General features: G+C 70.4%; 43 protein-coding genes and 1 pseudogene (1 of these 44 running past the window's edge). 25 read left to right on the top strand and 19 right to left on the bottom strand.

What is annotated here, in order from left to right; all coding sequences use genetic code 11:
* Positions 1-1,258: the 5' portion of an FMN-binding glutamate synthase family protein gene (locus AC3WQM_RS29955; RefSeq protein ID WP_492683596.1), read on the bottom strand. Its footprint begins 443 nt before the window's first position; only the first 1,258 of its 1,701 coding nucleotides appear in the window; its start codon is at positions 1,256-1,258; its stop codon lies beyond the left edge, outside the window.
* 69 nt (positions 1,259-1,327) lie between these two features.
* On the opposite strand from AC3WQM_RS29955, the gene AC3WQM_RS29950 reads away from it, so the two are divergent.
* Together AC3WQM_RS29950 and AC3WQM_RS29945 are read left to right on the top strand one after the other, a co-directional pair.
* On the top strand, positions 1,328-2,122 hold the full coding sequence (locus AC3WQM_RS29950; protein WP_492683587.1) for a UPF0149 family protein: 795 nt from the start codon (positions 1,328-1,330) through the stop codon (positions 2,120-2,122).
* 94 nt (positions 2,123-2,216) lie between these two features.
* Positions 2,217-3,404: an MFS transporter gene (locus AC3WQM_RS29945; protein WP_492683595.1), complete on the top strand. Its 1,188-nt coding sequence runs from the start codon at positions 2,217-2,219 to the stop codon at positions 3,402-3,404.
* Here the strand turns inward: AC3WQM_RS29945 and AC3WQM_RS29940 are convergent.
* Both AC3WQM_RS29940 and AC3WQM_RS29935 read right to left on the bottom strand, forming a co-directional pair.
* Positions 3,394-3,717 (bottom strand): GNAT family N-acetyltransferase, encoded by a 324-nt coding sequence (locus AC3WQM_RS29940; protein WP_070063748.1) that lies wholly within the window; start codon positions 3,715-3,717, stop codon positions 3,394-3,396. The genes AC3WQM_RS29945 and AC3WQM_RS29940 overlap by 11 nt on opposite strands.
* Positions 3,714-4,211 carry a nuclear transport factor 2 family protein gene (locus AC3WQM_RS29935; protein WP_492683586.1) on the bottom strand — a complete coding sequence of 166 codons (498 nt, stop codon included), beginning with the start codon at positions 4,209-4,211 and terminating at the stop codon, positions 3,714-3,716. Before AC3WQM_RS29935 ends, AC3WQM_RS29940 begins: the two co-directional genes overlap by 4 nt.
* A 195-nt stretch (positions 4,212-4,406) precedes the next feature.
* Here AC3WQM_RS29935 and AC3WQM_RS29930 point away from each other — a divergent pair, with 195 nt between their 5' ends.
* Together AC3WQM_RS29930 and AC3WQM_RS29925 are read left to right on the top strand one after the other, a co-directional pair.
* Positions 4,407-5,171, top strand: a complete 765-nt coding sequence (locus AC3WQM_RS29930) for a helix-turn-helix transcriptional regulator (RefSeq protein ID WP_492683585.1) — start codon at positions 4,407-4,409, stop codon at positions 5,169-5,171.
* Between the two features lie 122 nt (positions 5,172-5,293).
* Positions 5,294-6,487, top strand: a complete 1,194-nt coding sequence (locus tag AC3WQM_RS29925; protein WP_492683584.1) for an Acg family FMN-binding oxidoreductase — start codon at positions 5,294-5,296, stop codon at positions 6,485-6,487.
* Positions 6,488-6,514: 27 nt separating this feature from the next.
* Here the strand turns inward: AC3WQM_RS29925 and AC3WQM_RS29920 are convergent, their stop codons facing one another.
* Both AC3WQM_RS29920 and AC3WQM_RS29915 read right to left on the bottom strand, forming a co-directional pair.
* Positions 6,515-7,042, bottom strand: a complete 528-nt coding sequence (locus tag AC3WQM_RS29920; protein WP_492683583.1) for a CinA family protein — start codon at positions 7,040-7,042, stop codon at positions 6,515-6,517.
* On the bottom strand, positions 7,036-7,593 hold the full coding sequence (locus AC3WQM_RS29915; protein WP_492683594.1) for a phosphatidylglycerophosphatase A family protein: 558 nt from the start codon (positions 7,591-7,593) through the stop codon (positions 7,036-7,038). The genes AC3WQM_RS29920 and AC3WQM_RS29915 overlap by 7 nt, the downstream gene beginning before the upstream one ends.
* A gap of 158 nt (positions 7,594-7,751) precedes the next feature.
* Here AC3WQM_RS29915 and AC3WQM_RS29910 point away from each other — a divergent pair, with 158 nt between their 5' ends.
* Entirely contained in the window at positions 7,752-9,212 is a 1,461-nt protein-coding gene (locus tag AC3WQM_RS29910) for an MFS transporter (RefSeq protein ID WP_492683582.1), read from the top strand.
* On the opposite strand, the gene AC3WQM_RS29905 is transcribed toward AC3WQM_RS29910, so the two are convergent.
* On the bottom strand, positions 9,209-10,921 hold the full coding sequence (locus tag AC3WQM_RS29905) for an FAD-dependent oxidoreductase (RefSeq protein WP_492683581.1): 1,713 nt from the start codon (positions 10,919-10,921) through the stop codon (positions 9,209-9,211). The two genes, AC3WQM_RS29910 and AC3WQM_RS29905, sit on opposite strands and share 4 nt — an antisense overlap.
* A gap of 21 nt (positions 10,922-10,942) precedes the next feature.
* Positions 10,943-11,959, bottom strand: a complete 1,017-nt coding sequence (locus AC3WQM_RS29900) for a Bug family tripartite tricarboxylate transporter substrate binding protein (RefSeq protein WP_492683580.1) — start codon at positions 11,957-11,959, stop codon at positions 10,943-10,945.
* A 99-nt stretch (positions 11,960-12,058) separates the two neighbouring features.
* On the opposite strand from AC3WQM_RS29900, the gene AC3WQM_RS29895 reads away from it, so the two are divergent.
* The gene (locus AC3WQM_RS29895; RefSeq protein ID WP_492683579.1) at positions 12,059-12,961 is read left to right on the top strand and encodes a LysR family transcriptional regulator; all 903 of its coding nucleotides are present in this window, start codon (positions 12,059-12,061) and stop codon (positions 12,959-12,961) included.
* 47 nt (positions 12,962-13,008) lie between these two features.
* Here AC3WQM_RS29895 and thiL read toward each other — a convergent pair whose 3' ends face one another.
* Positions 13,009-13,965, bottom strand: coding sequence for a thiamine-phosphate kinase (thiL, locus tag AC3WQM_RS29890; protein ID WP_492683578.1), 957 nt, complete (start codon positions 13,963-13,965; stop codon positions 13,009-13,011).
* A 136-nt stretch (positions 13,966-14,101) separates the two neighbouring features.
* Here thiL and AC3WQM_RS29885 point away from each other — a divergent pair, with 136 nt between their 5' ends.
* The gene (locus tag AC3WQM_RS29885; RefSeq protein WP_492683577.1) at positions 14,102-15,241 is read left to right on the top strand and encodes a helix-turn-helix transcriptional regulator; all 1,140 of its coding nucleotides are present in this window, start codon (positions 14,102-14,104) and stop codon (positions 15,239-15,241) included.
* Between the two features lie 87 nt (positions 15,242-15,328).
* Positions 15,329-16,114, top strand: a complete 786-nt coding sequence (locus AC3WQM_RS29880) for an SGNH/GDSL hydrolase family protein (protein ID WP_489062658.1) — start codon at positions 15,329-15,331, stop codon at positions 16,112-16,114.
* Between the two features lie 9 nt (positions 16,115-16,123).
* Here the strand turns inward: AC3WQM_RS29880 and AC3WQM_RS29875 are convergent, their stop codons facing one another.
* Positions 16,124-16,753, bottom strand: a complete 630-nt coding sequence (locus AC3WQM_RS29875) for an isochorismatase family protein (RefSeq protein WP_489062660.1) — start codon at positions 16,751-16,753, stop codon at positions 16,124-16,126.
* A 105-nt stretch (positions 16,754-16,858) separates the two neighbouring features.
* On the opposite strand from AC3WQM_RS29875, the gene AC3WQM_RS29870 reads away from it, so the two are divergent.
* Positions 16,859-17,836, top strand: coding sequence for a GlxA family transcriptional regulator (locus AC3WQM_RS29870; RefSeq protein WP_492683576.1), 978 nt, complete (start codon positions 16,859-16,861; stop codon positions 17,834-17,836).
* 17 nt (positions 17,837-17,853) lie between these two features.
* On the opposite strand, the gene AC3WQM_RS29865 is transcribed toward AC3WQM_RS29870, so the two are convergent.
* The 5 genes from AC3WQM_RS29865 to apaG all read right to left on the bottom strand — a co-directional run bounded on the left by AC3WQM_RS29865 (position 17,854) and on the right by apaG (position 24,735).
* Complete coding sequence (locus tag AC3WQM_RS29865; protein WP_492683575.1) at positions 17,854-19,635, bottom strand: M30 family zinc metallopeptidase; 1,782 nt, start codon at positions 19,633-19,635, stop codon at positions 17,854-17,856.
* Positions 19,636-19,755: 120 nt separating this feature from the next.
* Positions 19,756-20,979, bottom strand: a complete 1,224-nt coding sequence (locus AC3WQM_RS29860; protein WP_489062665.1) for a YbdK family carboxylate-amine ligase — start codon at positions 20,977-20,979, stop codon at positions 19,756-19,758.
* Positions 20,976-22,247 (bottom strand): cation:proton antiporter, encoded by a 1,272-nt coding sequence (locus tag AC3WQM_RS29855; RefSeq protein ID WP_489062667.1) that lies wholly within the window; start codon positions 22,245-22,247, stop codon positions 20,976-20,978. Before AC3WQM_RS29855 ends, AC3WQM_RS29860 begins: the two co-directional genes overlap by 4 nt.
* Positions 22,244-24,217: a site-specific recombinase gene (locus AC3WQM_RS29850; RefSeq protein ID WP_492683574.1), complete on the bottom strand. Its 1,974-nt coding sequence runs from the start codon at positions 24,215-24,217 to the stop codon at positions 22,244-22,246. The genes AC3WQM_RS29855 and AC3WQM_RS29850 overlap by 4 nt, the downstream gene beginning before the upstream one ends.
* 122 nt (positions 24,218-24,339) lie before the next feature.
* Positions 24,340-24,735 carry a Co2+/Mg2+ efflux protein ApaG gene (apaG, locus tag AC3WQM_RS29845; RefSeq protein ID WP_492683573.1) on the bottom strand — a complete coding sequence of 132 codons (396 nt, stop codon included), beginning with the start codon at positions 24,733-24,735 and terminating at the stop codon, positions 24,340-24,342.
* A 60-nt stretch (positions 24,736-24,795) separates the two neighbouring features.
* Between apaG and rpe the strand changes: the two genes are divergently transcribed.
* The 7 genes from rpe (at position 24,796) to AC3WQM_RS29810 (ending at position 38,660) form a co-directional block, all read left to right on the top strand.
* Entirely contained in the window at positions 24,796-25,491 is a 696-nt protein-coding gene (gene rpe, locus AC3WQM_RS29840; protein WP_489062672.1) for a ribulose-phosphate 3-epimerase, read from the top strand.
* A gap of 68 nt (positions 25,492-25,559) precedes the next feature.
* The gene (locus AC3WQM_RS29835; protein ID WP_492683572.1) at positions 25,560-26,546 is read left to right on the top strand and encodes a succinylglutamate desuccinylase/aspartoacylase family protein; all 987 of its coding nucleotides are present in this window, start codon (positions 25,560-25,562) and stop codon (positions 26,544-26,546) included.
* A gap of 158 nt (positions 26,547-26,704) precedes the next feature.
* On the top strand, positions 26,705-26,866 hold the full coding sequence (locus AC3WQM_RS29830; protein WP_489062674.1) for a hypothetical protein: 162 nt from the start codon (positions 26,705-26,707) through the stop codon (positions 26,864-26,866).
* Between the two features lie 30 nt (positions 26,867-26,896).
* Positions 26,897-29,086, top strand: a complete 2,190-nt coding sequence (locus tag AC3WQM_RS29825) for a catalase (protein WP_492683571.1) — start codon at positions 26,897-26,899, stop codon at positions 29,084-29,086.
* Positions 29,087-29,302: 216 nt separating this feature from the next.
* Positions 29,303-31,414, top strand: a complete 2,112-nt coding sequence (locus tag AC3WQM_RS29820) for a CHAT domain-containing protein (RefSeq protein ID WP_492683570.1) — start codon at positions 29,303-29,305, stop codon at positions 31,412-31,414.
* Between the two features lie 41 nt (positions 31,415-31,455).
* On the top strand, positions 31,456-33,177 hold the full coding sequence (locus tag AC3WQM_RS29815; protein WP_492683569.1) for a ShlB/FhaC/HecB family hemolysin secretion/activation protein: 1,722 nt from the start codon (positions 31,456-31,458) through the stop codon (positions 33,175-33,177).
* Between the two features lie 2 nt (positions 33,178-33,179).
* Positions 33,180-38,660, top strand: a complete 5,481-nt coding sequence (locus AC3WQM_RS29810) for a two-partner secretion domain-containing protein (protein ID WP_492683568.1) — start codon at positions 33,180-33,182, stop codon at positions 38,658-38,660.
* Between the two features lie 172 nt (positions 38,661-38,832).
* Here the strand turns inward: AC3WQM_RS29810 and AC3WQM_RS29805 are convergent, their stop codons facing one another.
* Entirely contained in the window at positions 38,833-39,699 is an 867-nt protein-coding gene (locus tag AC3WQM_RS29805; protein WP_492683567.1) for a glycosyltransferase family 25 protein, read from the bottom strand.
* Between the two features lie 47 nt (positions 39,700-39,746).
* On the opposite strand from AC3WQM_RS29805, the gene AC3WQM_RS29800 reads away from it, so the two are divergent.
* Positions 39,747-41,489, top strand: coding sequence for a glycosyltransferase family 2 protein (locus AC3WQM_RS29800; protein WP_492683593.1), 1,743 nt, complete (start codon positions 39,747-39,749; stop codon positions 41,487-41,489).
* Here AC3WQM_RS29800 and AC3WQM_RS29795 read toward each other — a convergent pair.
* The 4 genes from AC3WQM_RS29795 to AC3WQM_RS29780 all read right to left on the bottom strand — a co-directional run bounded on the left by AC3WQM_RS29795 (position 41,447) and on the right by AC3WQM_RS29780 (position 47,364).
* On the bottom strand, positions 41,447-42,226 hold the full coding sequence (locus AC3WQM_RS29795; protein WP_492683566.1) for a hypothetical protein: 780 nt from the start codon (positions 42,224-42,226) through the stop codon (positions 41,447-41,449). The two genes, AC3WQM_RS29800 and AC3WQM_RS29795, sit on opposite strands and share 43 nt — an antisense overlap.
* A 6-nt stretch (positions 42,227-42,232) precedes the next feature.
* Positions 42,233-44,221 (bottom strand): hybrid sensor histidine kinase/response regulator, encoded by a 1,989-nt coding sequence (locus AC3WQM_RS29790; RefSeq protein ID WP_492683565.1) that lies wholly within the window; start codon positions 44,219-44,221, stop codon positions 42,233-42,235.
* Entirely contained in the window at positions 44,218-45,231 is a 1,014-nt protein-coding gene (locus AC3WQM_RS29785) for an ABC transporter substrate binding protein (protein WP_492683564.1), read from the bottom strand. The genes AC3WQM_RS29790 and AC3WQM_RS29785 overlap by 4 nt, the downstream gene beginning before the upstream one ends.
* A gap of 228 nt (positions 45,232-45,459) precedes the next feature.
* Entirely contained in the window at positions 45,460-47,364 is a 1,905-nt protein-coding gene (locus AC3WQM_RS29780) for an ATP-binding response regulator (RefSeq protein ID WP_492683563.1), read from the bottom strand.
* Between the two features lie 162 nt (positions 47,365-47,526).
* Between AC3WQM_RS29780 and phnD (AC3WQM_RS29775) the strand changes: the two genes are divergently transcribed.
* The 8 genes and pseudogenes from phnD (AC3WQM_RS29775) to tagF all read left to right on the top strand — a co-directional run bounded on the left by phnD (AC3WQM_RS29775) (position 47,527) and on the right by tagF (position 57,572).
* Positions 47,527-48,567: a phosphate/phosphite/phosphonate ABC transporter substrate-binding protein gene (phnD, locus tag AC3WQM_RS29775; RefSeq protein ID WP_492683562.1), complete on the top strand. Its 1,041-nt coding sequence runs from the start codon at positions 47,527-47,529 to the stop codon at positions 48,565-48,567.
* Between the two features lie 11 nt (positions 48,568-48,578).
* Entirely contained in the window at positions 48,579-49,598 is a 1,020-nt protein-coding gene (gene phnD, locus AC3WQM_RS29770) for a phosphate/phosphite/phosphonate ABC transporter substrate-binding protein (protein WP_492683592.1), read from the top strand.
* Between the two features lie 134 nt (positions 49,599-49,732).
* Positions 49,733-50,089 carry a DUF2628 domain-containing protein gene (locus AC3WQM_RS29765; protein WP_492683561.1) on the top strand — a complete coding sequence of 119 codons (357 nt, stop codon included), beginning with the start codon at positions 49,733-49,735 and terminating at the stop codon, positions 50,087-50,089.
* Between the two features lie 83 nt (positions 50,090-50,172).
* Positions 50,173-50,430, top strand: a pseudogene (locus AC3WQM_RS29760) (helix-turn-helix domain-containing protein); the annotation flags it as partial.
* A gap of 197 nt (positions 50,431-50,627) precedes the next feature.
* Positions 50,628-51,959, top strand: coding sequence for a type VI secretion system baseplate subunit TssK (gene tssK, locus AC3WQM_RS29755; RefSeq protein ID WP_492683560.1), 1,332 nt, complete (start codon positions 50,628-50,630; stop codon positions 51,957-51,959).
* A 32-nt stretch (positions 51,960-51,991) separates the two neighbouring features.
* Positions 51,992-53,341, top strand: coding sequence for a DotU family type VI secretion system protein (locus tag AC3WQM_RS29750; protein WP_492683559.1), 1,350 nt, complete (start codon positions 51,992-51,994; stop codon positions 53,339-53,341).
* On the top strand, positions 53,338-56,943 hold the full coding sequence (gene tssM, locus AC3WQM_RS29745) for a type VI secretion system membrane subunit TssM (RefSeq protein ID WP_492683558.1): 3,606 nt from the start codon (positions 53,338-53,340) through the stop codon (positions 56,941-56,943). The genes AC3WQM_RS29750 and tssM overlap by 4 nt, the downstream gene beginning before the upstream one ends.
* Positions 56,940-57,572 carry a type VI secretion system-associated protein TagF gene (gene tagF / locus AC3WQM_RS29740; protein ID WP_492683557.1) on the top strand — a complete coding sequence of 211 codons (633 nt, stop codon included), beginning with the start codon at positions 56,940-56,942 and terminating at the stop codon, positions 57,570-57,572. Before tssM ends, tagF begins: the two co-directional genes overlap by 4 nt.
* Positions 57,573-57,671: the final 99 nt, after the last annotated feature.

The raw sequence follows: 57,671 nt of genomic DNA, 5'->3' as shown, positions 1-57,671 counted from the left end.
CGGCGCCCAGCGCCATCATGCGGGCCACGTCGAAGGCGGTGATCACCTTGGCGGCGCAGCCGATCTTGATGCGGTGGCGCAGGTTCACGCCGATCAGCGTGTTGTGCACCAGCAGCAGGCCCTCCTGCAGCGGCGCACCCACGTGGTCGCTGAACTCGACAGGCGCCGCGCCCGTGCCGCCCTCGGCGCCGTCGACCACGATGAAGTCGGGCGTGATGCCGGTGGCCTGCATCGCCTTGACGATGCCGAACCATTCCCACGGGTGGCCCAGGCAGAACTTGAAGCCGGTCGGCTTGCCGCCCGACAGCTCGCGCAGCTTCGCGACGAAATGCATCATCTCGGTCGGCGTGGAGAACGCGCTGTGCGACGAAGGCGAGACGCAGTCCACGCCCACCGGCACGCCGCGCGCCGCCGCGATCTCGGGCGTGACCTTCGCCGCCGGCAGCACGCCGCCGTGGCCGGGCTTGGCGCCCTGGCTGAGCTTGATCTCGATCATCTTCACCTGCGGGTCGCGCGCGTTGGCGGTGAAGCGCTCGGCATTGAAGGTGCCGTCGTCGTTGCGGCAGCCGAAGTAGCCCGAACCGATTTCCCAGATCAGGTCGCCGCCGTGCACGCGGTGGTGCTGCGAGATCGAGCCCTCGCCGGTGTCGTGCGCAAAGCCGCCCATCTGGGCGCCCTGGTTGAGCGCGAGGATGGCGTTGGCCGACAAGGCGCCGAAGCTCATCGCCGAGATGTTGAACACGCTGGCGCTGTAAGGCTGCGTACAGACCTGCGCCGGGTTCGCATCGGCCGGCTGCGGCGTGCCGCCGATCACGATGCGGAAATCGTGGTTCGCCAGCTTGGTGGGCTGCATCGAGTGGTTGATCCACTCGTAGCCCGCGGCCGACACGTTCAGCTGGGTGCCGAAGGGCCGGTTGTCGGGCTCTCCCTTGGCGCGCTGGTACACCAGCGAGCGCTGGGCGCGCGAGAACGGCGCGGCCTCGGCGTCGCTCTCGATGAAGTACTGGCGGATCTCGGGGCGGATGAATTCGAGCAGAAAGCGCAGGTGCCCGATGACCGGGTAGTTGCGCAGGATGGCGTGGCGCGCCTGGCGCAGGTCGTGCACGCCGGTGCCGGTGAGCACCGCGAAAGCGGCCACGCCGATCCACGCGAGCCACAGGTGCGGCGAGGCCAGAACCAGTGCCAGGCAGGCGACCAAACCAAGCACACACAGGGCGAACGCGCTGTAGCGTGCGGGAAACGGAATAATCGTGGGCATAGTCATCAGATGTCGGCTGGAGCCTGCTGCATCATAGAGGGCTGCCCCCAACCTGCCATGACTGCTGCCATGACGACCACACCCGACACCCCTGATACCCCTGACACCGCCCTGGCCGCCTCCTCGCAAGCCCTGGGCCCCGACGATTTCGACGCCCTCGACACCGCGCTCGACGCCATGCGCGAGCACGACGAGGAAATTCCCCAGTGGGAGTTCTGCGAAGGCTTCATGGCCGCGCTGATCTGCACGCGCCGCCCCATCGACCCCACCGAATACTGGCCCGTGCTGCTGGGAGACCACTTCGTGCCGGCCCAGCACATGGAGTTCGTCTGGAACTGGAAGCGCCGCTGGCGCGAGATCGAGGAAGGCCTCGACGCCCCGGTCGAATCGCTCGAGGACGAGCGCAGCTGGCAGCCCGAGGTGCTCGACACCCGCGGCGCCATCGCCTCGCTGCCCGAGGAAGAGCGCGCCGAGATGGCCGCTGAAGAGATTCCTTCCTTCGCCCAGGTCTGGGCACTGGGCTTCATGTACGCGGTCGAGAACTGGCCCGAAGACTGGGCCGCGCCCCGCGACAAGGAAGCCGCGCAGATGCTCGACGACGCGCTCGACAACCTCGTCGCGCTGACCGAGGACGACACCGCCAAGCCCACCCTGTCGATGTACGACGAGAACGGCCCGCCCAGCGTGAGCCAGCAGCGCCTGGACGACTTCGGCGCCGCGATCTGGGCGGTGTACGACCTGCGCCAGCTCTGGAAGAGCCTGGGCCCGAAGGTCGAGACGATCCGCAAGGAAGCCGAACCCGGCCGCAACGATCCGTGCCCTTGCGGCAGTGGAAAAAAGTACAAGAAGTGCCACGGGGCATGAGCACACGTTTGTCCGCGGTAGTCCCGGCATGAGTGCCCTCGCGCCGGCGCAGCGCCCTGCCGCGCAACCCCTGACGCCGCAGGCAGCCTGGGTCATGGTCCTCGCGCTCTGCGCAGGGGTTGCGCTCAGCCAGGCCTTCCGCACCGTCGGCGCCATCATGGCGAGCCCGCTGCAGTCGGACTTTCATCTTTCCGCCCAGGCCCTCGGCATCTTCTCGGGCGCCTTCCACTTCGCGTTCGGCGCGATGCAGCTCTTCATGGGCATCGGCATCGACCTGCACGGCGTGCGCCGCACCGTGCTGGTGGCCTTTCCGGTCGCGATCGCGGGCGCGTTGCTGTCGGCCGTGTCGCCGAACTACCTCGTGCTGGTGGCCGGGCAGGCGCTGATCGGCGTCGGCTGCGCGCCGGCCTTCCTGGTGTGCACAGTGTTCATCGCGCGGCACTTTCCGGCCGCGCGTTTCGCCACCGTGTCGGGCCTGGTGCTGGCCATCGGCGGCCTGGGCATGCTGGCCACCGGCACGCCGCTCGCGTGGCTGGTGCAGGCGTATTCGTGGCGCGCAGGCTTCCTGGTGCTCGCCTTGGCATCGGCACTGGCTTGGCTCGCGATCTGGCGCTGGGTGCACGAGCCCGCATCGGCGGTGCCGCAGAAGAAGGAGTCGATTCCCGAAGCCGTGCGCCAGTTCGGCGCGCTGTTCGCCATGCCGCACACGCTCGGCATCATGGTGCTGGGCGCGGTGACCTATGCGGCCTTCATCTCGCTGCGCGGGCTGTGGCTGGGCCCGCTGATGATGGAGCGCCACGGCTACTCGCTGGTGCAAAGCGGCAACGTCGCGCTCGTGGTGTCGGTGATCGCGCTGTTCGGCTCGCCGGTGTTCGGCCGCTTCGACCGCGACGGCGCCGCGCGCCGCCGCTGGATCGTGGCCTGCGGCCTTCTCTACGCCGGCCTGTTCGCGCTCATCGCCGTGGTGCATTCCGCCTGGCTGGACATCGCGGGCATGGTGCTCATCGGCGTGCTCTCGGGCTTCATCGTCTGGCAGTACGCCGACGTGCGCGTGGCCTACCCGGCCGCGCTCACGGGCCGCGCGATGGCGGTCTTCACCATGGCGATGTTCCTGGGCGTCGCGTTCATGCAGTGGGGCACGGGCGTGGCGGCCTCGGTGGCCGCGGCGCACGGCGGCGATCCGCTGACCGCCGTGCTGGCCGTCATTGCGGCGCTGCTGGTGATCGGCATCGCGGCCTTCGCGTGGCTGCCCGCGCCGAAGGCGGCTTCCGTCAGATCTTGAAGGCGCGTTGAATGTCCGGCCGGACCAGGTCGGCGTACTCGCGGTGCTTGCGGATGTAGCCCGCGATGAACTGGCACACCGGAATCACATGCCGCCCGGCGGCGCGCGCCTCGTCGAGCACGTGCCTCGCAATGCCCGAGCCCACGCCCTTGCCCTCATGCTCGGGCAGCACCTCGGTGTGCGTGAACATGATCGCGTCGGTCAGCAGGTTGTACTCGGCATAGGCCGCGAGCTTGCCGTCGAGCGCGGCTTCGTAGCGGTGCTGCGCTTCGTTGTTCGTGAAGGTGAGGGCGGTCGAGGAAGAAGTGGTCATGAGGGTTGGCGTGCAAGAAAAGTGGCGAGGTTGGCGGCGGCGGTGGCGCGCACCTTGTTGCGCAGCATCGGCGTCCAGCCCAGCAGCAGGCCCGGCGTGCCCAGCGCCTGCCGCGACCAGGTCCAGAACGGGAAGCTGTCGCGGTGCGTGGCGATCAGGCCCTCGGGCGTGAAGGTGAAGCGCGCGTCGATGCTGTTGTCGACCAGGCGGCCGGTGGCGCTGAAGCGGTAGTGGGCGTCCCAGTGCGCGCTGCCCGTGCGGGCGTCGGCCTGCACGTCGCGCCAGCTCAGGCGCCACACGTCGGCACCCTTGGCCTTCGTAGCGTCGCAGAGCATGCGCCACATGCCGCCGATCTCGCGCCGGCCGCGCAGCGAAAAGGCCTCGTCGTCGAACACCGCGTCGGGCGCGTAGCAGGCGGCCATGGTGGCGGCGTCGAGTTGGGAGAACGCGCTGTAGAAGCGCTCGATGGTCGGGGCGTGGGTGGCTGCGGTCATGGGGCCTCGGGATGGGTGGTCCCGGATCATCGCCGGGATGCGGCGGGCAAGGAAGCGCATGGGTGATTCCGGGTGCCCGGCATTAACATGCGCCCCGATGCCGGTCCTTGCAGGGCCGGCGCCCTGGCGGTGGGTGCAGAAAAAATAGTCCAACAGTCGCCCCGCCCCGCGCACACAACCCAAGGGGACGCATCCATGGCCGAGGTGATCAACGACTGGCAGTTCGTCGAGGCCGTCATGGCCGCCCGCACGCTCGAGGAGGTCGCGCAGGTCAACCGCCGCGCGATGCGGGCGATGGGCTTCAACCACGGGGCCTACGTGCTCAAGCGCCCGGTGCCCGCGCCCCGTGCCGACACCCCCGCACAGGACGCACTGCTGTTCTTCCACGAGCTGCCCCCCGATTGGGCCCGCACCCGCTACGAGTCGCTGCGCAGCAGCGCCGGCGAACAGGCCGACGCCCGCGTGCAGCATGTGCGCGCCGGCATGCCGGCCACCGCGTGGAGCTGGCTCGGGCAGGTGAGCCACACGCGCGCCGACATCGGGCAGCGCGCCCGCGGTCTGCTGCGCAGCGCCGGCGAGCATGGGCTGAAGGCGGGGCTGACCGTGCCGCTGTGGACGCCCGGCATCGACTGGGCCTTCATGACCCTGACCACCGACGCGACCGCCGACCTGCGCGAACTGCGTGCGACCTTGGCGCCGATGAGCTACTTCGCCTCCTGCCTGCATTCGACCGTGCGCCGGCTGCAGGGCGACGCGAAGGTGCCGGTGCTGAGCGCGCGCCAGCGCGAGGTGCTGCACTGGGTGGCCGTCGGCAAGTCGACCTGGGAAATCTCCGAGATCCTGCACATCAGCGAGCGCACCGTGTACTTCCACCTCGTGGGCGCCGCCCGCAAGCTCGACACGCAGGGCCGCACCGCCACCTGCGCGCGGGCCCTGGCGCTGGGCCTGCTCACGCCCTGAGCCGGCCCGACCCACCCCTGTCGGAAACGACAGGGGGCCGCGTGGCGTCGCGCGGGGCGGTGCTGCAATCGGCCACGGGCAGGCCGTGTGTCACGCGCCCGATGCTTCAACCGATCGAGCCCATGAGAGAACGCAGAAATTTCGTGCGCCTGCTGGGCGGCGGCCTCGCGGTGGCGGCGGGCGCCACGGCCCTGGCCACCTGGTGGCTCCACGCCGACGTGCCGGCCGCCGCCTTCGAGATCTGGAACGGCCCGGGCGACGAGCCCGACGTGCGCAAGCGCGCCGTCGCCTATGCCGTCACCGCGCCCACGGCCTACAACGGCCAGCCGTGGCGGGTCGACCTGCGCGAGCCCGACGCCATCGTGCTGCACACCGACCGCGCCCGCGTGCAGCCCGCCACCGACCCCTTCGGCCGCCAGCTGATGATCGGCCACGGCGCGTTCATCGAGCTGCTGGTGATGGCGCTGGCCCAGCAGGGCGTGCAGGCGCGCGTGCGGCTGTGGCCGCACGGCGAGCTGGTGGGCGATGCGCCGCAACAGTGGCCCGACCTGCCGGTGGCGCGCCTCACGCTGTCGCGCGGCGGCACGCCCGATCCGCTGTTCGCACAGGTGCTGCGGCGGCGCACGCCCAAGCAGCGCTTCGACACCGGCCGCGCGGTGTCGGCCGACATGGTGCAGGGGCTCACCGCGGCCGTGGCTTCGGGGGCGGGCGGGGTCGTGCAATCGGCCGGCACGGTCGACATGGCCCGCGTGCTGCCGCTGCGCAAGCTGTGCGCGGCGGCGGCGCGCGTGGAGCTGGTCACGCCCCACACCGCGCGCGAGAACCTGCGCCTGCTGCGCATCGGGCCGCAGGAAATCCTGGCGCACCGCGACGGCTTCTCGCTCAACGACCCGGCGCTGCGCATGGCGGTCGCGCTGGGGCGCTTCGACCGCGAGGTGCCGGCCGCCGAAGACAGCCTGTCGTTCCGCCAGACGCTGCAGATGTTCGAGGACCAGGCCCACACGGCGATGGGCTTCGTCTGGATCAGCACCAGTGGCAACAGCCGCAGCGAGCAGATCGCCGCGGGCCGCGCCTACGTGCGCCAGCAGCTGCGCGCCACCGACCTGGGCCTGGGCATGCAGCCGATGAGCCAGCCGCTCGAGGAGTTTGCGGAGATGGCGCCGCACTACGCGGCGGCGCACGACATGCTGATCGGCGCCGCGCCGTCGCGCCATGCGCGCAGCCCGACCGTGCAGATGATGTGCCGCCTGGGCTTTCCGACAGCGCCGGTGCCGCCCGCGCCGCGCCGGCCGGTCGGCGATTTCATGCAGGCCTGAAGCGCCCGCGCGGCGGGTGATGCGCGATCAGTGCGCCAGCAGCTGGACCAGCGTCTGCAGCGCGTAGTGCACCGTGGCCGCGCGCACCGTGGCACGGTCGCCGTCGAAGCGGCGGCGCTCGGTGCGCACCTGCCCGTCGACCGACCAGCCGAACCACACGGTGCCCACCGGCTTGTCGGGCGAGCCGCCTGCGGGGCCGGCCACGCCGGTCACAGCGACGGATGCACGCGCCGGTGCGCCACGGGCAATGGCGCCTTCGGCCATCGCGCGCGCCACGGGCTCGCTCACGGCGCCATGAGCGTCGATGAGCGCGGCGTCCACGCCCAGCATCTCGGTCTTGGCGGCGTTCGAGTAAGTGACGAAGCCGCGCTCGAACCACGCGCTGGAACCCGCCAGGTCGGTGCAGGCGCCGGCGATCAGGCCGCCGGTGCAGCTTTCGGCGGTGGCCATCAGCCAGCCCTTGGCCTGCAGCCGTTCGGCCAGCGTCGCGACGAGCGCGGGGACGTCCTGTTCGGCCAAGGCCGGGGGAGCGGAAGGTTGCATCGGGTTCACCATGCGCGCCACAGCGCAATGACCAGCAACGTGCAGAAGGCCGCCACCAGATCGTCCAGAAGAATGCCGAAGCCGGCGCGCCACCACTGCACGCGCGCGGGGTCATGCGGCTTGAAGGCGGCATCGGCCCAGCCCACCGGGCCGGGCTTGGCGGCGTCGAAATATCGGAACAGCGCAAAGGCCACGACCTGCGCCCACAGGCCGGCCGGCGTCACCAGCCAGAGCACGAGCCAGAAGGCGACGATTTCGTCCCACACGACGGCGCCGGGGTCGGACACGTTCATGTTCCGTGCGGCCACCGTGCAGGCCCACCAGCCGATCGGCAGGCCGGCCAGAATGATCCAGCCGATGGTCGCGGGCGTGAACCACAGCTGCATCACCACGAAGGCGGCCCAGGCCCACAGCGTGCCTACGGTGCCGGGCGCGAAGGGCGACAGCCCCGAGCCGAAGCCCAGCGCGATGAAGTGCGCGGGGTGCGAGAGCAGGAAACGCAGGGTGGGGCGACGCATCGGGGGACGGGGCAGGGCGCCGGTGGTGGCGGAAGAGGAATCCATCGAAGAAGAGGAAGAAGAAGCGGCTTGCATCGGTCGTGAAGTGTCGCGCATCCCGTCTGGCGACTGCGCGCCGAAGTTTCTATTTATCAAAGCAATAGCTTGTTTAATTGAGGGGCGCCGCCTAGTATCCAGGCTCCTTTGGCGTTCTCCTCTGTCCCATGTCCTCCTCCACTTCTTCTCTCGACGCTGCCGCCGTTGGCGCGCCGCCGCCCACCGCCGCCTGGCGCGAGCTGTTCAGCGGACGCAACGGCTGGCGCGCGCTGGCGCTGACCGGCGGCGTCGCGCTGCACGCGGTCAACGTCCACATCGTGACCACCGTGCTGCCCTCGGTGGTGCGCGAGATCGGCGGGCTCGACTGGTACGCCTGGAGCACGACCCTGTTCGTGGTCGGCTCGATCCTCGGTGCCACGCTCTCGGTGCGGCTCTTGGCCGCGCGCGGGCCGCGCGGCGCCTGCCTCACGGCGCTGGCCGTGTTCACGGCCGGCTCGGTCGGCTGCGCGCTGGCGCCGGCCATGCCGTGGCTGCTCACGGGGCGCACGGTGCAGGGCCTGGGCGGCGGTTTGCTGGCGGCGCTGAGCTACGGGCTGATCCAGCGCGTGTTCGAACCCCGGCTGTGGCCGCGCGCGGTGGCGCTGGTGTCGGGCATGTGGGGCGTGGCCACGCTGTGCGGGCCGGCCGTGGGCGGGCTGTTCGCGCAGGCCGGCCACTGGCGCTGGGCCTTCTGGGCGCTGCTGCCGGTGGCGGCGGCGCAGGCCCTGCTGGTGACGGTGCAGCTGCGGCCCGCGGCCGGCATCCGGCATGACCGCCCGGCGCAGATGCCGCGCGTGCCGGCGCCGCAGATCGCGCTGCTGGCGCTGTCGGTCTTGGTGATCGCGGCCAGCGGCTTCTGGCCCGGCCTCGCGGGGCAGGCCGTGGGCGTGGCGCTGGGCCTGGCCATCGGCTTCGCCGCCACCCGCATCGACCGCCGCGCCGGCGCCGTGCGCCTGCTGCCGACCGGCGCCTATGCGCTTGGCACGCCGCTGGGTGCGATCTACGCGAGCGTGGCGCTGCTGCTGATCGGCACCACCACCGAGATCTTCGTGCCCTACTTTTTGCAGCTGCTGCACGGCCACACGCCGCTCATGGCGGGCTACCTCACGGCGGCGATGGCGGGCGGCTGGAGCATCGGCTCGCTGACCTCGTCGGGCCGCAATGGCGCGGGCGCCGACCGCATGCTGCGCGCCGGGCCGGTGGTCTGCACGGCAGGGCTGCTGGCGCTTGCGTGGCTGCTGCCGTCGCCGGGCGCGCTCGGGGCCAGCGTCGAGACCGCGTTCGTGGCCCTCGCGCTGGCGGCCGTTGGCTTCGGCGTGGGCATCGGCTGGCCGCACTTGCTGACGCGCGTGATGGCGCTGGCGCCTCGTGGTGAAGAAGGATTGGCGTCCGCGTCGATCACCACCGTGCAGCTCTACGGCATGGCCGTCGGCGCGGCCGTGGCCGGGCTGGTGGCGAATGCGGCGGGGCTCACGGTGCCCGGCGGCGTGGACGGCGCGCGATCGGCCGCGATCTGGTTGTTCACGGTCTTCGCGCTGGCCCCCGCAGTCGCGGCCTGGCTGGCGTGGCGAGCGGTGGCGCGGCGTTAGGCCAGTACGCCTTCCCAGGCCAAGGCGCGGCGACGTCCACGCTCGCGCAGCGATTCACCGCGCAGCGTCGCCACGAGGCCGTACACGTCGGCCGGCAGGTGCGCGCCGCGCCACGCGATGTGCTGGTCGGTGCGGCACATCACGAGCCGGTGCGCATAGGCCTTGGGCAGGCTCGCGGTCTCGATGTCGAGCACCGTGAGCGGCATGCGGTACGCGGCGGCGGCGCGCTCCAGCGGGCGCACGTCCACGCTGCGGTCGAAGCGCAGCAGCGTGTAGCCCGGGCCGAAGGCGTCGTACAGCGAGCGCCCGTCGGCCAGCCAGAAATGCGGTGCGCGGCAGCCGGGCACGGTGGAGGGCGTGAACTCGCCCATCGAGTACGGCGGCGCGCGGTGCTCGCCGTCGGGCACGATGATCGGCGAGCCGGTGTAGAAGTAGCCGAAGTTGAGCCCGCCGCAGCAGAACTGCTGCACGTTGAGCGCATAGGCCTCGCGGCCGATTTCGGCGCGCTGCGCGTCGCCCGCCGGGCCGGGCGCTTCGATGTCCGGCGGCACGGCGCGGCGCGCGCGGATCATCTTCTGCGCATGGTCCATCGCGAACTGCGACACCTGCTCGGTGATCGGCAGCCGCTCGGCCTCGTAGGCGTCGAGGATGGCCTCGTCGCCCCAGCCCTGCACGCAGGCGCCCAGCAGCCACGAGAGGTTGAGCGCGTCGGCGATGCCGGCGTTCATGCCGTAGCCCGCGTAGGGCACCCACAGGTGCGCGGCGTCGCCCGCGAGGAACACGCGGCCCTCGCGAAAGCGCGTGGCCACGAGGCGCCGGCCGATCCAGTCTTCCTTGCTGATGATGTCGTAGTGGAAGTCGGGCCCCACGCCCAGGATCTCGCGGATCGAGGTGTCGCGGTCGACCGAATCGAACTCGGGCTCTTCCGCGTTCAGGTGGTTGTGCACCAGCCAGGTCTCGTGGCCGTCGATGGCGAACATCGTGCCGCAGCGGCGCGGGTTCATCGCGTAGTACGACCACGCGGGCTTGCCCGGAATCAGCGCGCGCAGCTGCGGCGCGCGGATGAAGGTCGACTGCACGCGCTGGATGACGGCCGTGCCTTCGAGCTTCGCGCCGATCTGCTTGCGCACCGGCGAGCTGCCGCCGTCGCAGCCGACCATGTAGCGGCAGCGGATGCTGCGCGTGGCGCCGCTGTCCATGTCGGTGGCGATGGCGCTCACGCCCTCGGCATCCTGGGTGAAGCGCTCGAAGCGCGTGCGGTTGAGCAGCGTCACGCCCGGCAGCGCGGCCGTGTGCTTCAGCAGAATCGGCTCGAGGTAGATCTGGTTGATGCGGTGCGGCGGCTCCGGCGTGGGCCACCATGCGTCGGGGCCCTCCGTCTCGGTGTAGCGGTCGCGCCGGCACGGAATGGGAATGCGCGTGAGCTCGGTGCCCGTCACCGTGGTGCGGAACACCACGTCGTTCGGGTGGTCGGCCGGCAGCCCCGCATCGCGCAGCTGCTGCGCCACGCCCAGGCGGCGGAACTGCTCCATGGTGCGCGAGGCCACGTGGTTGCACTTCACGTTCGGCGGCTCGGCGAAGCGGCGCGTCTCGCACAGGATCACCGAGACGCCGCGCGAGGCCAGGTCCATCGCCAGCGTGAGGCCCACGGGGCCGGCGCCGACGATCAGCACGTCGGCTTGCATCGAGGTGTCGGCGGTCTTCGTCATATCTCTCTGTGGGCTTGTCGTTCAGTCGAGCTTGATGTGGGCGTCCTGGATCACCTGGGCCCACTTCTTCGTCTCGGCGCGGATGTAGCTGTCGAAGGATTCGACCGAGCCCGGCGCCGGCTCCACGCCGAGCGCGCGCATGGCGGTCTTCACCTGCTCGTCGCCGAGCGCGGCGTTGAGCTCGGCATTGAGCCGCGCCACCACCGGCGCCGGCGTGCCGGCCGGTGCGACCACGCCGAACCAGCCGGTCGAGTCGTAGCCCGGCAGGCCGGCCTCGGCGACCGTCGGCACCTCGGGCAGCATCGGCAGGCGCTGCGGGCTGGTCACGGCAAAGGCGATCAGCTTGCCGGCGCGGATCTGCTGCAGCGACGAGGGCAGGTCGACCACTGCCAGCGGAATCTGCCCGCCCAGCACGTCGAGCGCCGCCGGGCCCGAGCCGCGGTAGGGCACCTCGACCAGCCGCGTGCCCGCCATCTGGTTGAACAGCGCCGCCGACAGGTGCATGGCCGTGCCGTTGCCGCCATGGCCGATCGACAGCGTGGCCGGCTTCGCCTTGGCCAGCGCGATGAGTTCGCGCTGCGTCTTCGCGGCCACCGAGGGATGGCCGACCAGCACGAAGGGAATGGCCGCCAGCATGCCCACGGGCTTGAGGTCTTTCTGCGGATCGAAGGGCATCTGCGGGTACAGGCTCACGTTGGCCGCCAGCGCGCCCGCCGCGCCCACGCCCAGCGTGTAGCCGTCGCCCGGCGCCTTGGCCACCAGCGTCAGCCCGACGTTGCCGCCCGCGCCGGGGCGGTTGTCGACCACCACCTGCTGGCCCAGCTTCTCGTTCAGGCGCGGCACCAGCATGCGCACCACGCCGTCGGCGCTGCCGCCGGGCGGGAAGGTCACGACCATGCGGATCGGCTTGGTGGGGAAGTCGCCCGCGGGGGCTTGGGCCAGGGCATTGCCCGCCAGCAGCGCACCGGCCGCGGCCCACAGCAGTCGCCTGCGTCGCTCACGAAATGCGCGCATGCCGCGGGCGATGGGTGCTGTCATTCGGGCCTCTCCTTGAATTCGGTGCTTTGATCGGAGATTGAACGATGGCAGGATTCATTCGTAAATCAAGAAATTCCGAATGATTTTTCAAATTTTCTGATGAATACGAACTTCAGTCCTACGATGCGCCAGCTGCGTGCGTTCCTCGCGGTCTACCAGCTGCGCAAGCTCGGCGCCGCGGCCACGCGGCTGTTCGTCACGCAGTCGGCCGTGAGCATGCTGATCCGCCAGCTCGAAGAGGGCCTGGGCACGCGCCTGTTCGACCGCACCACGCGCGCGCTCAAGCCCACGGCCGCAGCCGAACAGATGATTTCCACCGTCGAGCGCGTGCTGCGCGACGTCGATTCGCTGTCGGCCGATTTCCGCGAACTCGCCACGCTGGAGCGCGGTCGCGTGACGCTGGCCATCACGCCCACGCTGGCCGGGTTTTTATTGCCCGATGCGCTGCGCGCCTTCGGCGAGCAGCACCCGAAAGTTCGCGTGCTGGTGAACGACTGCGCGCCCGACCAGTTTCTGTCGCGCATCCTCGGCGAGCACGTCGACTTCGGCATCGGCACGCCCGAGCGGCCCGGCCCCGAGGTCGAGGTGCAGCGCCTCCTGCGCGACCACCTCGCCGTGGTGTGCCGCACCGACCACCCGCTGGCCAAGGCACGCGTGGTGCGCTGGTCGGACCTGGGCCGCCACCCCGTCATCACCGTGCGCCCCGGCTACGGCGTGCGCCCGCTGATCGACGGCACGGCGGCGGAGGCCGGCGTGACGCTCGACGTGGTGAACGAGGTGTCCTTCCTGTCCACCGCGCTGTGGATGACGGCAGCCGGCATGGGCGCGTCGATCATGCCGTCGGCCTTTGCGCGCGCCGAGAAGAACCCGGTGCTGGTGGTGAAGGTGCTCAGCGCGCCGCGCGTGGCGCGCGACATCTCCATCGTCACCAAGCGCGGCCATTCGCTGTCGGCGGCGGCGCGGGCGTTCATCGAGGCGTTGAAGCAGAGCCTGCAGCAGTAGTAGCCGCGGCCCCGTCGTTTTTGCGCGCGATGCTGCGCGGTTCTTGATCAGACGAAGTGGTCGAACGAGCCGAAGCGCTGTGACACCGGCGCGCCGGCCGCGTCCACGATGCGCAGCCCCGCGTCGGCCTCGATGCGGCCGATGCGCGTCACGCGCGTGGCGCTCGCCTGTCCGGCCTGCGCCACCGCATCGCGCGCCGAGGCCGGCGCGGTGAACACCAGTTCGTAGTCGTCGCCGCCCGAGAGCGCGCAGGTGCGCAGCGCCTCGGTGGGCAGGCCGGCCGTGTCGACCGCGATCAGCGCGGTGGCCGCATCGGCATCGAGCGTGGCGCCCACGCGGCTGGCCGCGAGGATGTGGCCCAGGTCGCCGATCAGGCCGTCGCTCACGTCCACCGCCGAGGTGGCGATGCCGCGCAGCGCCTGGCCCAGCGCCACGCGCGGCGTGGGTTGTTCCATGCGTGCGCGGGCCTGTGCGAAGGCCTCGGCGGGCAGGCTCAGCGTGCCACGGAACACCTCGAGCGCCAGCCGCGCATCGCCCAGCGAGCCGCTCACCCACAGGTCGTCGCCCGCGCGCGCGCCCGAGCGCAGCAGCGCGGCGCCGGCCGGCACTTCGCCGAACACGGTGATGCAGATGTTGAGCGGGCCGCGCGTGGTGTCGCCGCCCACCAGCTCGCAGCCGTGGGCGTCGGCCAGCGCGAACAGGCCGCGCGAAAAACCTTCGAGCCAGGGCTCGTCCACGCCGGGCAGTGCCAGCGCGAGCATGAAGGCCAGCGGCTTCGCGCCGCAGGCGGCCAGGTCGCTGAGGTTCACGGCCAGCGCCTTGTGGCCGAGCCGGGCCGGCTCCACGGTCGAGAGAAAGTGCCGCCCCTCCACCAGCATGTCGGAGGACACCGCGAGCTGCATGCCCGCGGCCGGCGCGAGCAAGGCGCAGTCGTCGCCCACGCCCAGCGGCGAGCGCGTGGCGGGACGTTTGAAATAGCGTGTGATCAGGTCGAATTCACCCATGGGTGCGAGAGCATAACGACCTGGCGCGGGGCCGCTCGCCGCGGCGCCCGCGGGAAATGGGGGCTGACACTGGAAGCATTTTGTAATACCGTCATGCAAGCGGATACACCGAAAGTCCAAACAGGAGGAGGCCGCCATGACAGCCATCGTGCAGGGAGGTGTGTCCGCCGAGGCCGACACCGACCGGATCGTTGCCCTGCTGTACGACGGGATCACCTGTCCCGGCGACTGGTACGACGCGCTTGATGCCATGCGCGAGGTGCTCGGCGCCGCCTGCTTCCACACGCTCACGGTGCGCCGCACCGACTGCTCGGTGGTGGGCGCGGGGCTCGCCAACCTGGAGAGCCCGCCCGACAAGGTGCGCGAGTACGAGCAGCACCTGGCGCGCGACGACATCCGCATGCAGATGCCGGTGAACGCCCCGCTGGGCACGCCGGTGGCCGACCACGCCTACTTCGGCGCGCGCACGTTGTCGCGCAGCCCGATCTATGTCGACTGGCTGGCACCGCTTGGCCTGCGCCACACGCTCGCCATGGGGCTGCGCGCCGACGACGACACGCGCGAAGTGCTCGGCTTCATCCGCCCCCGGGCCGAGGCGCCCTACGGCCCCGAGAGTGAGGCTTTCTGCCGGCGCCTGTCGCCGCACCTGGTGCGCGCCAGCGAACTGCGCGCCCGCATGATGCAGCTGGGCGAGCATGCGGCCACCGGGCTGTCGGCGCTCGATGCGCTGCCGCAGGGCATCGCCGTGGTCGACGAGGCCTGCCGCATCGACCACCTGAACACGCGCGCGACGGCGTGCGCGGGTCGCGGCGGCCTGTTCGACAGCGCGCAGGGGCGATTGCGGCTCGCGTCGTCCGCGCTGCAGTCGGCCTTCGAGCAGCGGGTGCGCGAGGCCTGCGCCCCGGCCGGCGGCGCGCGTGCCGGCGTGCTGCACCTGCCCGCGGCCGGCGGCATGGTCCGCGTCACGGTGCTGCCGCTCAAACCCTCGCACCCGCTGGCCGTGCTGCGCCAGCGCCACCGCGCGCTCGTGGTCTTCGCCCATCCGGCCGAGGCGGCGCCCGTGGAGCCGCGGCAGCTGGAAAGCCTGCTCGGCCTGAGCCCGACCGAGGCGCGGCTCGCGCTGCTCCTGGCGAGCGGCAAGACCGTGAAGGACTTCGCCGCCGCGCAGCCCTGCTCCGAACACACGGCGCGCAGCCACCTGCGCAACGTGATGCGCAAGACCGACTGCCACCGGCAAGCCGAGCTGGTGCTGTTGGTGCAGTCGCTGCGGGACTGAGAAAGGTTCTACCGCGAACGGGGGATGGCGCCGCGCGGCGCTTGCGAGAACCATGGCGCCCGATACAACGACAACGAGGAGTTCGCCATGGCTGTCTACTGGGACGAGACCAAGATGCAGATGGGCCCGCACGGCACCGCGACCATCCTCGCCTTCGGCGATTCGTGGTTCTGGTACCCGCTGCCGGGCGGCTGCCTGCTGAACTACCTGGGCGATGTGGTCGGCGCACGCGGCCATGTGATCCTTGCCAAGGGCATGAACGGCGCCGAAACGCACGACTACGTCGACGGCAAGTACCGCAACGCCGTGCGCGAGTCGTTGCGCCTGTACGGCCCGACGCTGTCGGCGGTGTTCATCAGCGGCGGCGGCAACGACTTCGCGGGCTTCAACGACCTGCGCCCGCTGCTCAAGTCCGATTGCACGGGCGAGACCCAGGCCGCGCAGTGCTTTCGCAACGGCAAGGGCGGCTTCGACCAGTTTCTTGTCGACATGGACGAGCAGTACCGCGCGCTCATCGGCCTCATCTACACCCGCACCAGCGTGGACTGCCACATCGTCATGCACAGCTACGACTACGCGCCGCCCACGGGCAAGGCGCTGTTCGGGCGCGAAGGCTGGCTGCGCCCGGCGCTGGTCGACGCGGGCGTGGCGCCGGAGCTGTTCAAGCCCTGCGTCGACCACCTGATCGACGGCTTCCACGGCATGCTGCAGAACATCGCCGCGGGCGACCCGCAGCACCTGCACGTGGTGGACAGCCGGGGCACGCTGGGCCCGACCGACTGGGCCAACGAGCTGCACCCCAACGGCCGCGGCTTCGAGAAGATCGCCGTGCAGCGCTGGAAGCCGCTGCTGCAGCCGTTGAACCTGGCCTGAGCGAGAAGTTCAGACGCCGCGCGCGCGGCGGTTGGACATGACCACGTTGTCCTTCTCGATCGCCGTGCCGTTCTTCAGCGCAGCAACCCACACGTCGGTCGTCGCCACGGCGGCGAAGTTGCTGTGGAACACGACGCTGAAGACGCGGTGGATTTCTTCGGCGCTCACGCGGCCGGCCGCATTCTCGTAAGGCAGCGCGCCCGTGGCGTCCGACAGGAACTCCACGGCCAGCCCGCGGTGCATGGCTTCGAACACGGTGGAGGCGTCGCAGTTCTGCGTCATGTAGCCGGTCACGCTCAGCGTGTCGATCTCGTGGCGCGCGAGCCAGTCGGCGAAGTCGGTGCCGGTGAAGACGCTCGGGAAGGCCTTGGTGATCAGGTGGTCGCGCGGGCGCTTCGCAATCTCGGGGTGCAGCTGGCCGTGGAAGTTGTCGGCCTGGAAGACCGGCGCGCCTTTCGGCGCGTGGTGCTGCACCACCACCACCGGCACGCCGGCCGCGCGGGCGGCGTCCATGGCCTGCGCGATCTTCGGCAGTGAGCTCTCGACCGGCGGGTATTCGATGGGCAGGCCGCCGCCTTCGAAGTATTCGTTCTGCACGTCGATGACGACGAGGGCGCGGCGCGGTGCGGACTGGCTCATGGGTATCTCCTTCGGTGGTTGTGTGTGTCTGGAATGGCTCGATTCTTCGCGCACCACGGGTTTTGCGACAGTGGCCCGAAAGCCATTCATCGATAAGATCGGGCCATGCGCCCCTCTGCCGTTGAAACCATCGCCGTCGTGGCCTTCGACGGCATCAGTCCTTTTCACCTCTCCGTGCCCTGCATGGTGTTCGGCGAAGACCGCACCGACACCGGCGCGCCGCGTTTTCGCGTGCAGGTCTGCGCACCCGAGCTCGGCCCGCTGGCCACCAACGCGGGCTTCACGCTCGTGGTGCCGCACGGCCTGGAGGCGATCCGCCGCGCGCAGATCGTGGTGGTGCCGTCCTGGCGCGACGACGGCCGGCCCGCGCCGCCCGCGCTCATCCGCGCGCTGCAGGCGGCGCACCGGCGCGGCGCGACCGTGGTCGGGCTGTGCCTGGGCGCCTTCGTGCTGGCCGAGGCCGGCCTGCTCGACGGGCGCCCCGCGACCACGCACTGGCACCTCGCCGCGGCCTTCGCCAAGCAGTACCCGCAGGTCGTGCTGCAGCCCGAGGTGCTCTACGTGGACGACGGCAACGTGCTCACCTCGGCGGGCACGGCCGCGGGCATCGACTGCTGCCTGCACCTGCTGCGCGTGCGCTACGGCGCCGACACCGCGAACCGCGCCGCGCGGCGCATGGTCGTCGCGCCGCATCGGCAGGGCGGTCAGGCGCAGTACATCCAGCAGCCCGTGCCGGCGGCGGCCGAGCGCGACCGGCTCACGCCGCTGCTCGAATGGCTGGGGCGGCATCTGCAGGTGCCGCACGAACTCGACGACCTTGCGCGCCGCGCGCTCATGAGCCGGCGCACCTTCACGCGGCGCTTTCGCGAATCGACGGGCACGACGGTCGGCCAGTGGCTGCAGAACCAGCGCCTGGCGCTGGCGCAGCGGCTGCTCGAAACGACCGACCGCTCCGTGGAGCGCGTGGCGGCCGATGCGGGTTTCGGCTCGGCGGTGCTGCTGCGCAAGCACTTCGCCACGGCGTTCAAGGTGTCGCCGACGGTGTACCGCCGGCAGTTCTCGCAGGAGGCGGTGGCGGCCTGAGCCGGCGCCGCCCGTCGCTACTGCACCACGACCGACAGCGTGGTGCCCGGCGGCACCGGCACCACCTCGCGGTAGACCTTGCCGGCCGGCAGGCGCAGCACCGGAAAGAACGCATGGCCCGACAGCATGGGGGGCACGGCGGCAGGCCAGGTCATCGCATACGCGTAGTCGGGCCCTTCGATGGCGGGCAGCGTGAACCCGCCTTCGCGGCGCAGCGGCATCCCGAAGCCTTGTGGCGAGCCGGCGGAAGGCAGCAGTGCGGCCATCGTGCTCCAACGACGCAGCGCCTCGGCATAACCCGGGCCGCCGGCCTGACGGATCGCGTCGTCCAGCACCGGCAGCGACGCGGTGGAGGCGCCATTGCGCAGCAGCCCCTTGTAGAAGTCGAGGCCGTACTGGCGCAGCAGATAGCCGCCGAAGCTGGGCGCGACGTAGTAGCTGAAGCACGAGGTGCCGGGTGCATTGTTCCAGTCGATCAGTGAGCAGTTGTCCATGCCCTGGTGCAACCAGCCGGGGAAGCCGTTGTCGCGCAGCGTGTGAAAGAGGGGGTCGAGGCTCAGGCCGATGATGTCTTCCATCATCAGCGCGCTCATTTCCTCGAGGAAGACCTCGAAGTCGTAGTACACGCCAGGTTCCAGGCCGGTCATCCGCACGCCCCGCTGGTAGAAGTTGATCATGTGCGTCAGCTCGTGGGCCAGCGTGTTGAGCAGTACCTGCATGCCTTCTCCGCCCTCGGGCAGATACAGGGACTCGGTGTCGACGAAGAACGCGAGCGACTCGTTGCTGTGCTTCAGGTCGTCGTCGTTCGGGTTGCGCGGGAAATTGTTGAGCGACCAGAAGTAGCCGACCGTCCCGAAGGGGCGTCGGTCGTGGTCGAAGTTGACGAACACGATGTCCATCTCCTGGTCGGGCGCGATCAGGGCGTCGCCGTAGGGATGCGCTCCCCACGGCGCGCCCGCGATGCCGGTCACCATCGCGTAGACCGAGGCGTCGCCGCTCGCGAAGCGCTGTGCGAACTGCTCGGCGTGCGCGGCACTGAACTTGCCGTCGCCGTACTCGCTGTCTTCCACCCAGAAGTTGATCGTGCGTCCGTCGGGCGCACCCGCCTTGCGCCGCAGCGTGGCGCTGCGCACGGTGGTGCTGTTGTCGGGCTCGGAGATGAACCAGTCGCGGGTGGCGCCCTGCGCGAACTTGCGTGGCGGTGCGACCGCGCGTTGCGCGCGGCGGGCGGTCGAGGGCGGCGACGACAGGTGCGTTCGGGGGTCGAAGTCGCGGACCATGCGGGGCAGCGTGTTCGTGCGGTCCGGGTGGTTCGCGGCCACCTGCCGGGTCGCCGGCTTGAAGCGGGCTGCGACCGCGGGTTGCAACAGCGGGGGGTCCGGCATGGCGACCGGTGCGTCGTGGGCATTCGTGTAGATCAGCGAAATCTGGCGGCCATCGACACCCTGGATCGACACTGGCAGGTTCACCACGTCGGTGCCGGTGTTGGCATAGCGCCAGAGGCCGACGCCGTGGCCACTGAAGGTGTCGCCGTGGGCGGCGCCGCAGTTCAGGCCCACGCAGTCGGGCGCCAGCGCGGCGCCCGGGGTCGGCGTGAGGCCGGGTGTCTCGGGCACCTCGGGCGTGGGCGTCTCGGGTACCGGCGGTTCGGGTGCGACCGGCGCGGTGTTTCCGGCAGGCAGGAACACCGGCGCAGAGCCGCCGCCTCCACCACCACCACCGCATCCGGCGGCGGACAGCAGGATCAACAGCGCGGTGCACAGGCGGCCGTTCAGGTCGCGGCGAAGCTTCGGGGTCATGGTCGGGCAGCAGCAGGGGAAAAGCCGCGATCCTAGGCAGCACCCGCCCGCGGCGCATGGGACCAAAGTCCTAGGCCGACGATTCTTTTTCGAGAGCGGCGCCCGCGGGCGCCGCCGGACTCAGGCCGCGCCGCGAAAGCGCAAGGACGCCTGGCGAACGACTTCCGCCAGCAGCCGTTCCTTGCCCTGCTTCTCGCGCAGCCAGCGTGCGTCGTTGCGGTTGGCCTCGACGCTGGTGCGCAGCTCGCCCAGCGCCTGCGTGGCGTTGAGCGCCTCGCTGTGCCATTCGAGCTGGGTCATGGTCATCAGGATGTGGTCGCGCAGCGGCATGTGCTGGCCGGTGGCCGGGTCGACGTACACCGCGTCCAGCCCGAAGCGGCAGGCCTGGAAGCGGTTGTAGGTGTAGACGAGGTAGTCGTCCTCGCACGGCTCGAAGGGCTGCTCCTGCAGGAACCATGCGGCCAGCGACTGCACGTAGCCCGCGAGCGCGGCGGCGCGCTCGATGGTGAGCGGCGTGTCGAACACGCGGATCTCGATGGTGCCGAACTCGGGCTTGGGACGGATGTCCCAGTAGAAGTCTTTCATGCTGCGCACGACGCCGGTGCGGGTCATGCGCTCGAAGTAGGCCTCGAATTCCTTCCAGCTCGTGGTGAAGGGCGCGCGGCCCGAGAGCGGAAACGCGAACACCGAATTCAGGCGCGCCGAGTCGAACTGCGTGTCCTGCCCCTGCACGAACGGCGACGAGGCCGACAGCGCAATGAAGTGCGGGATGTAGCGCGACATGCGGTGCAGCATGAGCAAGGCCGAATCGGCGTCGGGGCAGCCGATGTGCACGTGCTGGCCGAAGATGGTGAACTGCTTGCTCAGGTAGCCGTACAGCTCCGACAGCTCGCGAAAGCGCGGCTTGTCGTAGATGCGCCGCTCGTGCCACTGCTGGAACGCATGCGTGCCGCCGCCGACCACCGCGATGTTGAGCTTGTCGGCGTTCTTGATCAGCGCCTCGCGGATCGGCGACAGCTGCGTGATCACGTCCTGCGCCGAATGGCAGATGTCGGTCGAGATCTCGATCATGCTCGAGGTCATCTCGGGCACCACGCTGCCGGGCAGCGGCGTCTGCGCCATCAGGCGCAGCATGTCTTCGGCATACGGCGCGAGGTCGTAGTCGTGCGTGTTCACGAGCTGCAGCTCGAGCTCCACGCCCAGCGACAGCGCTTCCGACTTGTTGAAGGGCTCGAGCTTGACGGCGCGGCTGGCCGGATCGGCGGGCAGCGGCGCAGAGCGGACGTCGTCGCTGTCCGGGTCGATCGGGAGGACGGAGGTGGGGTTGCTGTTGCTGCTGCTCATCGCTGCGTGTCTTCCGTGGTGCTGAAGGCCTGCGGCGTCCAGGGGACCGAACTCTCGCCCACGGCGTGGATCGCCACGGTGGCGAGCACGGCGCCCATCACTTCCATCAGCAGGATCGAGGGCAGGGCGACCTGCGTGATCATGGTGCCCAGCAGCGGCGAGGCCGAGGCGAAATTGGAGGCGATCAGCAGGGCGATCGACGACAGCGGCGTCATCGCGCAGCCGACCCAGAAGGCCTGCTTCCAGCTGGCGCCGCTGCCCGGGTTGGCAATGGCCACGCCCGAGATCTTGGTGACCAGGCGCACGCCGATCACGGCCAGCACCACGCTGGCCACGGGCAGGGTCCAGTCGGCCTGGGCCGCCACCATCGACACCAGCACGAACATCAGCATGGTGAGCAGCGACGAGGCGGTGCCGAGCTGGCGCTGCCAGGCCCAGGGCTTGGGGTTGAGCGTCTTGAGCAGCACGCCGCCGATGAGCGCCGCCAGCGGTGCCGAGCCGCCGATGTGGGCCGTGAGCGCCGCACCCGCCGCGATGATCGCCAGCAGCAGGATCGAGGTGTTCTCGCTGTTCGGGCTCATCACGCGCAGCGCCGAGCGCAGCGCCAGCGCCATGATGGCGCCGACCACGAACGACATGCCGAGCACCACCGCCACCGGGTAGAGCTTGAGCATCAGCGACTGCGGCGCGCGCTCGATCAGGCCGGCCTGCGCGTAGCCCAGCGTGAGCGCGTAGAAGGTGTTGAGCGTGGCCAGCGTCATGGCGCGCTCGGTCACCGGGCCGGCGGCGCGGGTGTCCATGATCACGCGGCTGAGCACGGCCGGCGAGGCGACGATCGCCATCAGCGCGATGGGGTTGGCCACCGGGTCGGGCAGGCCCAGAAGAATCAAGACCCAGTACACGCCGAAGTAGGTCAGCGTCGCTTCGAGCAGGCTTTGCACCAGCACCATCGGGTTGTGGCGGAACCAGCGCAGCGGCAGCCGCCCGCCCGCCTCGAACAGCACCACGGCCGCGCCCAGCTCCAGCAAGAACAGGCTGATGCCGCGCAGCGGCCAGATCGCGCCCTCGAAGCCCGCAAAACCCACCACCGCGCCCACCACCGAATAGCCGATGACCTTCGGCATCCCCAGGTAGCGCTGAACCAGGTGGCCGGAGGCCGCGGCGACGGCCACCAGCAGGGCCCAGAGCACGGTGGGCAGGCCGGCCGAGGGGCGCGCCCATTCGGCCCAGAAGCCCTGGAGTTCGGCGAGGAAGGTGGTCAGGTTCATGTAGGCAGGAAGAAGCTCACCGGCCGGCTGCGCCAGCGGGCCCAGATCGCGCTGCGGATGCGGGCGCGGTCACCGAGGCTCACGCTGTGCGCGCGCAGCGCCAGCCGGAAAGCGAAATAGAAACTCACGCTCACATTGAGCGCGCCGATCACCGGGATCGCCGCAACCGCCCACCACAGGGCCGGCTGGTGCAGTGCCGGCAACCCGATGGATGCCGCCGCGGCCGCGATCTGGCCGGCCGACAGCGTGACATGGCGCACATCCAGCCCGAGCCCGAAGAAGCCCGCGAACGCGGGCAGCAGTCCGAGCATGAGTCCCAGCGAGATGTTGGAGGCGAAGCCTGAGATGTGTGTGCGCATGAAGGCGGCCCAGCGACGGGCCCGGGCGGCACCGAGAAAGGCGCCGATGCGAGGGTTGTAACGCATGGCGGAGTCCAGGCGATGCAGGACAAAGGCGTTTTCTGTCCATCCGGCGACGATGCTGGACGAAAACAGCAGGATGCCGGTGAATGCCGCAAAAAGCGCGGTAGGGCCGAGCAGCGACAGCGAATGCAGCGTCGAGGCCGCATGCGCCGCGTCCAGCAGCGGCCGGCCCAGCGCGGCCTGCCAGCCCCACACCAGCAGGCCCACCGCCGGCACCACCAGCAGCACGTTGCCCAGCACGGCCGCCACCTGCGAACGCACGAGGTTGGCCACCTCGTCGACGAACTGGTTCACCGCCTCGTCCGACTTGATGTCGCGCAGCCGCGCCGCCATGGCGGGCGCGGTCATGGCCGGCTGCTTGGTGGCCAGCGTGAGGTGCAGCAGTTGGATCGCCACGAAGCTGGCCGCATACATGAGGCCCGCGGCCAGCCCGCTCCAGAAGGCCGACAGCGCCAACGCATAGATGCCGAACTTGGCCAGCACCGTCAGCGCCGTGAAGGCGCCGCCGCCGGCGGCCTGCTTCACCATCTGCAGGTAGCTGCGGCGGTCGCGGGTGATGTAGTGCTCGCCGGTCTCGGCGCTGCGCTCGGTCACCTTGGCCGCGAGCATCGACGAGTTGGAGGCGATCAGCGCGCGGATGCTGTTGCGCTCGCCGCCCGCCAGCACCAGCTTGCCGACCAGCCGCGCCATGCTCGGCCCCGGCAAGGGCGACATCAGGCAGTCGAGCAGCTCGCGGATGCGCAGCACGCGCTCGCGCAGCTGGCGCAGCCGGAACACCAGGCCGACCGAGATGCCGTTGTCTTCCAGGTGCGTGTAGACCGACGAGGCGCTGGAGCGGCAGGCGTCGAGCCGGTCGCGGAAGGCCACGAAGGCGGCCTGCAGCGATTCTTCGTCGCGCGGCAGGGCGAACATCTGCTCGCGCAGCGCGTCCAGGTCGGCCATGAGGGCGTGGAAAGGGCGCGCCTCGCCCGCTTCGGGGCTGATGCGCAGCCGCAGCTCGGGCGAAAAGCCCGTCGCCACCACCTGGCTGCAGCAGTAGGTGACGGCGTCCATCACCGTGTGGCGCCAGCGCGCCGAGCCGTCGGGCATGGGCGCGGCGTCGGCCAGCAGCGCGCCGATGCGCGCAAGCTGGGTGTCGTCGAGCAGCGCGATCCAGCCGGCGTCGAACACGCCCGGCAGCACCAGCCGGAACAGGTCCGAGGCGTCGGTGGTCTCGGGCGTGCCCGGCAATATCTTGCGGCGCATGCGCTCGCCGAATTCGCTCAGGAAGGCAGTGCGCGGCGCAAAGCCGTAGTCGGCCAGCAGCGCCGTGAGGTCGACCGACTGCGTGAACGCGCGCCACCAGGCGCGCAGCCGCTCGCACAGCTCGGGCCGTGCCTCGACGGCGTCGAGCAGCAGCTGCACGCGGCCGATGGCGGCCTGCGGCGAGGCGCGGTCGCCGCGCAGCCAGTCGAAGAGGTTGATGAGCCAGATGTGGCGCTGCGCCACATCGGCCGTGGGGTCGAGGCCGGCAAGCAGCCCCTGCAAGTCGCGAGATGCTGCAGCCATGATGAATTCGTAACGGATCAGTGCGGGGAACACCGCGCAACCGGCTCAGCCGGGCCGCTGGTGTTGCCCCCGGCGAGGGGGAAGGAGAAGCGACACGAAGTGCGCGAAGCCTGGGGGAGTACCTAGTGAAGCACCCGGGAGACCGGGGTTCCGCCAACGTCGGCTTCAAGAACGAACATCGGAACCGGCACGTCGAAGCGCTCGCCTTCTTCGGTCACCACGAAGAAGCTGCCGTGCATCGTGCCGCTGGGCGCCTGCAGGCGGCAGCCGCTGGTGTAGCGGAACGATTCGCCGGGCGCCAGCAGCGGCTGCTGGCCGATCACGCCGAGGCCCTTGACCTCCTGCGGATGGCCCGAGGCGTCGTTGATGAGCCAGTGGCGCGCGATCAATTGCGCGCCCACCGTGCCCACGTTGGTGACGGTGATCGTGTAGGAGAAGGTGTAGACGTTGTCCTTGGGCGAGGACTGGTCGGCCAGGTAACGCGGTTCGACCTGTACGCTGAAGGGGCTGTGTGACATGGGGCGCATGGTAACGGAGGCCTTTCCTCGGATTTCCGTCGGCTGCGAGAATCCGGGGTTATGAGCAGCACCCCGTTCCGCATTGCGCCCTCCATTCTTTCCGCCGACTTCGCGCACCTCGGCCAGGAACTGACCGACGTGATCGCGGCCGGCGCCGACTGGATCCACTTCGACGTGATGGACAACCATTACGTGCCGAACCTGACCTTCGGCCCCATGATCTGCCAGGCCCTCAAGCCCTACGCCAAGACCGCCGACGGCACGCCCGTGCCCATCGACGTGCACCTGATGATCCAGCCAGTCGACGCGCTGGCCGCGGCTTTCGCGCAAGCGGGCGCTGACTACATCAGCTTCCACCCCGACGCGTCGACCCATGTGCACCGCAGCATCCAGGCCATCAAGGCCGCCGGCTGCAAGCCCGGCCTGGTGTTCAACCCGGGCGCCGGCCTCGAGGCGCTGGACTGGGCCATCGACGACATCGACCTCATTCTCATCATGAGCGTGAACCCCGGCTTCGGCGGCCAGAGCTTCATCGACTCGGCCCTGCGCAAGATCGAGCAGGCGCGCAAGCGCATCGAGCAGAGCGGGCGCGACATCCGCCTCGAAGTGGACGGCGGCATCAAGGCCGACAACATCGCGCGCGTGGCCTCGGCCGGCGCCGACACCTTCGTGGCGGGCAGCGCGATCTTCAACGCCAAGGACTACGGCGCGGTGATCGGCGACATGCGCCAGCAGCTGGCGACGGTCGGCGCCTGAGGCCTGTGCACACGCCCTGAACAAGGGCCTTTTTGCGCCAGGAGAAGAGCCGCAGCAATAATCCCCGCATGTTCTCCGATCCTTTTGCCGGCATGGCGACCGACAGCCTGCGCCTCCACGCGTTCGCATCGCTGACTCCCGGTCCGCGCCTGCTCGTGATCGGCGGGGTGCATGGCGACGAGACCTGCGGCACCGAGGGCATCCAGCGCGTGCTGGCCGACTTCGATGCCGGTGAACTGCACTTGCTGCGCGGCGAACTCACGCTCGTGCCCGTGGCGAACCCGCTCGCGCGGCGCCGCCTGCAGCGCGAGGGCGAGCGCAACCTCAACCGGCTGTTCCGCCCGAGCGACACGCCCGCCGATTACGAAGCCCGCATCACCAACCGGCTGGCCCCCGTCATCGCACGCCACGACGTGCTGCTCGACCTGCATTCCTTCCAGAGCGAGGGCGAGGCCTTCGCCATGATCGGCCCGCGCGACAACAGCGGCCCCCTCGAACCCTTTGCGCGCGCCCAGGAAGAAGGCCGGCTCGCGCTGCACATCGGCACGCCCATCGTCGTCGAGGGTTGGCTCGACATCTACGCCGCCGGCCTCGCGCAGCGCGGCGCGGCGGTCGACGAGGCCGCCATCGACTTCGGCCGCGGCACCAACGAATACATCCGCAGCTGCGGCGGCTACGGCGTCACCCTCGAATGCGGCCAGCATCAGGACCCGCAGGCGCCGCAGGTGGCGTGGGCGGCCATCCGCCGCACGCTCGCGCTGCTGGGCATGGCGGCGCTGCCGCCGGGCCTGTCGGCCGCGCCGCCGCAGCCGCCCCAGCTGCTGCGCCTGGCGAGCGTGACCGACCGCCTGCACGAAGACGACAGCTTCGTGCGCGACTGGGCCACCTTCGACCCCGTGCAGCGCGGCGAACCCGTGGGCATGCGGCACGACGGCACGCTGGTCAGCGCGCCCGACGACGGCTTCATCGTGTTCCCGAACGCGATGGCGCTGCCGGGCGCCGAGTGGTTCTACTTCGCGCGGCCCAGCGAGCGCGTGCTCGACCCGACCGCCTGAGGTTCGCGCCTGTCGGCGCCCTCCTACCGGTGACGCACGCCTTCTCCCACAGGCGGGGAGGGGCGGCCACTACGGCCTGCGAGAGAGGCCCCGCCTAAGCTTTCCCTTTGCGGATTTGCCGGCATGCGGCCCCGCTTTTCTCGGAGGGAAACAACACCATGGAAATCTCAGCACTGTTCGACTCGCTCATGGGCACCTGGGGCGACGACATCCTGATCTGGGCGGTGGCCGCCGTCGCCGGCTGCATCGGCCTGATCGCCGTGGTGAACGTGCTCGACATCTTCATCAGCGGCAGTGGCAGCAGCAACGAGGCCGGCTGAGTCCGCCCCGCCTCGATGCCCCGAACCCCCATGTCCCCCCAGAACAAGGCCGCCGCAGGCCGCCGCGCCAGCACCGCCAAGACGGGCGACGGCGCCAACGCCAAGCAGCTGCAGCTCGAGGGCTTCACCACCGAGCACCCCACGCACCTGACGACCAACCAGGGCCTGCAGGTTCCCGACAACCACAACTCGCTCAAGGCGGGCGTGCGCGGGCCGACGCTGCTCGAAGACTTCATCCTGCGCGAGAAGATCACGCACTTCGACCACGAGCGCATTCCCGAGCGCGCCGTGCATGCGCGCGGCTCGGCGGCGCACGGCTACTTCCAGGTCTACCAGTCGATGTCGCAGTACACCTGCGCCGACTTCCTGCAGGACCCCGACGCCAAGACGCCGGTGTTCGTGCGCTTTTCCACCGTGGCCGGCTCGCGCGGCTCGGCCGACACCGTGCGCGACGTGCGCGGCTTCGCCGTCAAGTTCTACACGCGCGAGGGCAACTACGACCTCGTGGGCAACAACATCCCCGTGTTCTTCATCCAGGACGCGATGAAGTTCCCCGACCTCATCCACGCCGTCAAGCCCGAGCCGCACCACGAGATGCCGCAGGCCGCGAGCGCGCACGACACCTTCTGGGACTTCGCCTCGCTCATGCCCGAGAGCACCCACATGCTGATGTGGGCCATGAGTGACCGTGCCATTCCACGCAGCCTTCGCATGATGGAAGGCTTCGGCGTCCACACCTTCCGCTTCGTGAATGCGCACGGTGAGAGCCACTTCGTGAAGTTCCACTGGAAGCCCAAGCTCGGCGTGCACGGCCTCGTGTGGGACGAGGCGCAGAAGATCGCCGGCAAGGACCCCGACTTCCATCGCCGCGACCTCTGGGAGGCCATCGAACAGGGCCACTTCCCCGAGTGGGAACTGGGCGTGCAGCTCATCGCGCCCGACAAGGCCGAGTCGCTGGGCTTCGACCTGCTCGATCCGACCAAGCTGATCCCCGAAGAGATGGTGCCCGTGCAGCGCATCGGCAAGTTGGTGCTCAACCGCAACCCCGACAACTTCTTTGCCGAGACCGAGCAGGTGGCCTTCCACCCGGGTCACGTCGTGCCCGGCATCGACTTCAGCAACGATCCGCTGCTGCAGGGGCGCCTGTTCAGCTACACCGACACGCAGATCTCGCGGCTGGGCGGCGCCAACTTCCACGAGTTGCCGATCAACAAGGCCGTGTGCCCGTTCCACAACATGCAGCGCGACGGCATGCACCGCCAGACCATCGCGCGCGGCCAGGTCGCCTACGAACCCAACACGCTGGGCAGCGGCACCGAGTTCCGCGTGGACGGCGGCAGCCACGGCTTCCAGTCGTTCCCCGAAGAGATCGAGTCGCCGAAGGTGCGGCGCCGCAGCCCCTCGTTCGACGACCACTTCACGCAGGCGCGCCTGTTCTTCAACAGCCAGAGCATGGCCGAGAAGGAGCACATCGTCGCGGCCTTCCGCTTCGAACTCTCGAAGCTCGAAGTGCCCGCGATCCGCCAGCGCATGGTCGACAACCTCGCGCACGTCGATGAAAAACTCGCACGCCGCGTGGCCGAGCCGCTGGGCATCGGCGAGCCCGATGCGAAGGCGGCCGCAGGGTACGCGGGCTTTCGCGAATACCGCATCGAAATGCCCATCGACGAATCGCCCGCATTGCGCATGAGCGACGGCAGCGCCGATGGCGTGGTGCGCACGCGCAAGGTCGCGATCCTCGTGGCCGACGGCGTCGACTCGGCCTCGCTCAAGCCGATCCGCGATGCGCTGGAGCAGGTGGGCGTGCTGTGCAAGGTGGTGGGCCCGAAGCTCGGCACCGTGGCCAGCGCGTCGAAACGCCAGATCGACATCGACATGACTTTCACCAACACCGCCTCGGTGCTGTTCGACGCCGTGCTCGTGCCTGCGGGTGCCGAGGGCGCCGCTGCGCTCGCGGCGCAGGGCGATGCCGTGCACTTCGTGCTCGAGGCCTACAAGCACTGCAAGGCGATCTGCGCGGTGGGCGAGGGTGTGCAACTGTTGGCCACGCTGGGCGTCACGGTCGAGGGCGAGGCGCCGGCTGGCGTGGTGGTGGCCGAAACGCCCGTCACGAACCTGGGCGACGCCACGGCGGCGACGCAGATCGCGCACGACTTCATTGCGGCGATTGCGAAGCACCGGCATTGGGACCGACTCAACATCGACAGCGTGCCCGCCTAGCGCTAGTCCATTTGCGCTAGACCGTATTGCGAATAGGCGAGGTGAACACCCGCTCCTAGACTTTCCCACGAGGCCTGAACGGCGCGCACTCCCGCGGCGTCGAGCGTTCGCGGCAGCGAGTGCATGGGTCGAGGGGGTTCAATGGCGTGGTTTTCGAGATGGGGATGTACGCATCCGGCGCGTCGCCGTGCCGGTCTCGCCGGCGCGGTCGGCCTGGTGGGTGTCTTGCTTCTGGGCCCCGGCGGTCCTTCAGCCCTGGCGCAACGATCCGCGCCACCACCTTCTGCTCCCGTCGCTGCGGCGGGCGGCCCGAATGCCGAAGCCGCGGCCGACCGGATGGCGCAGGCGCGGCTGGCGGACACCGACACGCTGCTGGCGCTGACCAGCGAAGGCGCGGTGCTCTACGGGCAGGACGCGGTCAAGCTCTCGGGTTATCAATACTGCAGCCAGGCGGTCGCCTTGGCCGAGGCGGGCGAGTTCCGCCAGAGCGTGCGCGCCGCGAGCAAGGCGCTGCACCTGGCCAACGCCACCAGCGACCCGAACCTGCGCGCCGTGGCCAACCGCGACCTGGCGATCGTCTACAGCTACTCGGGCCAGCTCGAAAAGGCCGAGGAGTTCGCGCGCGAAGCGCTGCGCCACACCGCGCGCGACCCCAAGCTGGTGGTCGGTCCGGTGCAGAAGGTGATCGGCGACGTGCGCACGCGGCGCGGCGATTTCGCCGGCGCGGTGCTCAGCTACGACGAGGCACTGGCCAACAGCTCGCCGCGTTACGCACCGCTGGTGCAGGCCTCGCTGGTCAACGCGCTCATCGAATCGGGTGACGCGGCACGCGCACGCCAGGTGCTCGGCGACATGGCCGAGCCGCGCGAGGCGCCGCTGGCTGCGCAGCTCGAGCGCACACGCGCCCGCCTGCTGCTGGCCGAGAACAAGCCGGCCGAGGCGCGCGACAAGTACCGCGCGCTCACCACGCGCCAGGTCGGCACCGACACCGCTTACTACCGGCTCTGGGCCTGGGACGGCGTGGCGCGCAGTGAACTCGCGCTGGGCCAGAAGCAGGCCGCGGCCGACGCCGCGGGCCGCGCGCTGGCCGACGTCGACCAGGTGCGCGCGCGCTTTCGCAGCGAAGAAGTGAAGATGGGCCTGTTCTCCGACCTGCAGTCGGTGTTCGAGCGCGGCGTGGCGGTGTACAGCGAAGCGGGCGATCCGCAGCGTGCCTTCGAGGTCAGCGAGCACAGCCGCTCGCGCGCGCTGCTCGATGCGGTGCGTGGCCGCGCGAAATTCAGCGAGTCGTCGGCCGGCATGGTCGGCGTGGCCGCGCTGCAGCGCGCGCTGGCGGCCGACGAGCGCGTGGTGCAGTACCACGCGCTGCCCGACCGCCTGATGGTCTGGGTCGTGGGGCCGGACGGCATCACCGAGAAACGGATTCCGGTGAAGCGCGACGAGCTCACCGAACTCGTCGAGACCTTCCGCAACTCGATCGTGCGCGGTCGCCGCGCCGCCATCACCAACGCCGACAAGCTGGGTGCCGCGCTGCTCGGGCCGCTGGGCCTGGTGCCGGGGCAGCGCGTGGTGGTGGTGCCGCACGGGCCGCTGCACTACCTGCCGTTCCAGGCGCTGCGCCTGGACGGGCGTTACCTCATCGAGACGCACCCGGTGTCGGTGGCGCCGTCGATCAGCATCGCGGTGCAGCTGGCGCAGCGCACGCCGCGCGTGAACGCGTCGCTCACGGCCTTCGGCAATCCGCGCATCGAGGACAAGTACGACCTGCCCGGCGCCGAGACCGAAGTGAAGCAGCTCGCGCAACTCTTTCCGCGCAACACGGTGTACATGGGCGCGGCGGCCACCAAGACGCAGTTCCGGGACGTGGCCTCGCGATCGCCGCTGATGCACGTGGCGGCGCACGCCGAGGCCGACGAGGTCGATCCGCTGTACTCACGCATCCTGCTGGCCAACGAAGGCGGCAAGCAGAACTTTCTCGAAGCGCACGAGATCCTCGCGCTGCCGATGGACGGCACGGCGCTGGTCACGCTGTCGGCCTGCGAGTCGGGCCTGGGGCGCATCGCACAGGGCGACGAGGTGCTGGGCTTCACGCGCTCGTTCCTCTCGGCCGGCAGCTCCAGCCTCATCGCTTCGCTGTGGCCCGTGTCGGACGACGCCACCGCCGTGCTCATGGGCACGCTCTACGGCGAACTGGCCAAGGGCCGCGACATCCAGAAGGCCATGCAGGCCGGCCAGCTGGCCGTGCTGAAGGACCCCAAGATGTCGCATCCCTTCTTCTGGGCGCCGTTCAACCTGATCGGCAACTGGCGCCTCACCGTGGGAAGCTGACCATGTCTTCGCCACGCTCCCTCTTGCAAAGAAGCACCGCCATGGCCTCTGCGATCCGCCTTCGTCCCCGGCCGACGCCGATCGCCATCGCGGCAACTGCACTCGTCGGTGCCACGCTGTGGGTCGCTATGCCCCGCGCCCATGCGCAGGAAGCCACCGCGCTGCTGCCCACCAAGGACCCGTGCGGCAGCTGCGACCGCCCCGTCGCGCAGGCCACCGGCGCCGTCGCTCCGCAAACCCTGCCCGCGCCACCCCGGCCCGCGGCAGGTGCAGGCAGCTTCAAGCTCACCGACCTGCGCCTGAACGGCGTGAAGGCGCTGAGCAACGAAGAGCTGCAGACCATCACCGCGCCCTACATCGGCCGCGACGTCACGCTCGGCGACCTCGAAGGCCTCGCGCAGGCCATCACCACGCGCTACAAGGAGCGCGGCTACTTTCTCGCGCAGGCCGTGGTGCCGGTGCAGACCGTGCGCGACGGCATCGTCGAGATCAGCATCATCGAAGGCCGGCTCGGCAAGGTCGAGGTGCTGGTGGCGCCCGAGGCGCCGATCAGCGAGGCGCGCGTGCGCGGCTTCCTGGCGGCGCTGCAGCCGGGCGAGGCCGTGAACGCGCCGGCCTACGAGCGCGCCATGCTGCTGCTGTCGGACCAGCCCGGCCTCAAGGTGTCGTCCAGCCTGCAGGAAGGCGCACAGGCGGGCACCACCGACCTGTCGGTCGAGGTCGAGGCCGGCGCGCGCTGGGCCTTCTCGGCCGAGGCCGACAACCACGGCACCAAGGAGGCGGGGCGCTACCGCGTGGGCGGCACGGCGCGCTGGCTCAGCCCCTTCGGCATCGGCGACAACCTCGATGCGCGCCTGCTGCTGTCCAACAGCAACGCGCTGCAGTACGGCCGTGTGTCGTACGAGGCACCGCTGGGCACCAGCGGCCTGCGCGCGGGCATCGGCATCTCGCGCGTGAGCTACGACCTGGGCGGCAAGTTCGTCGACCTCGACGCACGCGGCCGTGCCGACGTGCTCGACGTGTCGCTCAACTACCCGCTGATCCGCCAGCGCCAGCAGAACCTGTTCCTGCGCCTCACGGCCGACGTGAAGGACCTCACCGACGAGCTGCGCGGCGTCGACTTCACCGCGAAGAAGCGCGTGCAGGGCTTCGGCATCGGTTGGGCCTGGGAGCGGCGCGACGAGGTGCTGGGCGGTGGCTACTGGGCCAGCTCGGGCACGCTGTACCACGGCGACCTGTCGATCCGCGACGCGCAGAGCTTCCAGTCCGACCAGCAGTTCGGCGGGCGCCACACCGAAGGCGGCTTCACCAAGCTGAGCTTCCAGGTGTCGCGCCTGCAGGCCATCGTGCCGCGCCACTCGCTGTACTTCTCGGTCGGCGGCCAGTGGGCCAGCAAGAACCTCGACGCGTCCGAAAAGCTCGCGCTCGGCGGCGCGCGCGCGGTGCGTGCTTACCCCTCGGGCGAACTGCTGGTGGACCAGGGCCTGATCGGCACGCTCGAATACCGCTGGGCCGCCACCGACGAGATCACGCCCTACCTGTTCTACGACGCGGCACGCGGAAAGATCGCGCGCCATCCCTCGCCCTTCGACGGCGAGAACTCCCACAGCCTGCGCGGCTACGGCATCGGCCTGAGCTGGTCGCGCCCGGGCAACTTCTCGATCAATGCCACGCTCGCCTGGCGCGCCGGCACACCGCCCGCGCAGACCGACGGCGGCGGGCGCAACCCGCGGCTGTACGTGCAGCTGCAGAAGGCGTTCTGACCATGAAGCCACGCAACTTCCAACCCCGGCATCCGCTGCGCCCGCTGGCGCTTTCGATCGCCTGCATGGGCCTGGCCCCGGCGCTGGCGCAGAGCATCCTGCCGAGCTACCTGCCCGGCCAGTACACGACGCAAGGCGGCGTGAGCGTGGCGGGCTCGACCACGGTCTCGCCGCTGGGCGGGCAGGCGCTGGCGATCTCGCAGTCGTCGCTGCGCGCGATCATCAACTGGAACGCCTTCTCCATCGGCGCCAAGGACGCGGTCAACATCAGCCACACCAACCCGTCGCAGGCGGCTGCCAGCATCCTGCTCAACCGCGTGACGGGCAATGACATCTCGACGATTGCGGGGCAGCTCACGTCGCCCGGGCGCGTGTTCCTCGTGAACCCGAACGGCGTGATGTTCAGCCAAGGCGCGACGGTCAACGTGGGTGGCCTCGTGGCGTCCACGCTGGCACTGAACACCAGCGACGCCGACTTCCTCGCCGCTACCAGCACCAAGCTCGATTTCTTGCGCGACGACAACAAGAGCGCGGTCGTGAGCAACGCCGGCGTGCTCACCGCCACCGGTGGCCCTGTGGTGCTGATGGGCGCGGAGGTGACCAACACCGGCCGCATCGTCGCCGACCGCAGCACCGTGGCACTGGCTTCAGGCCGCAGGATCAGCTTCGACCTGGGCAACGACGGGCTCACCAACCTCGTGGTCGCGGCCGATGCGATGGCCACGAGTGCCAAGGTGGTCAACGCCGCAGGTGCCACCTTGCAGGCCGACGGCGGGCGCGTGATGCTCATCGGCAGCTCCAGCACGGCGGGCCAGCTGGTGGTGAACCAGTCGGGCACGGTGCGCGCGCGCACGCTGGAGAACGTCAACGGAGAGATCGTGCTCGGCGCCGGCAGCAACAACCGCATCGAGATGAACGGCGGCACGCTCGATGCCACCGGCATGGGCGCGGGGCAGCACGGCGGCAGCATCCGCATCGCGGCCGGGCAGGTGCGCATCGAAGGCACGGGCGGCGGCGACCAGCGCGCGGTGATCGACGCCAGCGGGCAGGCCGGCGGCGGCAGCGTGTCGGTGCGCGGCTACGACGTGGCGCTGTCGTCCACCTCGGTGCTGCGCGCCGACGCCACCACGGGCGGCGCCGGCGGCACCGTCACCACGGCCAGCGCCCAGGGCCAGACCCTGGTGGGCGAAGCCGATGCGGCGCCCGAGCGCAATTCACAGCTGCAGGCCTACGGCGAGATGACCGCACGCGGCGCGGGCGACGGCAAAGGCGGTGCGATCTCGAACGAGGCCGATGCGGTGCGCGTGCAGGCCGTGCGCGTGGACGCGGGCGGCGGCGCGCAGGGCGGCGCCAACGGCAGCTGGACGGTGAACGCGAAGCAGTCGGACCTGGGCATCGTCGAGGCCGGCAACGTGCCGGTGTATGACAGCAAACTGCCGGCCTTCACCGGCGGCACCGTGAGTGCCGGCAGCATCGGCGACACGCTGGGCCACGGCACCGACGTGACGCTGGCGAGCGGGCGCACCGGCCTGGGCGCGGGCGTGACCTTTGCGCCCGGTGTGCAGGTCGTCAAGAGCGAGGGCGGTACGGCGCGACTGCGCGTCGATTCGGCCGGCAGCATCGTGATGAACGAGGGCTCGGCCATCACATCGCAGCAAGGCGCGCTGCACGTCGACTTCAACGCCGACGCGACCGGCCGCGTCGCCACCAACGCGAAGAACATCAACAACAGCAGCGGCAACCCTTCTGCGGAGACCGACTATGCCGGCGCCATCGTGCTGACCGGCGCGACCATCACGGCCAACGGCGGCGACGTGCGCTTCTTCGGCCAGGGCGACGCGCAGAACGGCCGCGCCATCGGCGGCATCGTCCCGCTCGGCGGCGACACCGGCGCCTACGTGTGGCGCGACGGCGTGACGCTGGCCGGCAGCCAGGTCACGACCGGCGGCGACGGCCGCGTCACGATGCGCGGCCAGGGCCGCACCTGGATCGACGACCAGAACAACAGCGACTTCATCTTCCGCGGCAGCAACGGCGTGTCGATCACGGGCGGCACGGTCGAAGCGGGCGCCGGCGGCCTGCAGCTCGACGGCCTCGCGGGCTACGGGCGCAGCGGCGTGGCCATCGGCAGCGGCGCGGTGCTGAAGTCGGTGGGCGACATCGGCATCAAGGGCCAGGGCCCGACCTGGACGTCCAACATCGGCGGCGCCGCGGTGGGCGCCAGCACGGCGGTCGTCATCGACGACGCCACCGTGGCCGGCGAGCGCGACGTGCGCATCGAAGGCCAGGGCGCGAATCTCGACGGCCTGCGCACCGACACGGGCTTCGCGGCGGGGAACATGTCGGCCGGCGGCGGCAACGGCGTCGCCATCCGCGGCGCGGTCTCGGCCGGTGCGGGCCGGCGCATCGACGTGATCGGCCACGCGGGCAGCGAAGGCTTCAGCGCCACGCTGGGCAGCCCCGACATCATCATCACGCCGTCCACCACGCCCACCTACGGCGTGGCCGTCACGGCCGATGCCGACCATCCGATGGCGCTGCGCACCGACGGCGGCACCATCGCCATCGACGCCCAGGGCACCGACGTCTCGATGCGCCTGGTCACCTTCATCTCCAGCGTGGGCACCAGCGTCGGCACGCTGGCCTCGGTGGCCAGCGACAGCGGCAAGGGTGGCAGTATCTCGGTGCAAGGGCGCAACGTGCTGATCGACGGCGCCACGAATTCCGACGGCTCGCCCGCGGTGGCGCGCCTGGACGCCGGCGGCGCGACCGGCGGCGGCAGCATCGACATCGCGGCCAGCAACGCCATCGCCCTCGGAAAGAACACGAGCCTCGAAGCCAACGTCGGTGCGGGCACGGGCAACGGCGGCAGTATCAAGGTGGTGGCGACCGAGACGCTGCGCGCCTACGGCCAGCTGTCGGCGCGCGGCGGCACGGCCGGCGGCAACGGCGGACGCATCGAGACCTCGGCCGGGCGCTTCGACCTGCGCGGCGCGCGCGTCGATGCCTCCGCGCCCGCAGGTGCGGCGGGCCAGTGGTTCATCGATCCCTTCGACCTCACCATCAGCCACGGCACGACCGGCGGCACGTTGCCCACCAACCCGTACGACGCGCTCGCCAATTCCACCATCGAGGACGGCGACATCAACACGGCGCTCAACGGCGGCACCAGCGTGCGGATCTCCACCGGAACCGGCACGGGCGGCAGCGGCATCATCACGCTCGAACCCGATGTGGACATCAACTACACCGGCTCGAAGGGCCCGCTCACGCTCCAGCTGGACGCCGCCAGCAGCATCCAGACGCGCGCGCCGGGCACGACCATCCGCGCGACCGGCGGCGACGACCTGAACGTGGTGATGAACGCGGGCGTCAACCCCGACGGCACACCCTCGGGCAACAGCGGCTTCATCGACTTCGCCGGCAACATCCTCACGCAGGGCGGCAGCGTGACGATGAACGCGGTGGGCACGGGCACGCCCGGCAGCGGCTTCATCCGCCTGGACGGCGGGCAGGTCATCACCGACGGCGGCAACGTGTCGCTGCTCAGCGGCCAGCCCGGCGCACCCACCGGCACCGTCGTGGCGCGGGACGTGCAGATCGACACGCGCGTCGGCCAGAGCAACGCGGGCGCCGGAGGCAACGTGCGCATGGAAGGCGGCGACGTGCTGCTGCAGGGCGCGCGCATCGCCACCGCCACCGGCAACGTCGACATCCGCGGCACCTCGACCACCTGGGACAGCGGCGTGGTCATCACCGACGGCCAGACCGGCCCGAGCACCATCAACACCACCAGCGGCAACGTCACGGTGCAGGGCGTGGCGCGACGCCAGGCCTCGTCGACTTTCGCGGCGGCACACGGCGTGCTGATCAACGGCGGCAGCTCCATCACCACCGGCAGCGGCAACATCGCGGTGCGCGGCTACAACTTCAACAACGACCCCTCGGCGCCGGGCGTGACCGAAGACAGCGGTGTGCGGCTGGAGAACGGCGCGCAACTCGTCACCACGGGCGGCGGCAACATCGAGGTCACGGGCCGTTCGCAGAACGGCGGGCGCGGCGTCGTGCTGCAGGCCGGCGGCTCGCCGACCGCGCCGGGCGCGCTGCCCGGCATCCGCAGCAGCGGCAACGTGCTGCTGCGCGCGAGCAACGACGGCAGCGGCGATTCGATCGTCATCGAGGCGCCGGTGGTCGCGGCTGGCACCATCGACCTGCGACCGGGTGGGGTCGACGTCAACATGGTCGCATCGGACGACACGGCCACGCCCATCGTGCTGGGCGGCCCGACGGTCAACGGCTTCTCGGTGTCGGGCGCGGAGTTCGCGCAGCTGTCGGCGCCGACCATCGTCGCGGGCAGCACCACGCACGCGGGCGCCATCACGGTGGCGGGCGCGCTCACGACCCCGGGCGCGCTCACCCTGCAGAACGAAGGCGGTGGCGGGGGCATCGCGCTCAACGCGCCGGTCTCGGCCGCGACGCTGGGGCTGCTGTCGGGCGGCAACGTGAGCCAGTCGGGCGCGGGCACGATCACGGCGGGCACGCTGCTCGCGCGCTCGCGCAACGGCAGCGTCGACCTGCGCAACCCGGGCAACGACGTGGCCACGGTCGGTGGCGGCGCGGCGGGCGGCTTTGCCTACGTGGACGCGAACGCGGTCACCATCGGGCCGGTGTCGGTCACGGGCTTCGATGCGGCGGGCAACCTGCCGCAGGTCACCTCGGCCGACTCGATGGCCGCCAACACCGTGTTCGTGCGCACGCTGAGCGGCGACCTCACGCTGGGCGCGCCGGTCAGCAGCACCAGCGGCACCGACCTCGTGGCCGCGGCGCGCTTCCAGAACCCGGGCGGCTACGGCATCTCGGGCGCGCTGTGGCGCGTGTGGGCCGACACCTGGGTCGGCGAAACGCGCGGCGGCCTGGCCGGCTCGGGCCCGCTGCCCAACTTCTATCACTGCGCCTACCTGGGCCTGTGCACCGTGACCGTGACGCCGGGCGACAACCACTTCATCTACGCGCAGCAGCCGACCGCGACCGTCGTGATCGCCGACGCGTCGCGCACGGTGGGCGCGCCCAACCCGTTCTTCATCTACAGCATCACGGGGCTGATCCTGGGCGACACCGGTGCGGGCTTCAGCGGCTCGATGTTCTCGCCGGCGCTGCCGGGCAGCCCGACGGGCCTGTACCCGATCAACGGCACCTTCACCTCGGCCGAGGGCTACGCGGTGCGCGTGGTGCCGGGCCAGCTGCGCGTGAGCGGCCTGCCGTTGCTGCCGTCGGTGGATGTGGTGCGCGAGCCGCTGACCTCCTACCTGTACGACCGGAACATCGGCCAGGCGCCGATCTGCCTGGCCACCGGTCCGCTGGACGGCGACCGCGCGCAGCAGGGCGCCGACGTGCTGGCGCGCGAATGGTCGCGCGTGCGCTCGCGGCCCAACCTGCTGAGCTGCGTGAACACCGAGCGGCGCAACGGCTGTTCGGACTTTTAAGAAGGTGTGAACGAACCCGGCATGTCCGCTCATCCCGCCCAGACACGCCCCTTCGGCGTTGCAAATGCTCGCCATAGCCCAAGCTATGGCTGCGCTTTGCGCCTTGAGGGGACGCGCCTGGACGGGCTGCTCGGCCACGCCGGATTCATTCACACCTTCTGAGAAAGCAGTGTCAGCGCGGCGCGTGATCGCGGGCCGTGAGCACGAAGAGCTGCGCCATCAGGTCCGCGAGCAGCCGCAGCTGCGGGTCGTCGGTGAGCGGGGCGTGACGCCACGGTGCGACGTGAGCTTCGAGGCCGTCGAGCGGCCCGGCGAAGAACAGGCGCCGCAGCGCACCGCCGAGCACGTCGTGCGCCGCCGATTCCGCGGGGCTGCCGAGGGTGCTGTCGGCATGGCTGCCCCATGCCGGCGTGGCGAGGAAGGGCGAGAGCACCACGCCTTGCAGGCGGCCATCGCGCAGGAAGCTGCCCAGCGTCAGGTCGTAGGGTTGCAGTGGGTCGCTCGCGAGCGCCTCTTGCAGCAGTGCGGGCAGCACGCGCAGGCCCTTCGGCGTGACGACGTAGGCGACTGCGCCCCAGTTGTAGAGCGTGCGGGCATCGAGGAAGTCGATGCCCGACAGCGCATGGCGCGGCGCGCCGCTTCCTTGCGGCGGCAGGCGCCGTTGCAGGCTGTGCCAGAGCGCGAGCAGGTGCTGCGTCGAAGTCACAGGTTGGCATTCGAGGAACGCGATGTCGCAGCCTTCGGCTTCCAGTTGCGCGAGCGCGCCGCTGCGCAGCACGGCCGGCAGGGCCTCGCTGAGCTGCGCGTCGTCTTCGAGCACCAGCAGCGCTTCGTCGGGGTTCGCGCGGGTGAGGGCTTCGGTGTGCGAGAGAAAGCAGGCGCGTTCGCCGGGCGTGATCGGTGCGCTGCCGGGCGCGAGTGCCTGCGCATCGATGGCGGCCAGGCGGCGCACCTGCGTCAGCCCGAGCTGCTGCAACTGCGCGTCCATCGCGGCGCGGCGCTCGGTGCTTCGCTCGAGGTTGATGTAGCAGCCTTGCATGGGCATCTCCGGTGCGTCATCGCTGAAGGAGCGATGCAGTGAACATCATGGCGTCGGAAGGTCGAGAGGCTGACACGAACCGGCCGTGGCTCAGCGTCGTGCTGCCTTTCTACCGCAAGCTGGCCGAATTCGAACGCGTGCTGCCGATGAATGCGGGGTATTGGGCGCGGCCCGGCATCGAGGTGGTGGTCGCGCTCGACGAGGCCGGCGAGGAAGCCGGCGTGCTGGCGCTGGTCGAACGCTTTCCGCAGATCCGCTGGAAGGTGCTCGTGAACGACGTCGCACATGTATGGCGCCCGCCCTGCAAGGCCATCAACGCCGGCGTGCGCGGCAGCGCGGGGCGCTTCGTGCTGGTCCATTCGCCCGAGTCCGCCTACGTGGGCGATGCGCCGGCCCTGTTGCTGCACGCTGCGATGGGGCACGCGCGCGGCGTGGCGGTGGGCCGCGTCGGCTTTGCGCGCTTCGACGAACTCACCGACACGTTCGACACCGTCTTCGCGCGCCAGGTGCCGCCCGAGCTGCTGCTGCAGACCTTCTACGGCTCGCTGTGCTGCGCGCGCGAAGCCTTCGATGCGGTGCACGGCTACGACGAATCGTTCGAAGAATGGGGCGGCGACGACGACAACCTGCGCGTGCGCCTGGAGATGGCGGGCTGGCAGTTGCTGGCCTGCCCGGACGCGCACCTGCTGCACCTGTCGGACGAGACGCGCACGGGTGGCGAGCAGTTCGACCGCGACATCGACTGGCTCAAATGCACGCCGCACGAGGCGCGTGCAGGCGATGCCGGCTGGGGGCGCGATTTCGAGCGCATCGCACGCGACGACAGCGCGAGCGCATGGCCTGCCGAAGCGCCGGACTGGCCGGCCGCCGCACCCGTGGTGCCGATGGGTTCGCGCCGCCAGTGCGAGGTCTGCGCGCGCCTGTTGCACCACGAGCCCAGTGCCTTTCATTGCCCACGGTGCGCGCCCCCGCCGATTGCACCGCGTCTCACGTCGCGGCTGCGCATCGTCTGCGTGCTGCAGCTGCGCAACGAGGCGCGCTGTCTGCCGGGTTGCCTCGACCACCTGCGCGGCCACGTGGACGGCATCGTCGCGCTCGACGACGGTTCGACCGACGGCACCGCCGAGATCCTGCGGCGCGAACCGATGCTGCTGGAGCTGCTGTCGAACCCACCGTGCGCCGACAGCACGCACGTCTGGCACGAGAACGAAAACAAGCGCCGCCTGCTCGAAGCCGCGCGCCGCCACGGTGCGGGTTGGGTGCTGGTGTGCGATGCCGACGAGCGCTACGAACAGCTGTTCCTTCGCCACCTGCACGCGACCGTCGATTCGCTGCCGGACAACCAGCTCGCCAGCCTGTCGCTCGTGTCCTGCGAACTCTGGAATTCGCCCGACACCTGGCGCAGCGACGGCCCGTGGGGCCGCAAGTCGCGCGCGCGGCTGTTCCGTTTGCCGCAGCAGATCTCGTTCGAATTGAGCTCGGAACTGCACGGCCCCTGGCTGCCCGACGATGCGCAGCGCCACGGCCTGATGTTCTACAGCCGCTACCGGCTCTACCACCTGAAGAGCATCCGGCACGCCGACCGCGTGGCGCGGCGCGACCTCTACACGCGGCTCGATCCGGCGCGGCAGTTCCAGGCCATCGGCTACGACTACCTCGCGCAAGAAGGGCCGGGGCTGCAGCTGAGGCGCATCGAGTCGGACCGCGACTACGACCGCAACACCTTGCCGCTGGACCTGCAAGCGGCTCAGTCGCCCAGCCCCAGCGTTCTCGCAAAGTCGCCGCGGTAGGTGCGCAGGCCCTGGTGCGACAGCTGCGAGCGTGTGTCGACGTGCACGCGCCCGCCGATCGACTGCCAGCGGCGGCAGAAGCCGTAGTCCTCGCTGAGGTAGCGCCCGTTGTTCGGTTCGGCGAACACGTCGAAGAAGCGGTAGTGCGGGCGCGCCGCGACGACCGGGTCGTCCATGCGGTCGGGCGTGTAGCGCAGCTCGGGCAGCGCCTGCGCCATCTGCTCGAGCACGCGGCGCGCGATCAGCATGAAGCCGGTGGGCGCGTCCAGCACTTCGAGAAAACCGTCGGCGTCCACGCGCGCGCCCGCATCGTTCACGTTGACCGGAAACGCCGCATGCAGCGCCTCGAAATCGGCGCGCGTGGCGCCGGCCGGCAGCGGCGCGCGCAGGCCGCCTTCGGGCCAGCCGTCGCTCTTGTGCGGGTACACGCCGGCCACCACGTCGCGGCCCGCACCCAGCAACCGCAGCGCGGCCTCGGGCTCGAAGCCGATGTCGGCGTCGATCCAGAACAGGTGCGTCCAGCGCGGGTCGGCCAGGAACTCGGCGGCCAGCCGGTTGCGCGCGCGCGTGACGAGGCTGTCGCCGTCCAGAAAGCGCGTCTGCATCGCGAAGCCGTGGGTCCACGCGAGGTTGACCAGGCCGAGCAGGCTGCGCACGCACTCGGTGCCGACCGCGCCGCCGTGGCAGGGCGTGGCGACGAAGGGGCGGACGTCTTTCAGGTCGATGGCGGTGGGCATGCGTGGTCAGGCGCCGGGCGCGTGGCGCCGCGTGGTGAGCAGTGCGCGCAGCTTGGCCGGCGCCACCGGTTTGGTCAACAGCGTCACGCCGCCGTGGCGCAGCCGCTGCAGCACCTCGGGCCCGGTGGCGCCCGACACCAGCACGGCGAGCGCATCGGGCTGCAGGCGGCGGGCGGCATCGATCACTTCCACGCCGTCGGCGTCGCCGGCCAGTTGCAGGTCGCACAGCACGGCGTCGTAGACGATGTCGCCGGTGCCCAGCCGCGCCAGCGCCTCGGCGCCGGTGGTGACGCATTCGACCTCGCACCCCCATTGCGTCAGCAGCGCGTGCGTGCCGTCGAGGATGGCGGGGTCGTCGTCCACCACCAGGCAGCGCAGGCCCGCCAGCGGCGCGGGCGCGACCGGGACGGGCTCGGGCGGCGCCACGTCGGCCATGCGCGCGGGCGCCAGCGTGAACGCGAAGGTGCTGCCGGCCTGCAGCGCCGAGCGCACGGTGATGCGGGTGCCCAGCAGGGTGGCGATGCGCGCGCAGATCGCCAGCCCCAGGCCGAAGCCGCGGCGGCGGTCGCGCTCGGTGTTCGCCACCTGGTAGAACTCTTCGAAGATGCGGCCCTGGTGGATGGGGGCGATGCCCACGCCGTTGTCGCGCACCTCGATGCGCACGCCGGCCCGGCTGCGCCGCGCGGCCACCAGCACGGTGCCGCCCTCGGGTGCGTGGCGCAGCGCGTTGGCCACCAGGTTGCCGACGATGCGCTGCACCATGGCCGCGTCGCTGCGCACCGCCAGCCCGCGGTCGCGCCAGTGCAGCCGCACCTGCGCGGCGCTGGCGGCGGGGGCGTGCTGCGCGTCGAGCTGGTCGAACAACGCGGCCAGCGAGACGCGCGTGATGGCGGGCGTGAGCACCTGCGCGTCCAGGCGCGAGATTTCCAGCAGGTCGTCCAGCAGCACGCCCATGAAGCCGGTGCTCTCCTGCAGCCGCAGCACGGCGGGGCGCTGCGCCTCGGTGGCGCTGGGCAGCAGGCCGTCGATGAAGAGGCCCATGGCATGCAGCGGCTGGCGCAGGTCGTGGCTCGCGGCGGCGAGAAAGCGCGCGCGCGACAGCGCCGCCTGCTCGGCCTCGGCCATGCGCTGCAGCGCGACGGCGGTGGCCTCGCGCACGCGCTCTTCGCTCACCTGGCGGTTGTATTGCAGGCGCTCGGCGAGGCGGTCGATGTCGTGCGCGAGCACGGCCAGCTCGTGCGTGCCGCGCGTGCCGCCTTCGACCACGTCGCAGCGCACCTCGAAGTGGCCGGCCTCCAGTGCCGCCACCGTGCGCGACACGCGCCGCAGCGGCCGTGCCACCGTGCGCGCCATGTGGCGCACCGAGGCCCACGCCGCCAGCAGGGCGACCAGCGCGATGCCGATGCCGGCGATGAGCGAGCGGCTGCGCTCGTGCGTGTAGGCGGTGGTGTCGCGGAAGGTCTGCACCAGCCCGATGGGCGTGTCGCCCGCCGTGGTGGAGCCGGCCGGCGCGAAGGCGCTGGCGCGCGAGGCTTCGCGCAAGGTGACGGGCGCGCTGAACATGCGCAGCTGCGCGAGCGATTCGTTCTTCGGCCCGGCCGTGACGTACACGCCGGCGCTGTTGCTGATCTCCACGCGCGTCACCTGCCCGCCGCGCAGCGCCGCCGAGGCCACGTTCTGCAGCGCCGGCAGGTCGCCCGCGTAGAGGCTCAGGTCGGACATCGCCGCGACCTGCTTCGCCACGGCCTGGCCTTCGGCGTCGAAGGCTGCTTCGAGCGTCTGCAGCCGGTTGTGCGTGAACCAGCCGGTGAGCGCCAGCGCCACCGCGGCGCAGGGCACGACGCCCAGGCGGAACAGGTCACGCTGCAGGTTGCCGCGCACCACCAGCGACGTGGTGGCCGGTGGGGGAGGGGGCGATGGGGATTCGGTCGCCGTGACCGCGCCCGCCGCCGTCGGGCGGGACAGCGGGCTCGGGGGGACCGGCGTGGTGCTCATCGCGGGGCTGCGAGTCGTTCGGTGAGCTCCCGTTCCTCCGGCGGACGCAGGCCGAGCCCGCGTGCCACGGTCGCGTTGATCCGCACGGTGGCCGGCGTGGCCGCCTCCACCAACGGGCCGCTGCCGGTGCTGCCGGCGCTGGCCACCTTCTGTCCGAGCTGGCGCGCCTGCTGGGCCAGCTGGCCGGGCGTGGAGACCGCCGCCGCCAGGCCGCCCGAGCGCACCAGCCCTTCACTGGCGCCGAACACCGGCAGGCCCGCGCCGGCGCCGGCATGCAGCACCGAGAGCGTGGCGGCCTGGCTGTCGCCGATGAGGTCGGGCAGCACCATGAGGGCGTCGCTGCGCGGCACGAGGGCGCGCAGCGCGGCGGCCAGCGAGCGCGCGTCGGGCGCGATCTCGACCTGCAGGTCCCAGGGCGGGTTGGCCCCCTGTGCGGCACGCTGCAGCTCGCGCACCAGCGGTTCGGATTCGGGCGTGGCGATAACGCCCAGGCGGCGCTTCTGCGGCAGCACGGCGTTCACCAGCGCGAGCTGGTCGGCCATGGCCGGGTCGCGCAGCAGCACGCCCACGCGCCGGTCGCCGCGCCGCAAGGCGACGGGGCTGGCGGCTTTCAGGGTCTCGTAGTCGAGCCGGCTCAGCATCGCGAGCACGAGCGGCTCGGCGCTGGGCCGCTCGAGCGCAGCGCGCGCGGCGGCGGTGCCCACCGCCACGGTGAGGCCCGCATCGCTCGCGGTGCGCAGGCTGCGGGTGCGCACACCGGCGTTGGCCGCGGGTTCGGTGTCGGTGCCAGTGGGTTCCGCAGCCGCCGTGGCCGTGCCCGGCCCGATGCGCACCAGCTCGAACTTGCCGGAGGCCGCCTGGTCGGTGCGCAGCTGCTGCACGAACTCCGCCGACGCGGCCTGGTCGTCGCCGACCAGCACCGTCAGCGTGGCCGCCGATGCACCGCGCGGCGCCGCGGCGAGGCACAGCACGAGGCCGCAGGCCAGCAGGGCGTGGACAGCACGGTGCACTCTTCCGAAGAAAAGCGGAATGGGGAGGTTCTCAGCGACGGACATGGACTGCTTTGTGCAGCGAGAGGCAATGACCCAATGTAAAGACGCGCCCTGTTTCCCGCGATAAGGCAGAGGGCTTATGTCCGCGCATGCGACGGCCCGCACCTGTGAGGAAGATCACAGTGCGGCGGCTGCTTGGTCTATGCCTGACGGTCTACCCGGGCCCCTACCCCGAGGTCAGGGCTGTCAGAGGCCTGCCGCGATCATCAGCGCGGCGGTGCGCTGTGCCTGGATCGCCTGGCGCAGCACGCGCGGCGACACCGGCTTGTAGAGCACGGCGATGCCGGCGGCGGCCACCTCGCGCAGGCGGTCGGGCTTGGTCTCGCCGGTGACCAGCAGGCGCGCGGTGCCGGCGCCGATGCCGTTCGGGTGGCGCTCGAGCGCGGCGATCACATCGAGGCCGTTGTCGCCGCCCTGCAGCAGCAGGTCGCTCACGACCACGTCGGGCGGCGTGTCCCAGCCGTCGGCCAGCGCCAGCGCTTCGGCGCGGGTCTGCGCGGCCAGCACCGTGGCGCCCCAGTTGCCGAGCACCACGCTCAGGCCTTCGAGGATCGTGCGCTCGTCGTCGATGACGAGGATGCGCAGGTCCGCCAGGCTTGCGCCGTTGTCGTCGGCGGCGGTGACCACCGTGGGCGCCGGTGCCACCGGCGCCGGCAGCGCGGCGGGCGCGGCGCGCACCTGCACGCGCACGCAGGTGCCCTTGTGCAGGCGCGAGCTGAGCTCGACGCGCGTGTTCAGCAGCTCGGCCAGCCGCTGCACCGTGGCCAGCCCCAGGCCCATGCCGCGCGCGCCGCCGGGCGCGTTGCTGCGGCTGGCCGGCTCGACCTGGTAGAACTCCTCGAACACCCGCGCCTGGTGCTGCGCGGCAATGCCCACGCCGGTGTCGACCACGTCGATGCGCACGCCCTTGCCGCGTGCGCGCGCACCGATCAGCACGCCGCCCTCGACCGTGTGGCGCAGCGAGTTCGACACCAGGTTGTTCAGGATGCGCGAGAGCATCACGTAGTCGCAGCGCACCCACAGCTCGGTCTTGCGCACCACCAGCCGCAGGCCCTGCTGCTCGGCCACGGGGCGGAAGTTGCGGCTGATCTCGTCGAACAGCCGGTCCAGCGGAAAGTCGGCCCACTGCGGCTGCAGCACGCCGGCGTCGAGCTGCGACAGGTTCAGCAGCTCCGAGAACAGCCGGTCGAGTGAATCCACGCATTCGCGGATGTGGCCGATGCGCTGCAGCTTCACCGGGTCGGTCTCGCCGTTGGCCAGCCCGTCGGAGAACAGCGTGAGCGCGTGCAGCGGCTGGCGCAGGTCGTGGCTGGCGGCGGCCAGCAGCCGCGTCTTGGCCTGGCTGGCCACCTCGAGCAGCTGGTTCTTGCGCGCCAGCTCGGCCGTGGCCTCGTTGATGCGGCTTTGCAGCAGCCGGTGGCTTTCGGCGAGCGCGCGCGCCGCCTGGTTGAAGCCGTGCTGCAGGTGGCGCACCTCGGAGGTGCCTTCGATCGCCACGCTGGCGGCCTCGCCCGCGCCGAGCCGGTCGACCGCCTCGCCCAGTGCGCGGATCGGCTCGCTGATACGGCGCGCCGCCCACCAGCCCGCCAGCCCCACGCCCAGCAGGCTCACGGCCAGCACCAGCGCCACGTTGAGCCAGACTGCGCGGCGCGCGCTCTGCACCGCGTCCAGCCCGATCTCGACCATCACCTTGCCGTTGTGCCGGCCGTCGTCGCTGACGATCGGCACCACCACCTGCAGGCCCTCGCCGCGGCGGCGGTCGACGGTTTCGGAGTTGGCGACGATCTCGCCGTCCTCGGTCCAGATCTGCACCTGCTGCACGTGCGGCTGGTAGGTGCCCGTCTGCGCGGTGCGCGCCAGCGCGCGGCGGTCCATGCGCGACAGCGGGGCCTGCGCCACCGTGGCCACCTGCAGCGCCACCGTCTGCGCATTGGCGCGCATCAGCTCGGTCAGGTTGCCCAGGTGCTGGCGCGTGAGCACCGCGATGGCCACCAGCGTGGCCGCCGTGGCCGGCAGCAACGCCAGCAGGATCAGCTGCTGGGCGAAGGTGAGGCGGGCCAGCCCGCGCAGGAGGCGGAAGTTCAAGTTCATGAAGGCCTTGAGCACATGGGGGGCGAGCTTAGGGCCGCGGCCCGGAACAGGGAAGAGCGGAAAACAGCACGAAAAACGGCGGCATTTGCGATGTAATGGCGTCCGCGTTGCCCATGCCAGACCCCGCCGGTTCGCCGCGGGCCCTTGTCTTCCGGTGTCCCCATGCAGGCTTTCTTGCGTCGTTTCGGCAAATTCCTCCAGACCAGCCGCCGTGCGGCCCTGGCCTTTGCCGTGGGGCTGCCGCTGCTGGCTGCAGCCCAGGCGCCGGCCCCCGCAGCGGACGCACCGGTGCGCTTCGGCATCCTGCCGCTGGGCGGTGCCTTCGAGTCGCGCAGCGACTGGGACCCGCTGCTGGCCGAACTCAGCCGCGCCATCCAGCGGCCGGTGAGCGTGCTGTCCGTCAATTCGTACGAAGCGCTGGAGCAGGCCATCCAGCGCGGCGAAGTCGACATGGCGTTCCTCTCGGGAAAGATGGCGCTCGACGCCGTGACCCAGCAGCGCATGAAAGTCGTGGCCCAGGTCGTGCGGCACGACGGCCTGCCCGGCTACCGCGGGTTGTTGCTCACGCGCAAGGCGCCGCCTTTCAACACGTTGAAGGAATTGATCGACCAGCCCGAGCGCTGGCGCCTGGCGCGCGGCGAGCGGCAGTCGGTGTCGGGCTTCATCGTGCCGCAGCTGCAGTTCTTCTTGCCGAACCACATCGTCATGGAGACGCGCTTCCTGAGCGAGATGGTCGGCACCCACCAGGCCAATGCGCTGGCCGTGGCCAACAACGAGGCCGACGTGGCCACCAACAACTCGGCCGATTTCGAGCGCTTCAAGCTGCGCTTTCCGGCCGAGGCGCAGCGGCTGCAGGTGCTGTGGGAGTCGGAGCTGATCCCGCACGCGCAGATCGTCGTGCGTCGCGAGTACGCGCCCGAACTGCGCCAGCGCGTGCAGGCCTTCCTGGTTGCCTACGGCCGCGGCAAGGGAGCACGCGGCGACGCCGAACGCGTGGTGCTCAAGTCGCTGCACGACCTGGCGGGCTTCGTCGCTGCCGACAACAGCTCGCTGCTGCCCGCCGCCAAGCTCGCCTACCAGCTCGCGATGCAGAACGCGAAGACCGCGCAGTGGGTCAACGACGCGGCGCGGCAGGCGCGGCTGCAGCGGCTGGAGAACGGCTACGCCGACCAGTTGGCTGTCTTGAAGGATGTGAGCCCTTGAACCGCCGCACGATGCTCGCGCTGGCCGTGTCGTCGCTGATGGCGCCATGGCCGGCGGGCGCGCAGCCTGCGCCGACGCCCTCCGCCAAAGGCCCGCTGGTGATCAAGGAAGTGCGCTTCGGCGTGCTGCCGCTGGGCGGCACCGTCGAGTCGCGCGCCTTGTGGACGCCGCTCATGGCCGACATGAGCCGCGCACTGGGCTTGCCCGTCAGCGCGTACTCGGTGCCGTCATACGAAGAGCTCGACCGTGCCATCGGCCGCGACGAGATCGACATGGCCTTTCTCTCGGCCAAGATGGCGCTCGACGCCGTCATGCAGCGGCGCATGAAAGTGGTGGCACAGATCGCGCGGCGCGACGGCATGCCCGAGCACCGTGCCGTGCTGCTCGCGCGCAAGACCGGGCCGCTCAACACGCTCGAAGGCCTGCTGACCCAGCCCGAACGCTGGCGGCTCGCGCGCGGCGACAGCCGCTCGGTCACCGGCTTCATCGTGCCGCAGAGCCAGCTCTTCCTGCCGAACCAGATCGAGATGGAAACGCGCTTTCGCAGCGAGTTCGTCGGCACGCACCAAGCGACCGCGTTGGCCGTGGCCAACGGCGACGCCGACGTGGCCACCAACAACACCACCGACCTCGAGCGCTTTCGCCAGCAGTTCCCGGTCGAAGCCGCGCGGCTGCAGGTGATCTGGGAATCCGAGCCACCGCCCGGCGCGCCGATGGTGGTGCGTCGCGACTACCCGCCCGAGTTCCAGGCGAAGCTGCAGGCCTTCCTGATCGGCTACGGCAAGGGCAAGGGTCCGCGCGCCGACGCCGAGCGCGAGGTGCTGAAGAACCTGCGCGCGGCGTACGGCTACGTCGCGGCGGACGACAGCGCGCTGCTGGCGGAAGCGAAGCTGGAATACCAGCTGGGGCGCCAGCGCGCGTTGTCGGCGGCGTGGGTCAACGATGCGGCGCGGGAGCAGCGGCTGCAGCGGATCGAGAAGGCGTATGCGGCGCAGGTGGAGGCGCTCAAGGCGTCGAGCGCATCCCGCTGAGGCACGGCCCGCGCAGGCCGTGCCCATGACAAATCACTCGCTTTGCGCGGGTATCTGAACGCAGGTCGCGGCGGGCGACCATTGTTGTCAATGCAAACGCGTGGTGGCTTCCACACTGCGCGACCTCTTTCCGTGTGAAGGCTGCTGTCGAAGACGTTTTTGTGGGCGGCTTCGTGCGTTGTGCGCTGCTCGTCGGGGAGAGGACGGGGCGAGAGCCCGCATCTGACAACGACGATCTCTATCAGGAAGGCAGTCACGCAATGAAGACCTACAAGATATTCAAGGACCCCCTCGGCAATGTGCAGGCCGTCAAGGACGGGTGGTGTTGGCCGGGTTTTTTCTTCGGGGCGTTCTGGGCCCTTTTCCATCGGATGTGGTGGGTGGGGCTGGGCCTATTGGGCGTGGCGACGCTCATCGTCGTTGGAGAAGACGCCATCGGAACGGCGGCCACGGATGGATTGCTCAACGTGTTGATTGCCGCCGAAAATTGACCCAGCTAACGCAGTAATTTCCGTCTAAGACTGACCCACGTAAAACCCTACCCTGCTCATTTTTAAAGCAGGGGATCCTAGGAGTGATAGACGTGGCGACATTGAGTGTCATCAGACGCTGGGCCCTGCGTGAGCAGATGTCCATTCGCGAGATTGCAAGGCGTACAGGCCTGTCTCGCAACACCGTAAAGAAGTACCTGCGAGCCGGCGATGAAGAGCCGCGCTACGCCAAGCGGGCGAGTTCAAGCAAGCTCGATCCCTATGCCGAGAAGCTCGCGACCTGGCTCGCGATCGAGGCAACCAAATCGCGCAAACAGCGGCGCAATCTGCGGCAGATCCACACAACGGCACTTTCCGGCCGCATCCCGCCAGTGCACCCAACCCACGCCCGGCCCCGCATCTACTCCCTTCGCCGTACCCCTCCCGCCCCACCTAGGCCATTAGCTAGGCCTTAAGGCGGATTTGCCTCCCGCCCCCCGCGCCGGAAACTTCGTGTTTCTTCTTACTTCCCGGCACCCTTGCCGTAGACGGAGTGCGGATGAGTTGGCGAACCAAAGTGGTCTGGAGCGAGGGGATGCTGTTGCAGCCTCAGCACCTGCAGCAAAGCGAGCGCCATGCCGATCATGCGCGGCATGTGCTGTTGCGCACCACCACGCCCTACGCCTGGGGATTCGCCGAGGTCGAAATCGACGCGGCTGCGCTCACGCTGGGCAAGCTGGCGCTGGTGCGGGCGGTGGGCATCTTCGGCGACGGCACGGTGTTCGACATGCCGGCGGTCGATCCGTTGCCCGAACCCATCGACATTCCGGCGTCCATGCGCGACGAGGCCGTGGTGCTGGCGCTGCCGCTGCGCCGCGCCGGGGCGCGCGAGGCCGACGCTGAAGAATACGAAGAGCTGGTGCGCCACCGCGTGCTGGAGTCGGACGTGCCCGACTCCAACACGGCCGGCGAGCGCACCGCGATGCTGCAACTCGGCCAGCTGCACACGCGCCTGATGCGCGCCAGCGAAGCCACCGACGCCTGGGCGACCTTGGGCGTGGCCCGCGTGGTCGAGCGCCGGGTCGACAACCAGGTGCAGCTCGACCGCGGCATGCTGCCGCCGCTGCTCGACGTGGCCGGCCATGCGGTGATCCGCGCCTGGCTCGACGAGCTGCTGGGCCTGCTGCGTCAGCGCGGCGAGGCACTGGCGGGCCGCATGACGCAAGGCGGCACCGGCGGCGTGGCCGAGATCGCCGACTTCATGCTGCTGCAGGCCGTGAACCGCAACGAGGCGATCTTTGCGCACCTGGCCAAGAGCGCGATGCTGCACCCGCAGCATTTCTTCGAACACGCGCTCGGGCTGGCTGGCGACCTTGCGAGTTTTCGCGACACGCGGCGCGTGACGCGCTTCGGGCCCTACATCCATGACGACCTGGCGCTGAGCTTTCGCCCGGTGATGGACGACCTGCGCCGCAGCCTGTCGATGGTGTTCGAGCAGTCGGCCATTCGCATCGAGCTGCACGACCGCAAGCACGGCGTGCGCGTGGCGATGGTCACCGACGTGGAGCTGCAGCGCAAGGCGACCTTCGTGCTCGCGGTGAACGCGAACATGCCGAGCGAGGCGCTGCGCGCGCGCTTCCCCACGCAGGTGAAGATCGGCCCGGTCGAGCGCATCCGCGACCTCGTGAACCTCGCGCTGCCGGGCGTCACGCTGACGCCGATGCCGGTGGCGCCGCGCCAGATTCCCTTCCACACGGGCGCCAACTACTTTGAACTCGAAACGCGCAACAGCGACCTGTGGCGCCAGCTCGAGCAATCGGGCGGCATCGCGATGCACATCGCGGGCGATTTCCCCGGCTTGGACCTCGCGTTCTGGGCCATTCGTTCCTAGCCGCCTGTGGCTGACGGAAACGGAACATCACCATGAGCACCCCTCCCGACCCCTTTGCCGCCTTCGAGTCCGAGCGCACGGTCATCAAGCCCAAGCCGCGCACGCCGGGCGGCGCGCCGCCGGCTGCTGCGCCCGCGCCGTTCTTCGGCGGCGCCGATCCGACGCCCGTGGCCGAGGTGGGTGAGATCGGTCTGCTCAATCCGCTGGTCTCCGCCGCGGGCAAGCTGCTGGTGCTGATCGGCAAGCTGCGCAACCTCGCGCAGCCGCCCAACGTGCCGGCGCTGCGCGCGTCCACCGCCGACGCGGTGAACCAGTTCGACGCCGCGGCGCGCCGCGCGGGCGTGGGCAACGAGTCGGTGCTGGCCGCGCGCTATGTGCTGTGCACCGCGCTCGACGAAGCCGTGGCCAACACGCCCTGGGGCGTGCAGGCCGGTTGGAACAAGCAGAGCCTGCTGGTGCAGTTCCACAACGAGACCTGGGGCGGCGAAAAGGTGTTCCAGCTGCTGGCCAAGCTCGCGCAGGACGTGCCCACGCACCGCCAGTTGCTCGAGCTGATCTACAGCGTGCTCGCGCTCGGTTTCGAGGGCCGCTACCGCGTGGTCGACAACGGCCGTGCGCAGCTCGACTCGGTGCGCCAGCGCCTGGCCGACCTGATCGCCAAAGACCGCCCCGCTGTCGAGCCCGAGCTGTCGCCGCACTGGCGCGGGCAGGGTGCGGGCACCGTGCGGCTGCGCGAGTCGTTGCCGCTGTGGGTGTTCGCGGCCGGCTTCGCGTTGCTGCTGGCACTCGCGTGGTTCGGCCTGCGGCTCACGCTCAATCACCGCTCGGACACCACCTACGCGGCCGTGTCGAGCCTGCGCGTGCCCAACATCCAGATCGCGCCGCCCGCCGCACCGGCCAAGTCGCCGCGGCTCGCGCGCTTCCTGGAACCCGAGATCAAGCAGGGCCTGGTCACCGTGACCGACGAGGCCGACCGCAGCGTGGTGCGCCTGCGCGGCGATTCGTTCTTCGGCTCGGGCAGTGCCGAGCCGATGGCGGCCTCGCTGCCGGTGCTGCGCCGCATCGGCCAGGCGCTGGCCGAGGTGAAGGGCGAGGTGCTCATCACCGGCCACTCCGACAACCAGCCGATCCGCTCGCTGCGCTACCCGTCGAACTGGCACCTGTCGGCCGCGCGCGCCGACGCGGTGAAGGGCGCGCTGTCCACGCTGGTCGAGCCCGCGCGCATGCGCTCCGACGGCAAGGCCGACGCCGAGCCCGTGGTGGCCAACGACACGCCGGCCAACCGCGCGCGCAACCGCCGCGTCGACATCGTGCTGCTGACCGAACCCGAGCGTGTGGCTGCTGCTGCACCGGCCGCTCCCGTTCCAGGAGCGACGAAATGATCAAGAAAATCTTCGGCTTCCTGTTCAGCCCGCTGCTGCTGACGCTGCTCGCGCTGATCGTCGTCGCGCTGCTGATCTGGTGGATCGGCCCGCTGGTGAAGATCGGTTCGCTCGCGCCACTCGAAGGCGAGATGACGCGCGCCATCGTCATCGGCGTGATCGTGCTCATCGTGGTGCTGCGCGCGCTGTACCGCCGCTGGCGCGCGCGCCGTGCGAGCCAGCACCTGACCGACGGCTTGATGAAAGCGCCGGCCGCCGCCAAGGCCGGCGCGCCGGTCGACGGCGAGCAGAAGATCCTCGACACGCGCTTCAGCGAAGCCGTCGCCACGCTCAAGCAGATGCGCCTGCATGCCGCCGGCAAGAAGCCGGGCTGGCGCGACTGGCTGTCGATCTCGGGCGGCAGCTACCTGTACGACCTGCCGTGGTACGTCTTCATCGGCGCACCGGGCGCGGGCAAGACCACGGCGCTCGTCAACTCCGGCCTCTCGTTCCCGCTGGCCGAGAAGTTCGGCCCCGGCGCCATCCGCGGCGTGGGTGGCACGCGCAACTGCGACTGGTGGTTCACCGACGAGGCCGTGCTCATCGACACGGCCGGGCGCTACACCACGCAGGACAGCCACCAGTCGGAAGACAAGAGCGCCTGGGAAGGCTTCCTCGGGCTGCTGAAGAAGGCGCGCCCGCGCCGTCCGCTCAACGGCGTTTTCCTCACCGTGAGCGTGGGCGACCTGCTGAGCCAGGGCCCCGAGGCGCGCACGCAGCTCGCGGCCTCGATCCGTGCGCGCCTGCTCGAACTCGACAGCAAGCTCACCACGCGCCTGCCGGTGTACGTGCTCGTCACCAAGAGCGACCTGCTCTACGGCTTCACCGACTACTTCGACGACCTCGGCAAGGAGCAGCGCGCGCAGGTCTTCGGCTTCACGCTGCCGGCGGACGAGGACGTGCAGCGCGAAGAGAAGGCCCTGTCGACCGCCTTCAACCGCGAGTTCGGCCTGCTGCACAACCGCATCAACGACGGCCTCATCGCACGCATGCAGCGCGAGACCGACGGCACGCGCCGCGCGGCGATCTTCGGTTTTCCGGCGCAGTTCGGCTCGGTCGGCCCGTTGCTCTCTGATCTGCTCGAACAGGTGTTCACTGGCTCGCGCTTTGCGCAGCCGCCGTGGGTGCGCGGCGTGTACTTCACCAGCGGCACGCAGGAGGGCAGCCCGATCGACCGCGTGATGGGCAGCCTGGCGCGCAGCTTCGGCATCGAGCGCGCCATGCTCGCGCCGCAGAAGTCCAGCGGGCGCAGCTACTTCCTCACCGCGCTGCTGCGCGAGGTGGTGTTCCCCGAGCAGCGCCTCGCGGGCGCCGACGTGAAGCTGGAGCGCCGCCGCAACACGCTGCGCCTGGCGGGCGTGGCCGCGATGACGCTGCTCACCGTCGGCCTGCTCGCGGCCTGGGGCTACAGCACCTGGCAGAACCACAACTACCTGAAGTCGGTCGAGGCCCGCGTCGAGCCCGCGCAGAAAACGCTGGCCGCGCTGCCGACGCGCGTGCAGAACCTGGTCGAGGTCGCGCCCGTGCTGCAGGGCCTGCGCGACATCTGGAAGACGCCCGACAACCGCCAGGGCGACGAGCCGCTGTCGATGACGCTGGGCCTGTACCAGGGCGACAAGCTCGATGCCGCCGCCATGCTCACGCACCAGCGCGCGCTCAACGACGCCTTCCTGCCGCAGATCGCCAAGCGCATCGAGGACCAGCTGCGCACCGCGCAGAAGGACAACCTCGAGTTCACGTATGAGGCCCTCAAGAGCTACCTGATGCTCTACCAGCCCGAGCGCTTCGACCCCGAGGCGCTGAAGGCCTGGATCACGCTCGACTGGGCGCGCAACCTCGATCGCGGCATTCCCGAAGACCAGCGCAAGGCGCTCGAAGACCAGCTCGACGTGCTCATCGCCCAGGGCCCGCCGCGCTCGCCGCTGAAGATGGACGAAAACCTGGTGCGCAGCGTGCGCGCCGTGCTCGCGAGCTACCCGCTGGAGCAGCGCGTGTTCAGCCGCCTCAAGCGCCAGCGTGCCACCAAGGACATCCCGGGCTTCAGCGTGGCGCAGGCCACCGGTCCGTCGGGCCCGCTCGTGTTCGAGCGCATCAGCGGCAAGCCGCTGAGCGAGGGCGTGCCGGGCATGTTCACCTACGACGGGTACCACAAGCGCTTCCAGAACGAGGTCGTGGTGCTCACCGGCCTGCTCGCCGCCGAAGACCCGTGGGTGCTGGGCCAGGACCGCAACGCCAGCGAACGCCTGCGCGACGCCGCTGCGTTGGGCGCGCTCACCGACCGCGTGCGCCGCCTGTACCTCGAGGAGTACGTCAAGCAGTGGGAGGCGCTGCTGGCCGATGTGCGGCTGATCCGTGTCAGCGGCCTGGAGAAGAACATCGAGACCGCGCGGATTCTCTCGGGCGTCGATTCGCCGCTCGCGAACTTCCTGCGCGCGGTGGTCAAGCAGACCACGCTGATTCCCGCGGCCGACGCCAACAAGGACGTCGTCAGCAAGGCCACCGAGACCGTGCGCAACACGCGCAAGGGCCTGGAAGACCTGTTCGGCAGCGACCCCGGCAAGCAGGTGGCGCCGGGCAAGCGCATCGAGAGCATCGTGGACGACCGCTTCGAGTCGCTGCGCCGCCTGGTCACCGCGGGCGGCCCGAACCAGCCCGCACCGATCGACGATGCGCTCAAGCTCTTCAACGAGGTGTACGTGTACCTCAACGCCGTCGACACGGCCGTGAAGGGCCGCACCTCGCCGCCGCCGGGCGACGTGGCCGGCAAGCTCAAGTCGGACGCGGGCCGCCTGCCCGAGCCGGTGCGCAGCATGATCGAGAACCTGAGCCAGACCGGCGCCGCGCAGGCGCAGGTGGCCGAGCGCGGCAACCTGAGCCAGGACCTGCGCCCCGTGACCGAGTTCTGCAACCGCGCCATCGCGGGCCGCTACCCGTTCGTGCAAAGCAGCAAGCGCGACGTGCTGCCCGAAGACTTCGGCCAGATGTTCGGCGCCGGCGGCCTGATGGACGACTTCTTCCAGAAGCGCCTGGCCGCGCTGGTCGACACCAGCACCCGGCCGTGGCGCTACAAGCCCGTGGCCGAGCGCGGCGCGATCACCACGCAGGCGCTGGCGCAGTTCGAGCGCGCGGCGCGCATCAAGGACATCTTCTTCCGCGGTGGTGGGCGCGGGCCGTCGATGCGGCTGGACTTCAAGCCGGTGGAGATGGACGCGGGCATCACGCAGTTCATCCTCGACGTGGATGGGCAACTGGTGAAGTACGCGCACGGGCCGGTGGTGCCGATGGCGGTGCAGTGGCCGGGGCCGAAGGGGAGCAACCAGGTGCGCGTTCAGGTGAGTCCGCCGTCGACGACGGGGAGTTCGGGGTCGGCGATGGATGGGCCTTGGGCTTTGTTCCGTACCTTGGACGACGGGCAACTCGAAGCTGGGGATGCGCCGGAGAAGTTCTTCATCACGTTCCAGGTGGGGGCGCGGAAGACGCGGTTCGAGGTGACTACGAACAGCGTGCAGCATCCGATTCGGTTGAAGGAGTTGCGGGAGTTTTCTTGTCCGGAGGGGTTGTGAGCTTGGCCTCTTCTTCGCTCTTCGTTTCCGACGAACTTCCCGGCTGGTTCGGGAAGTTGCCGGGGATGGGGGACTTTGCGCATCGGCGGTTGCCGGAGGCGTTTCGCTCTGTCTGGGACCCGTGGTTGCAGCGCGGGCTGGCACGGCTGCGGGATCGGCATGCGGATTGGACTGCTCACTACCTGGAGGCGCCTGTTTGGTGCTTTGCGGTGGGGGCTCAGGTGGTGGGGGAACGGGGGTGGATGGGGGTGTTGATGCCTTCGGTGGATGGGGTGGGGCGGTACTTTCCGTTCACCCTCGCTGTTGAATTGGATGAGAGCGCTTCTTCCGATGTCTTGAATGGGGCCGCGTTGGCTGCTGCGCTTCGGTGGTGGGCGTTGGGGACGCAGGCCGTGTTGGAAGGGCTTGAAGGGGATTTGGATGCGCTGCGGTTTGATGCGGCGTTGAGTCGGTTGTTTGTGGGGGGGGCTGCTGAGCCTTCCGCTGAGGATCGGTCGCTTGAGTTGCCGCTGGCGGGGACCTCGCTTTGGATGGAGACGCCTGGCTTGGAAGGCGGGGTTCGGATGTTGGCTACGGGGCTTCCTCGGGATGTGCAGTTCGACGCTTTGTTTCTCGGGGGTGGGGAATGAGGTGCCTGCTTTCTTTTGGGTTCCGAGGCCGGGTCTCGCCCCGGCGGGCGACTCACTTTCTTTTGCTTCGCCAAAAGAAAGTAAGCAAAGAAAAGGCGA

The sequence above is a fragment of the Variovorax sp. FW301-JW7 genome (assembly GCF_058788795.1).
Note: the sequence above shows the minus strand (reverse complement) of the source record. Positions and strands in the feature narration are given on the sequence as shown.

Excerpts from the sequence above, each read along its gene's own strand:
- AC3WQM_RS29950 (WP_492683587.1), top strand. The coding sequence starts at position 1,328 with ATGACGACCACACCCGACACCCCTGATACCCCTGACACCGCCCTGGCC.
- AC3WQM_RS29945 (WP_492683595.1), top strand. The coding sequence starts at position 2,217 with ATGGTCCTCGCGCTCTGCGCAGGGGTTGCGCTCAGCCAGGCCTTCCGC.
- AC3WQM_RS29940 (WP_070063748.1), bottom strand. The coding sequence starts at position 3,717 with ATGACCACTTCTTCCTCGACCGCCCTCACCTTCACGAACAACGAAGCG.
- AC3WQM_RS29935 (WP_492683586.1), bottom strand. The coding sequence starts at position 4,211 with ATGACCGCAGCCACCCACGCCCCGACCATCGAGCGCTTCTACAGCGCG.
- AC3WQM_RS29930 (WP_492683585.1), top strand. The coding sequence starts at position 4,407 with ATGGCCGAGGTGATCAACGACTGGCAGTTCGTCGAGGCCGTCATGGCC.
- AC3WQM_RS29925 (WP_492683584.1), top strand. The coding sequence starts at position 5,294 with ATGAGAGAACGCAGAAATTTCGTGCGCCTGCTGGGCGGCGGCCTCGCG.
- AC3WQM_RS29920 (WP_492683583.1), bottom strand. The coding sequence starts at position 7,042 with ATGGTGAACCCGATGCAACCTTCCGCTCCCCCGGCCTTGGCCGAACAG.
- AC3WQM_RS29915 (WP_492683594.1), bottom strand. The coding sequence starts at position 7,593 with ATGGATTCCTCTTCCGCCACCACCGGCGCCCTGCCCCGTCCCCCGATG.
- AC3WQM_RS29910 (WP_492683582.1), top strand. The coding sequence starts at position 7,752 with ATGTCCTCCTCCACTTCTTCTCTCGACGCTGCCGCCGTTGGCGCGCCG.
- AC3WQM_RS29905 (WP_492683581.1), bottom strand. The coding sequence starts at position 10,921 with ATGACGAAGACCGCCGACACCTCGATGCAAGCCGACGTGCTGATCGTC.
- AC3WQM_RS29900 (WP_492683580.1), bottom strand. The coding sequence starts at position 11,959 with ATGACAGCACCCATCGCCCGCGGCATGCGCGCATTTCGTGAGCGACGC.
- AC3WQM_RS29895 (WP_492683579.1), top strand. The coding sequence starts at position 12,059 with ATGAATACGAACTTCAGTCCTACGATGCGCCAGCTGCGTGCGTTCCTC.
- thiL (WP_492683578.1), bottom strand. The coding sequence starts at position 13,965 with ATGGGTGAATTCGACCTGATCACACGCTATTTCAAACGTCCCGCCACG.
- AC3WQM_RS29885 (WP_492683577.1), top strand. The coding sequence starts at position 14,102 with ATGACAGCCATCGTGCAGGGAGGTGTGTCCGCCGAGGCCGACACCGAC.
- AC3WQM_RS29880 (WP_489062658.1), top strand. The coding sequence starts at position 15,329 with ATGGCTGTCTACTGGGACGAGACCAAGATGCAGATGGGCCCGCACGGC.
- AC3WQM_RS29875 (WP_489062660.1), bottom strand. The coding sequence starts at position 16,753 with ATGAGCCAGTCCGCACCGCGCCGCGCCCTCGTCGTCATCGACGTGCAG.
- AC3WQM_RS29870 (WP_492683576.1), top strand. The coding sequence starts at position 16,859 with ATGCGCCCCTCTGCCGTTGAAACCATCGCCGTCGTGGCCTTCGACGGC.
- AC3WQM_RS29865 (WP_492683575.1), bottom strand. The coding sequence starts at position 19,635 with ATGACCCCGAAGCTTCGCCGCGACCTGAACGGCCGCCTGTGCACCGCG.
- AC3WQM_RS29860 (WP_489062665.1), bottom strand. The coding sequence starts at position 20,979 with ATGAGCAGCAGCAACAGCAACCCCACCTCCGTCCTCCCGATCGACCCG.
- AC3WQM_RS29855 (WP_489062667.1), bottom strand. The coding sequence starts at position 22,247 with ATGAACCTGACCACCTTCCTCGCCGAACTCCAGGGCTTCTGGGCCGAA.
- AC3WQM_RS29850 (WP_492683574.1), bottom strand. The coding sequence starts at position 24,217 with ATGGCTGCAGCATCTCGCGACTTGCAGGGGCTGCTTGCCGGCCTCGAC.
- apaG (WP_492683573.1), bottom strand. The coding sequence starts at position 24,735 with ATGTCACACAGCCCCTTCAGCGTACAGGTCGAACCGCGTTACCTGGCC.
- rpe (WP_489062672.1), top strand. The coding sequence starts at position 24,796 with ATGAGCAGCACCCCGTTCCGCATTGCGCCCTCCATTCTTTCCGCCGAC.
- AC3WQM_RS29835 (WP_492683572.1), top strand. The coding sequence starts at position 25,560 with ATGTTCTCCGATCCTTTTGCCGGCATGGCGACCGACAGCCTGCGCCTC.
- AC3WQM_RS29830 (WP_489062674.1), top strand. The coding sequence starts at position 26,705 with ATGGAAATCTCAGCACTGTTCGACTCGCTCATGGGCACCTGGGGCGAC.
- AC3WQM_RS29825 (WP_492683571.1), top strand. The coding sequence starts at position 26,897 with ATGTCCCCCCAGAACAAGGCCGCCGCAGGCCGCCGCGCCAGCACCGCC.
- AC3WQM_RS29815 (WP_492683569.1), top strand. The coding sequence starts at position 31,456 with ATGGCCTCTGCGATCCGCCTTCGTCCCCGGCCGACGCCGATCGCCATC.
- AC3WQM_RS29810 (WP_492683568.1), top strand. The coding sequence starts at position 33,180 with ATGAAGCCACGCAACTTCCAACCCCGGCATCCGCTGCGCCCGCTGGCG.
- AC3WQM_RS29805 (WP_492683567.1), bottom strand. The coding sequence starts at position 39,699 with ATGCAAGGCTGCTACATCAACCTCGAGCGAAGCACCGAGCGCCGCGCC.
- AC3WQM_RS29800 (WP_492683593.1), top strand. The coding sequence starts at position 39,747 with ATGGCGTCGGAAGGTCGAGAGGCTGACACGAACCGGCCGTGGCTCAGC.
- AC3WQM_RS29795 (WP_492683566.1), bottom strand. The coding sequence starts at position 42,226 with ATGCCCACCGCCATCGACCTGAAAGACGTCCGCCCCTTCGTCGCCACG.
- AC3WQM_RS29790 (WP_492683565.1), bottom strand. The coding sequence starts at position 44,221 with ATGAGCACCACGCCGGTCCCCCCGAGCCCGCTGTCCCGCCCGACGGCG.
- AC3WQM_RS29780 (WP_492683563.1), bottom strand. The coding sequence starts at position 47,364 with ATGAACTTGAACTTCCGCCTCCTGCGCGGGCTGGCCCGCCTCACCTTC.
- phnD (WP_492683562.1), top strand. The coding sequence starts at position 47,527 with ATGCAGGCTTTCTTGCGTCGTTTCGGCAAATTCCTCCAGACCAGCCGC.
- phnD (WP_492683592.1), top strand. The coding sequence starts at position 48,579 with ATGCTCGCGCTGGCCGTGTCGTCGCTGATGGCGCCATGGCCGGCGGGC.
- tssK (WP_492683560.1), top strand. The coding sequence starts at position 50,628 with ATGAGTTGGCGAACCAAAGTGGTCTGGAGCGAGGGGATGCTGTTGCAG.
- AC3WQM_RS29750 (WP_492683559.1), top strand. The coding sequence starts at position 51,992 with ATGAGCACCCCTCCCGACCCCTTTGCCGCCTTCGAGTCCGAGCGCACG.
- tssM (WP_492683558.1), top strand. The coding sequence starts at position 53,338 with ATGATCAAGAAAATCTTCGGCTTCCTGTTCAGCCCGCTGCTGCTGACG.